Origin of the sequence: Clostridium sardiniense (assembly GCF_019753795.1) — a bacterium.
Lineage (GTDB): Bacteria > Bacillota > Clostridia > Clostridiales > Clostridiaceae > Clostridium > Clostridium sardiniense.
Genome location: NZ_JAIKTU010000011.1, coordinates 114,927 through 156,863, shown reverse-complemented (window position 1 = coordinate 156,863; position 41,937 = coordinate 114,927). Strand labels below are relative to the sequence as shown.

General features: G+C 28.0%; 36 protein-coding genes and 1 pseudogene (1 of these 37 cut by a window edge). 28 read left to right on the top strand and 9 right to left on the bottom strand.

Annotation, left to right across the window (positions count from 1 at the left end):
* The first annotated feature begins 4 nt into the window (after nt 1–4).
* The 10 genes from K5V21_RS14175 to K5V21_RS14130 all read left to right on the top strand — a co-directional run bounded on the left by K5V21_RS14175 (nt 5) and on the right by K5V21_RS14130 (nt 10,576).
* Nucleotides 5–1,318, top strand: a complete 1,314-nt coding sequence (locus K5V21_RS14175; protein ID WP_221861832.1) for a hemolysin family protein — start codon at nt 5–7, stop codon at nt 1,316–1,318.
* A gap of 234 nt (nt 1,319–1,552) precedes the next feature.
* Complete coding sequence (locus tag K5V21_RS14170; RefSeq protein ID WP_204595132.1) at nt 1,553–2,875, top strand: NCS2 family permease; 1,323 nt, start codon at nt 1,553–1,555, stop codon at nt 2,873–2,875.
* Nucleotides 2,876–3,203: 328 nt separating this feature from the next.
* Complete coding sequence (locus K5V21_RS14165; RefSeq protein WP_221861823.1) at nt 3,204–4,634, top strand: amino acid permease; 1,431 nt, start codon at nt 3,204–3,206, stop codon at nt 4,632–4,634.
* 165 nt (nt 4,635–4,799) lie between these two features.
* Nucleotides 4,800–5,132, top strand: a complete 333-nt coding sequence (locus K5V21_RS14160; protein ID WP_221861822.1) for a hypothetical protein — start codon at nt 4,800–4,802, stop codon at nt 5,130–5,132.
* 42 nt (nt 5,133–5,174) lie between these two features.
* Entirely contained in the window at nt 5,175–6,059 is an 885-nt protein-coding gene (locus tag K5V21_RS14155; RefSeq protein ID WP_221861821.1) for a LysR family transcriptional regulator, read from the top strand.
* Nucleotides 6,060–6,196: 137 nt separating this feature from the next.
* Entirely contained in the window at nt 6,197–7,405 is a 1,209-nt protein-coding gene (locus K5V21_RS14150; RefSeq protein WP_221861820.1) for an NADP-dependent isocitrate dehydrogenase, read from the top strand.
* Between the two features lie 315 nt (nt 7,406–7,720).
* Entirely contained in the window at nt 7,721–8,032 is a 312-nt protein-coding gene (locus tag K5V21_RS14145) for a hypothetical protein (protein ID WP_221861819.1), read from the top strand.
* Nucleotides 8,033–8,313: 281 nt separating this feature from the next.
* Nucleotides 8,314–9,666: a PTS sugar transporter subunit IIC gene (locus tag K5V21_RS14140; protein WP_221861818.1), complete on the top strand. Its 1,353-nt coding sequence runs from the start codon at nt 8,314–8,316 to the stop codon at nt 9,664–9,666.
* Between the two features lie 160 nt (nt 9,667–9,826).
* Complete coding sequence (locus K5V21_RS14135; protein ID WP_221861817.1) at nt 9,827–10,312, top strand: DUF3284 domain-containing protein; 486 nt, start codon at nt 9,827–9,829, stop codon at nt 10,310–10,312.
* Between the two features lie 36 nt (nt 10,313–10,348).
* Nucleotides 10,349–10,576, top strand: a complete 228-nt coding sequence (locus tag K5V21_RS14130) for a hypothetical protein (protein ID WP_221861816.1) — start codon at nt 10,349–10,351, stop codon at nt 10,574–10,576.
* Nucleotides 10,577–10,625: 49 nt separating this feature from the next.
* Here K5V21_RS14130 and K5V21_RS14125 read toward each other — a convergent pair whose 3' ends face one another.
* On the bottom strand, nt 10,626–11,861 hold the full coding sequence (locus K5V21_RS14125; protein WP_221861815.1) for an aminopeptidase: 1,236 nt from the start codon (nt 11,859–11,861) through the stop codon (nt 10,626–10,628).
* A 171-nt stretch (nt 11,862–12,032) separates the two neighbouring features.
* Between K5V21_RS14125 and glsA the strand changes: the two genes are divergently transcribed.
* The 12 genes from glsA to K5V21_RS14065 all read left to right on the top strand — a co-directional run bounded on the left by glsA (nt 12,033) and on the right by K5V21_RS14065 (nt 30,335).
* Nucleotides 12,033–12,950, top strand: a complete 918-nt coding sequence (glsA, locus tag K5V21_RS14120) for a glutaminase A (protein WP_221861814.1) — start codon at nt 12,033–12,035, stop codon at nt 12,948–12,950.
* A gap of 107 nt (nt 12,951–13,057) precedes the next feature.
* A complete protein-coding gene (gene polA / locus K5V21_RS14115; protein WP_221861813.1) occupies nt 13,058–15,649 on the top strand; it encodes a DNA polymerase I in 2,592 nt (863 codons plus the stop codon).
* Nucleotides 15,650–15,667: 18 nt separating this feature from the next.
* The gene (coaE, locus tag K5V21_RS14110) at nt 15,668–16,267 is read left to right on the top strand and encodes a dephospho-CoA kinase (RefSeq protein ID WP_204595144.1); all 600 of its coding nucleotides are present in this window, start codon (nt 15,668–15,670) and stop codon (nt 16,265–16,267) included.
* Nucleotides 16,268–16,281: 14 nt separating this feature from the next.
* Entirely contained in the window at nt 16,282–16,824 is a 543-nt protein-coding gene (locus tag K5V21_RS14105; protein WP_204595145.1) for a lytic transglycosylase domain-containing protein, read from the top strand.
* A gap of 63 nt (nt 16,825–16,887) precedes the next feature.
* Entirely contained in the window at nt 16,888–18,012 is a 1,125-nt protein-coding gene (locus K5V21_RS14100; RefSeq protein WP_307495283.1) for a glycosyl hydrolase family 8, read from the top strand.
* A 185-nt stretch (nt 18,013–18,197) separates the two neighbouring features.
* Nucleotides 18,198–20,357 carry a YhgE/Pip domain-containing protein gene (locus K5V21_RS14095; RefSeq protein WP_221861812.1) on the top strand — a complete coding sequence of 720 codons (2,160 nt, stop codon included), beginning with the start codon at nt 18,198–18,200 and terminating at the stop codon, nt 20,355–20,357.
* Nucleotides 20,358–20,434: 77 nt separating this feature from the next.
* Entirely contained in the window at nt 20,435–21,385 is a 951-nt protein-coding gene (locus K5V21_RS14090; protein ID WP_221861811.1) for an alpha/beta hydrolase, read from the top strand.
* A gap of 192 nt (nt 21,386–21,577) precedes the next feature.
* Nucleotides 21,578–23,614, top strand: a complete 2,037-nt coding sequence (gene ptsG, locus K5V21_RS14085) for a glucose-specific PTS transporter subunit IIBC (protein WP_221861810.1) — start codon at nt 21,578–21,580, stop codon at nt 23,612–23,614.
* A gap of 130 nt (nt 23,615–23,744) precedes the next feature.
* On the top strand, nt 23,745–25,724 hold the full coding sequence (locus K5V21_RS14080) for a PAS domain-containing sensor histidine kinase (protein WP_221861809.1): 1,980 nt from the start codon (nt 23,745–23,747) through the stop codon (nt 25,722–25,724).
* Nucleotides 25,705–27,723, top strand: coding sequence for a sensor histidine kinase (locus tag K5V21_RS14075; RefSeq protein WP_221861808.1), 2,019 nt, complete (start codon nt 25,705–25,707; stop codon nt 27,721–27,723). Before K5V21_RS14080 ends, K5V21_RS14075 begins: the two co-directional genes overlap by 20 nt.
* A gap of 59 nt (nt 27,724–27,782) precedes the next feature.
* Nucleotides 27,783–28,283, top strand: coding sequence for a TspO/MBR family protein (locus K5V21_RS14070; RefSeq protein WP_221861807.1), 501 nt, complete (start codon nt 27,783–27,785; stop codon nt 28,281–28,283).
* A gap of 90 nt (nt 28,284–28,373) precedes the next feature.
* A complete protein-coding gene (locus K5V21_RS14065; protein ID WP_221861806.1) occupies nt 28,374–30,335 on the top strand; it encodes a DNA topoisomerase in 1,962 nt (653 codons plus the stop codon).
* A gap of 79 nt (nt 30,336–30,414) precedes the next feature.
* Here K5V21_RS14065 and K5V21_RS14060 read toward each other — a convergent pair whose 3' ends face one another.
* The 5 genes from K5V21_RS14060 to K5V21_RS14040 all read right to left on the bottom strand — a co-directional run bounded on the left by K5V21_RS14060 (nt 30,415) and on the right by K5V21_RS14040 (nt 34,344).
* Nucleotides 30,415–31,131 (bottom strand): LrgB family protein, encoded by a 717-nt coding sequence (locus K5V21_RS14060; RefSeq protein WP_204595153.1) that lies wholly within the window; start codon nt 31,129–31,131, stop codon nt 30,415–30,417.
* The gene (locus K5V21_RS14055) at nt 31,115–31,501 is read right to left on the bottom strand and encodes a CidA/LrgA family protein (RefSeq protein ID WP_204595154.1); all 387 of its coding nucleotides are present in this window, start codon (nt 31,499–31,501) and stop codon (nt 31,115–31,117) included. The genes K5V21_RS14060 and K5V21_RS14055 overlap by 17 nt, the downstream gene beginning before the upstream one ends.
* A gap of 173 nt (nt 31,502–31,674) precedes the next feature.
* Complete coding sequence (locus K5V21_RS14050; protein WP_221861830.1) at nt 31,675–32,460, bottom strand: ABC transporter permease; 786 nt, start codon at nt 32,458–32,460, stop codon at nt 31,675–31,677.
* On the bottom strand, nt 32,453–33,220 hold the full coding sequence (locus K5V21_RS14045) for an ABC transporter ATP-binding protein (RefSeq protein ID WP_221861805.1): 768 nt from the start codon (nt 33,218–33,220) through the stop codon (nt 32,453–32,455). Before K5V21_RS14045 ends, K5V21_RS14050 begins: the two co-directional genes overlap by 8 nt.
* 104 nt (nt 33,221–33,324) lie before the next feature.
* Nucleotides 33,325–34,344, bottom strand: a complete 1,020-nt coding sequence (locus K5V21_RS14040) for an ABC transporter substrate-binding protein (protein WP_221861804.1) — start codon at nt 34,342–34,344, stop codon at nt 33,325–33,327.
* Nucleotides 34,345–34,650: 306 nt separating this feature from the next.
* Between K5V21_RS14040 and K5V21_RS14035 the strand changes: the two genes are divergently transcribed.
* Nucleotides 34,651–34,986 carry a PadR family transcriptional regulator gene (locus K5V21_RS14035; RefSeq protein WP_204595157.1) on the top strand — a complete coding sequence of 112 codons (336 nt, stop codon included), beginning with the start codon at nt 34,651–34,653 and terminating at the stop codon, nt 34,984–34,986.
* A 2-nt stretch (nt 34,987–34,988) separates the two neighbouring features.
* Complete coding sequence (locus K5V21_RS14030; RefSeq protein ID WP_221861803.1) at nt 34,989–35,942, top strand: permease prefix domain 1-containing protein; 954 nt, start codon at nt 34,989–34,991, stop codon at nt 35,940–35,942.
* Nucleotides 35,943–36,035: 93 nt separating this feature from the next.
* Here the strand turns inward: K5V21_RS14030 and K5V21_RS14025 are convergent, their stop codons facing one another.
* Complete coding sequence (locus K5V21_RS14025) at nt 36,036–37,007, bottom strand: acyltransferase family protein (protein WP_221861802.1); 972 nt, start codon at nt 37,005–37,007, stop codon at nt 36,036–36,038.
* A 161-nt stretch (nt 37,008–37,168) separates the two neighbouring features.
* On the opposite strand from K5V21_RS14025, the gene ppaX reads away from it, so the two are divergent.
* From ppaX to K5V21_RS14010, 3 genes and pseudogenes are all read left to right on the top strand, one after another.
* Nucleotides 37,169–37,804, top strand: coding sequence for a pyrophosphatase PpaX (gene ppaX / locus K5V21_RS14020; RefSeq protein WP_221861801.1), 636 nt, complete (start codon nt 37,169–37,171; stop codon nt 37,802–37,804).
* Between the two features lie 22 nt (nt 37,805–37,826).
* Complete coding sequence (locus K5V21_RS14015) at nt 37,827–38,165, top strand: arsenate reductase family protein (RefSeq protein WP_221861800.1); 339 nt, start codon at nt 37,827–37,829, stop codon at nt 38,163–38,165.
* 8 nt (nt 38,166–38,173) lie between these two features.
* A pseudogene (locus K5V21_RS14010) lies at nt 38,174–38,767 on the top strand (flavin reductase family protein); the annotation flags it as partial.
* 219 nt (nt 38,768–38,986) lie between these two features.
* Here the strand turns inward: K5V21_RS14010 and K5V21_RS14005 are convergent.
* Nucleotides 38,987–40,294 (bottom strand): D-alanyl-D-alanine carboxypeptidase family protein, encoded by a 1,308-nt coding sequence (locus K5V21_RS14005; RefSeq protein WP_221861798.1) that lies wholly within the window; start codon nt 40,292–40,294, stop codon nt 38,987–38,989.
* Between the two features lie 171 nt (nt 40,295–40,465).
* Between K5V21_RS14005 and K5V21_RS14000 the strand changes: the two genes are divergently transcribed.
* Nucleotides 40,466–41,218, top strand: coding sequence for a polysaccharide deacetylase family protein (locus K5V21_RS14000; RefSeq protein WP_307495302.1), 753 nt, complete (start codon nt 40,466–40,468; stop codon nt 41,216–41,218).
* Between the two features lie 46 nt (nt 41,219–41,264).
* Here K5V21_RS14000 and K5V21_RS13995 read toward each other — a convergent pair whose 3' ends face one another.
* Nucleotides 41,265–41,937 carry the 3' portion of a type 1 glutamine amidotransferase gene (locus tag K5V21_RS13995; protein ID WP_221861797.1) on the bottom strand. It continues 59 nt past the right edge of the window, so only the last 673 of its 732 coding nucleotides appear in the window; its start codon lies beyond the right edge, outside the window; the stop codon is at nt 41,265–41,267.

The window sequence follows — 41,937 nt, the reverse complement described above, 5'->3', positions numbered from 1 at the left end:
AAACATGTTAGAACCCGAGCCGGGAAGTATTATACCCCAGTTAATATTAGTACTTATTTTGACAGGAGTAAATGCATTTTTCTCATCAGCAGAGATGGCAATAGTATCAGTAAATAAGAATAGGATAAAGATGCTTGCTGAAGAAGGAAATAAGAAAGCAAAATTATTAGAAAAAGTAATGAAGGACCAAAGTAATTTTTTAGCAACTATACAAGTTGGAATAACTCTTGCAGGATTTTTCTCAAGTGCATCTGCAGCAACAGGTATTTCTGTTGTAGTTTCAGAAAAATTAAGTTCTTTCAATTTACCATATACAAAGCAGATATCACTTATTCTTGTAACAATAGCAATTTCTTATTTAACACTTGTTTTAGGAGAGCTTGTTCCAAAAAGAATAGCCCTTCAAAGAAAGGAAAAAATAGCATTATCATCTGTTAAAATAATTTATTTAACTTCAATAATAGCAAAACCATTCATAAAAATTTTATCTATATCAACTTCACTTATATTAAAACTTATAAGATTTAATGAAAATGGAATTGAAGATAAGGTATCTAAAGAAGAGATACAAGCCTTGATTTCAGAAGGAGAAGCTGAAGGTGCTATAGATGAAGATGAAAAGGACATGCTTAATGGTATTTTTGAATTTAATGACAGATTATCTAAAGAGATAATGACATCTAGAAAGGATACCTATCTTATAGATATATCAGATAATATAGACGAATATTTAGATGATTTAGTAAATTGCCCATATTCAAGAATTCCTGTATATGAAGATGAAGTAGATAATGTAATAGGAGTGCTTTATATTAAAGACTTTTTTGTTGAGGCAAGAAAAGTTGGCTTTGAAAATGTTAATGTACGAGAGATTCTTCATAAGCCATATTTTGTTCCAGAAACTAAGAGAATTAATGAACTTTTCAAAGAGTTACAAGCAAATAGAAATCATATGGCAATTTTAATTGATGAGTATGGTGGATTTTCAGGTATTGTAACTATGGAAGATTTAATTGAAGAGGTTATGGGAGATATAGATGATGAGTATGATATATCTGAACCAGAGGTTAAAAAACTAGATAATAATAAATATCTAGTTAAGGGTACAATTAATATTGATGACTTTAATGAAGAATTTGATGCTAATATAGAAGAGGATGATTGTGATACTTTAGGTGGATATATAATTACTCAAATTGGTGAGATACCGAAAGAGGATTTAAAATTTGATTTTACTATTGGAAATCTTAAACTTAAAGTAATTAAAATCATGGATAGAAGAATTGAAGATATTGAAGTTACATTAGTAAATAGATAAAAATAAATATTTAGAAGATTTGGTTAATCTAGAGTTAATTATCTAGATTAACCTTTTTTATTGCAAATATACGAAATATAAGGGTGGTTACAATGTTATAAAATTCGTGTTTTAAATTAAAATACATAGAAAAATTCAAAAAGTTTTAAAAATATTCGTATAAAGGGTAGAAATTTGGCGAAAAATAATATATTATAGTTCTCGGACGAAAAATATTAATGAAAGAGTGATAAAATGAGAAACTTCTTCAAAAAAGATGGATTACTTGATAACTATTTTGAAATAACAAAAAATGGTTCTAATCCAAAGAGAGAAATTGTTGCAGGGCTTACAACATTTATGACAATGGCGTACATATTAATCGTTAACCCATCAATACTAGCAGCCGCTGGAATGGATCAAGGAGCAGTTTTTACTGCGACAGCACTTTCAGCATTTGTAGCAACATTACTTACAGGAATTTATGCTAAGCTTCCATTTGCTCAAGCACCAGGGATGGGATTAAATGCATTCTTTGCATATACAATAGTGCTTCAAATGGGATATTCATTTCAATTTGCATTAACTGCCGTATTCTTAGAAGGTATTATATTTATATTACTAACATTATTTAATGTTAGAGAAGCAATTGTTGATTCAATACCAGATTGTATAAAAAAGGGGATATCAGTTGGTATTGGACTTTTAATAGCACTTATAGGTCTAGAAGGAGCGGGTATTGTAGTTCATCCAGCTGATGGTGGAACTATATTATCACTAGGCAAGTTAACTAGTGGCCAAGGATTACTTGCTATAATAGGATTAATTATAACAGCAATTCTTTTAGCTAGAAAAGTTAAAGGAGCACTTTTCTTTGGTATGGTTATTACTGCAATAATTGGTATTCCATTTGGAATAACTCCAATGCCAACTTCACTAATGAGTGCACCACCATCAATTAGTTCAGTTCTTTTTAATTTTGAATGGCACAATATATTTTCAATGGATATGCTAATAGTATTATTTACACTATTATTTATGGATCTATTTGATACAATAGGAACTTTAGTTGGAGTTGCAACTAAAGCAAAGATGCTTGATGAAAACGGAAAGGTTCCAAACATAAAGAAGGCACTATTATCAGATGCTATAGGTACAACTTTTGGAGCTTGCGTTGGAACAAGTACAGTAAGTACTTTCGTAGAAAGTGCTTCCGGTGTAGCAGAAGGTGGAAGAACAGGATTAACTGCTGTTTCAACTGCAATAATGTTTGCATTATCACTATTCTTTGCACCAATATTTGCATCAATTACACCAGCAGTTACTGCATCTGCATTAATTTTAGTTGGATTATTTATGATTGAGCCAATTAGAGAAATAAACTTAGAAGATTATACAGAATCTATACCAGCATTTTTAACTATGATAATGATGCCATTTTCATACAGTATTTCAGATGGTATTATATTTGGTGTAATTTCATACATATTACTTAAATTATTCACGGGTAAAGTGAAAGAAATAAGTATAACTACAGTAGTTATTGGAGTTATATTTATGCTGAAATTTTTAATATAATATAAAATAAATTGCTATTTTATTTACTTAGGGTCATAAGGAATATTTAATAAAATATTTGCAACCACAAGTTAATAAAATAGCTTTTTTATTTAAAAAATATATTATTCATAACTTTATATAATTGATTGTTTATTAAAAATATATAATAACAACTGTTGATTTATTAATAAAAAATCTTTGATTGTAATAAATAAATACGATAAAGAAAATTATAAAATATTGAAGTGAGTTATGAAATTTGTCGTATTATTAGAAGTTTGATATAATATATAAGTATTTTTATACTTAATAAGCTAAGAAATGACAGAAAGAGAGCGGGATAACTATGGCAGATGATAGTAAAAAATTAAGGTGGTATAACCTTGCGATGATGGCCTTTGTATCAGTTTGGGGATTTGGTAATGTTGTTAACAACTTTGCTAACCAAGGATTACAAGTTATTGTATCATGGGTCCTTATCATAGGATTATACTTTGTACCATATGCTTTAATGGTTGGAGAACTGGGATCAGTTTTCAAAGATGGTAAAGCGGGAGTTAGTACATGGATTAGAGAAACTAAAGGAACAACATTAGCATACTTTGCGGGTTGGACTTATTGGGTTGTTCATATCCCTTATTTAGCTCAAAAGCCACAAACTTTATTAGTAGCTTTAGGATGGGCGGTACAAGGAAATGGAGATTTTGTAAAATCAATGGATCCATTATATGCACAGCTTATTACTTTAGCAATATTCTTATTCTTCTTATGGGTAGCATCAAGAGGAATGACTTCACTTAAAACTATAGGAACAGTTGCAGGGGTTGCAACATTTGTAATGTCATTACTTTATATAGTATTAATGATAGCTGCACCAGCAATAAGAGGAGTTCATATAGCAACTACTAATATAAGTTGGGATACAATAGTTCCAAACTTTAATTTCACATATTTTACAACTATTGCAATGCTAGTATTCTCAGTTGGTGGAGCTGAAAAGATTTCACCATATGTAAATAATACTAAAAATGCTAGTAAAGAGTTCCCATTAGGAATGATAATACTTGCAATTATGGTTACAATATCAGCAATATTAGGATCTTTTGCAATGGGAATGATGTTTAATGCAAATGATATACCAAAAGATCTTATGATGAATGGTCAATATTATGCATTCCAAAAACTTGGTGAGTATTATGGAATAGGAAATACATTCTTATTTATATATGCATTAGCAAATGCATTAGCACAAATTTCAGCATTAATATTCTCAATTGATGCTCCACTTAAAGTGCTACTTGCAGATACTGATGATAACTTTGTACCTAGAGGATTAACAAAAACAAATTCACATGGTGCACCAATTAAGGGATATTTAATGACAGCTATACTAGTTAGTATATTAATTATTGTTCCAGCACTAGGAATTGGTAATGTTAATGAGATATATAACTGGCTATTAAGATTAAATGCGGTTGTAATGCCACTTAGATATCTTTGGGTATTCTTAGCATTTATATTACTTAAGAAAGCTGGAGATAAATTTAAAGCTGATTACAAGTTCTTAAAGAATGATAAGCTTGCATTAGGTGTAGGTGTATGGTGTTTTGCATTTACAGCAATAGCTTGTATCTTAGGAATGGCGCCACAAGGTGTTGATACTTTCACTGGTGGATGGTGGTTCCAACTAATACTTAATGTTGCAACACCATTTATATTAATTGGACTTGGATTTATACTTCCAAAGATAGCTAAAAAAGAAAAAAAAGCAGCTTAAAATATTTAAAGTAGCACTTACTTAGTAAGTGCTACTTTTCACATATAAGGTAAATATAGTAGGATATATTTCTATTGTTAATAAAATTGCAAGATAAATCTCTTTATAACTTAACAATTAAATTGTATAATAGTACAAAATGATACTTTAAAAAGGAATGAGGATATGAATAGAAATTTTAAGCTAGCAATGTACTTTATAATAACTATCGTAATAATTGGATTAGTTGCTGCCGCATTCATAGCTATATTACCTTATGTAATCCTAGCAGCAGTAGTAATATGGGGTATATTCAAAATTAGAGGATATTTTAATAAAAATAAATATAAAAAAAATAACGAAAATTATAGTGAAGCATATACTTATAGAAGCTCAAATGATGAGGAGAGCAGATATGAAAGTGATGAGGCTAGTAAATATGAAAGTAATGATGATGACTTTGATACATCAAAAGCAATTGATGTTGATTATGAAGAAGTAGATAAAGATAAAAAATAGGCTATGGTATTACCATGGCTTATTTGACTTTGAGGTGAAGGTATGAATTTTAGAAAGTTAAGAATATTTTATGAGACAGCTATTAATTTGAATATGACAAAGGTTGCAAAATCCCTTTACATAAGTCAGCCATCTGTAAGTCAAGCAATTCAAGAATTAGAAGAAGAGCTTGGAGTAAAAGTTTTTGATAGAATAGGTAAAAGACTAAGTCTTACATATGAGGGTGAAGTTTATTTTAATTATGTTAGAAGAATACTTAATTTATACGATGAGGGTATCGAAAATATTAAAAAAATTAATAATAAAGAGCAAGGTAGAATAGTAATAGGAGCTAGTACAACTATAGGAATATATATATTACCTGATATAATTAAAGACTTTGTATCAGTAAATAAAGGTGTAGAAATATCTCTTATAATAGAAAATACAAAGAATATAGAGAAGATGATTCTTCAAAATAAAATTGACTTTGCTTTTGTTGAAGGAAAAGTACATTCTGAAGAAATAATATATGAGAAGATATGGGAAGATGAACTTGTGTTTATAGAGCCATATGCGCATGAATGGACTAATAAAACCTTTATAAAGAAAGAAGATGTATCAAAAGAAAAATTTATTATGAGAGAAAATGGTAGTGGAACTAGAGAAATAGTTGAAGGTTATTTAAAAGATAAAGGAATAGAATATGAAGTGTTTATGGAACTTGGTAGTACAGAAGCTATTAAAAGAAGTGTAGAGGCAGGACTTGGAATTGGATGTGTATCTAATCAGTGTATTAGAGAAGAAATAAAAATGGATAAGATTAGCAAGGTAACATTTAATGAAGATAGAATAAAGCGAGATTTATTACTTATTGTACATAAAGATAAATTTATAAGTAATAATATGAAAGAATTTATAGAAGAAGCTCAAAAGTTTGAATGTTAAGGAAAAATAGTATGAGAGTAAGTTTTAAGCAGACTTACTTCCATACTATTTTTTATTTCATAAAATTGATTTAATATTTTCAGTAATGTATAATTATCCTAAAAATGTTATAAAAGCTAATAAAAGGGGGCAACTTTATGGCAAAAATAAAAATGAAAACTCCATTAGTTGAAATGAATGGAGACGAAATGACAAGGATTCTATGGGGCTATGTTAAAGAAGAATTGATTAATCCTTTTGTTGAATTAAAAAGCGAGTATTATGATTTGGGGATAGAAGTTAGAGATGAAACAGATGATAAGGTAACAATTGAGGCAGCGGAAGCTATTAAAAAATATGGAGTAGGAGTCAAGTGCGCAACAATAACTCCAAATAGTGATAGAGTAAAAGAATACACTCTAAAAGAGATGTGGAAAAGTCCAAATGGAACAATAAGATCAATTCTTGATGGAACAGTCTTTAGAGCACCAATATGTATAGACTCAATAGAACCTTGCGTTAGGAATTGGATAAAGCCTATAACAATAGCTAGACATGCTTATGGAGACATATATAAAGATTCAGAAATGAAGATTGAAGAAAAGGGTAGGTGTGAATTAGTATTTACTAATGATATAGGAAATGAAAAAAGACAATTAATTCATAACTTTGATGGAGATGGAATAGTTCTTGGAATGTATAATTTAAAGTCATCTATAGAAAGTTTCGCAAGAAGTTGTTTTAATTTTGCACTAGATACAAAACAAGAGTTATGGTTCTCAAGTAAAGATACTATTTCAAAAACATATGATCATACCTTTAAGGATATTTTTAAAGAAATATATGAAAATGAATATAAAAATAAGTTTGAAGAAGAGGGAATAGAGTACTTTTATACTTTAATAGATGATGCAGTAGCTAGGATAATAAAATCAGAAGGAGGAATGATTTGGGCTTGTAAAAATTATGATGGAGATGTAATGAGTGATATGGTAGCAACAGCATTTGGCTCTCTTGCTATGATGACATCTGTTCTAGTTTCTCCAGATGGAAAGTATGAATATGAAGCAGCACATGGAACTGTTCAAAGACATTATTATAGATATTTAAAAGGAGAAGAAACATCAACTAATTCAATTGCAACTATATTTGCTTGGACAGGAGCTTTAAGAAAGAGAGGAGAACTTGATTTTATTAATGATCTTGTAAAGTTTTCACATACTCTAGAAAAGGTGACTTTGGATATTGTTAGAGAAGGAATAATGACCAAAGATCTTGCACTAATTACAAAAAATAAAGATATAAAGGTTGTTAATAGTTTTGATTTTATAAAAAATGTTAGAAAAAGATTAGAAAAAGAACTTTAGTTTATTATAGTCTAGCTTACAAACTGTAGGTTAGACTATAAATAGTATTAAAAATAGTAATAAATTATATATATAAGCATAAAATATATAGAAATTTCATGCGTTAAATATAAAAATTAATAAATATATAATTATAAATATAAGCATAAAAACCTTAGGAATAAAAAAATTAATAGAATAAATTATGCTAAAAATTAACAAAAACATGTACATTCAATTAATATTATGGTAAAATTGTAAATGATAACAGAATTATACAGTTTGGTTTAATTAATAAGTAATACTTAAGTTTATAAACAGAATGGGGATGGGAATATGAATAAAGTATTAGTTTTATCGAAGGGGACAAGTCAATCAAAATCATTCGAAAGAGTTATAGTTGAGCATACTAGAAAAGAGAATTTGCCAATCAAATGGATATTTACAAATGATTCTAATATAAAAGATTACCTAAACGATGAAGATATATCAGTTACTCTAATATCACCAGAGATGATGCTTGTAGAAGAAAAATTAAAAGCTGAATTAGATAGTAAAAATTTACCGTATATAGTTTTAAAGCCAGTTGATTTTGGTTTAAAAAGAGTAGAAAAAATATTACCATTATTAGATCCATACTTTAATTAAGTTTTAGTAAAAAATTAGTTTGAAAGATCTTTGTTAAATTTATTTGCAAGGATTTTATTATATATAAAGTAATAAAATTTATAGGAATTATATTTAAGCTTATATAATAAATTTATTATATAAGCAATGTAAAAGGTTACATTTAGTCTTTTACACATAAAGGGTTTAAAAATTAAAGTAGTTATGTATATTTTCTAATGCTTAAGCGATTTGACGGCACTCTAATCATTAAGAAAGGAAATATTCATATAAATATTATTAATTTTTGAGGGGGAACCGAAATGGGATTTATGGACAGATTTGCTGCTTGGCTTGAAAAAGTTATGATGCCGATTGCATCAAAGTTAGGTAGCCAAAAACACTTAGCTGCGCTAAGAGATGGATTTATTGCTTACTTACCAATTTCTTTAATTGGAGCTTTTGGAACTATGTTCCTAAACGTTTTACTAAAACCGGACTCATTAGTTGGAAAAAAATTAAATGAAATGGATGCATGGGCATCTTCAGTACAGCCTGTTATTGATAAGTATATATCACCTGTATTTAATGGTATGTGGTGGGGAACGCTTGCAATGACAACAATTTTCTTACTTATAACTGTTGCTTATGCATATTGCAAATCACAAGATGTTGATCCATTAGCTGGAGCTACTGTAGCAGTTGCTGCATACTTGGCTATGGTACCAGATACTTTAAAAGGTGTTATTGTAAAGGTTAATGATGTTGAACATGCTGTAGACATTTGGGGTAATATATCCTGGGGGTCATTTAACTCAACGGCTATGTTTGCAGGACTTGTTGTTGCTTTATTATCAGCACAATTATTCTGTTATCTTACTAAAAAAGGCTGGGTTATTAAAATGCCTGATCAAGTACCACCAGCTGTTTCAAGAGCATTTTCAGCTGTTATACCAGCTATAGCAACTGTGTTTGTATTTGCACTTATTTCAATGTTATTTACTGCAGTTATTGGAGTAGATTACAAAACTTGGATTGATAAGACAATACAAGAACCGCTAACTAAGTTTGGACAATCACCATTTGCTTATATCGGATTAATTACATTATCACAGTTCTTCTGGTTCTTTGGATTACATGGTCTAAACATGGTAGAACCAGCACTTAATACAATGTATTTACCAACATTAAATGCTAATATAGAAGCAGTTAACCAAGGCCAAGAGGCTATACACATATTTACTAGGAACTTTGTTGACGTATATGCTATGCCAGGTGGATCTGGTGGTACTTTAGCATTACTTTTAGCTATATTTATATTCTCTAAGCGACAAGAAAATAGAGAGCTAGCTAAATTAGCAATTGTACCAGGTGTATTCCAAATTAATGAACCTGTTATATTTGGTTTACCAATAGTATTAAATCCAATTTATTTCATTCCATTTGCTATAATACCAGGTATATTATGTACTATAGCATATTTTGCAACGCAAGCTGGATTGGTATCTAAGATAAGTGCATTTATTCCATGGACTTGTCCACCGGTTATTTCAGCATTCTTGGCGACTAATGGAGATTTTAGAGCTACACTTTTAGCATTACTACTATTTATACTTGCACTAGCAATATGGACTCCATTTGTTATAGCAGCAAATAAAATAGGAAATAACGAATAATAAAATTAATTTAATGAGGAGTGCATAAGCTTTAAAGCTTATGCATTCTTTGAATTATAAAATTTAATAAACTCTTATTGAAGATTGGAATAATAGTATATAATATTATAAATAAGTGATATTGTAGTATGATTTTAGATTTTAACTTGGGAGGAGAATTATGAGTTTTAAAAATACAGTGGAGTTAAATTATCCAGTAGAAGAAGTATTCAATATATTTATAAAGACAGCAAAAAGGGATTTCCCAAAATTTAATGAGAAGAATCCAATTGGATGTGCAGTTACAAAAAAGACAGGTGCATACTCTAATAAGAAAGTTGATATAAGAGTTGAAATAACAGATTTTAAAAAAAATGAACTCTATCAAATAACATCTGTTAGAGATAAAATGATGTTTGTTTCAATATATACTTTTGAGAAAACAGAAGATAATAAAACTTTATTTTCATTAGAAGAAAGTGATAACACAACAGGAATATTTGGAAGTATAAATGCATTTATGCAGAACTTCTTATTTAAAAAGAGAATAAAGAAAAGATTTTCTTTCTTGGTTGATGGGCTTGAAAATGAGATAAAAAGTTTTAGAGAAAAGGTAAAATCACATTCAAAGTCAAAAGAAGATAAAGATAAGATTAGCGTAGAATAAAATTAAAATAGTATAAGAATTCTCTAGAGAGGTAGTATGGATATAAAAAATTATTTGAAGTATTATAAGATGATAGAAGATCTTAAAAAAGATAAAACCAACGTCACATTTAAGCTTAATGGTTCTGGTGATAAAGCTTATAATGTTAAATTAGAAGGTGGAAAGATACCAAACGGGGAAATTATTGAAGAAACTTCAAACAATTTAAAAGACTTACTTAATAGAGTATATAAAAATTATAATATATTAAAGAGAAAGCTGTAAGAACAAAAGTCTTACAGCTTTTTAATTTCATAGGAATAATAAGTTGATTTTAGAAAGTGAAATTACCATCCTTAAATACTTGAACTTCTTTTCCATCTGCAGTTATACCCAATATATCTAAATCTTTTGAACCAATCATAAAATCTACATGCGTTAATGATACGTTTGATGAAGCTTTAATAAGTTCTTCATCATTCATATCTTCGCCACCTTTTATGCATGATGGATAAGCTTTACCAACAGCTAAATGACATGATGCATTTTCATCAAATAAAGTATTATAGAATAGTATATTTGAATTTGAAATTGGTGAATCGTATGGTACAAGAGCAACTTCGCCTAAATATCTAGCACCATCGTCAGTATCTAAAAGTTCTTTTAATGAATCGTAACCTTCTTCAGCAGTGAAATCTATAATTTTACCATCTTTAAAAGTGAAAGAGAAATTATTTATTAGATTACCACCATAATTAAGAGGATTTGTAGAATGTACTATTCCATTTATTCCATTTCTTTTTGGCGTTGTAAAGATTTCTTCAGTTGGCATGTTTGCAATAAATTCAACTGATCCTTTAGTAAATTCTGAACCACCTGACCATATATGATTTGGAGCAAGTTCTAGTTCTAAATTAGTACCTAAAGAATTTTTAAATATTAGCTTTTCAAAATTGTAATCTTGAAGAGTTTTTATATTTTCTTTTAATTTATTACAATGATCTTGCCATGCTTTATTTGGATCTTCAGAGTTTAATCTCATAACAGAGAAAATAGCATTCCATAATTTATTTATAGCTTCATCTTCAGAGACATCTTTAAATACCTTAGTAGCCCATGCCTTAGTAGGAAGTGAAATAACGCACCAAGCATTTTCATTATTCATTAATTTATTGGAATAATTTCTAAGAGCTATATTTTTAGCTTTACTTGAACTACTTATTTTTTTAGAATCTATTCCCTTAAATAATGAAGGGTCGCTTGCTGAAATAGAGATAAAAGAAGCTCCATTATCGACGAAGTAATTATATTTATCGATTTCATATTGAGGGACATTTGATAGTGTCTCAACTGTTGCATTCTCAAATCTTATTCTTGTAAATAGTTCATCAGAATAATTTATATATACATCTTTTGCACCAATTTTAAATGCTTCTTCTGATAGAAGTCTTGCAAAGTTAGAACATTCTATTGGTGAGCTAATAAATAATAGTCTATCTTTTTGAACATTAACACCTTTAGATACAACTAAATTAGCATATTTTTTTAATAAGTTTTCAAAGTTATTCATTTTAAGAACACCTCCTAAATTTTAAATATTATTTTACCATATAAAGTAAAGAATATGCAAAATAATATGTAAATAAATAAGAAGTATATTTCTTGTAAGTAAACTTAATAAGTAATATAATATATTTACTTGAATTTGTTTAATTAAGTAAGAAGAATGGAGTGCTTTAACATGTTTGATATACTACAACGATTAGTAGATAAAAATAAAATCTACGGCAAAGAAGGGAAGCTAGCTTCATATATTCCGGCATTATTAAAGGCAGATGTAAATGATTTAGGCATTGCAATAGTAAATTTAGATGGAGATGAATATTTCGCGGGAAATTGTGATAAAAAATTTACAATACAAAGTATTTCAAAAATAGTAGGTTTAATGCTTGCGTTACAGGATAATGGAAAAGAAAATGTTTTTAAGAAGGTTAATGTTGAACCAACAGGTGAAGGGTTTAATTCAATAGTTAAATTAGAAACAACTGAAACAGGTAGACCATATAATCCTATGATTAATGCAGGCGCAATAGTTACAACTTCTCTTATAAAAGGAAGAACAGAAGAGGAGAAACTAAAAAAACTTATAGGGTTTATGAAAAAGGCTACAAATAATCCTAATATAACTATAAATGAAGAAGTTTATATATCAGAAAAGTTGACAGGAAATAGAAATAGAGCATTAGCGTATTTTATGAAAAGTAGCGGAATACTAGATGGGAATGTTGAAGAAGTTTTAGATCTTTACTTTAGACAGTGCTCTATAGAAGCAAATGCAAAGGATTTAGCTAGACTTGGAGCAGTTCTTGCAAATGATGGGATTATACCATGGAGTGGCGAAAGATTAATTGATAAAGAAATCTGCAAAATAGTCAAGTCTATAATGGTTACTTGTGGTATGTATGATGCTTCAGGAGAATTTGCAGTAAGAATAGGAATACCAGCTAAAAGTGGAGTTGGTGGAGGAATTATTGCGTCAGTTCCTAAGAATATGGGAATTGGAGTATATGGTCCGGCCTTAGATGAAAAGGGAAACAGTATAGCTGGACTAAAAGTATTACAAGATCTATCTAGAGAACTAGATCTTAGTATTTTTTAATATCTATGTTACTTTTGTTATAATTTGAAGTGTTATAATGGAGCATCTAGGATATAATTATAAATATAATCACAGAAATGAGCTTAAGGCTTAGATAGGGAGGAACTATGAAAAAGTTACTTATATTAGATTCAAACTCACTTATGAATAGAGCCTTTTATGCATTACCCCCTCTTACAAACAGTGAAGGGGTTCACACTAATGCAATATATGGTTTTACAAATATGTTATTAAAAATGAAGGATGATATAAATCCAGATTATATAGTTGCAGCTTTTGATAAAAAAGCACCAACTTTTAGACATAAAGAATATGGGGATTATAAAGCTGGAAGAAAGAAAATGCCAGAAGAACTTGCAGAGCAATTCCCATTAGTTAAAGAATTATTAGCTTTACTTGGCATAAAGATATATGAATTAGATGGATTCGAAGCTGATGATATAATTGGTACAACTGCTAAGGTAGCAGCCGATGAAGGTATGGAAGTGTATGTTGTTACAGGAGATAAAGATGCACTTCAACTTGCAGATGAAAATATAAATGTTGTTATTACTAAAAAAGGAGTATCGGAAACAGCTGAGTACAATAAAGAATCATTCATTGAAGAGTTTGGAGTTACTCCAACACAATTTATTGATGTTAAGGGGCTAATGGGAGATAAATCAGATAATATACCAGGTGTTCCAGGGGTTGGAGAAAAGACTGCATATAAATTAATAAAAGAGTATGGTTCAGTTGAGGAAGTGCTTAAAAATATTGATAATATAAGCGGTAAGAAGATAAAAGAAAATCTTGAAACCTATAGTGAACAAGCAATATTTAGTAAAAAACTTGCTACAATAATGACTGAAGTTCCAATAGATAATCTGATAGAAGATATAAGCAATGAAAATATAATTAATAAAGAAGGATTAAAAGAGCTATTAATAAAGCTTCAAATGAAATCTTCTCTTGTAAAATTTATAGGGGAAGAAGAACGAGTAGAGGTAAATACTAAAGAGATAGAGTCTTTAGAGAGTATAAAAGAATTATTAAAAGAAGATAAAACTTACTACATAGCTTATTTAATAGAGGAAGCTGCCTTAAACTCAAAAAGAAAGTTAAAAAAAATATACTTTGGTGAAGATAATAATGGAGTATCATTTGATTTTGAAGAAAGTATAAAAAAGGATGAAAAGGAAACTTTAGCGATATTAAAGTCTTTCTTTCAAGATAAAAATAAGAAAAAAGTAATACATGATGCTAAAACATTAATTAAAATATTAAGTAGAATGGATATAACAATTGAAAATTTTGATTTTGACACAGCAATAGCTGCATACATTATAGATTCTTCAAAGGGACAATATCCATTAAATGAAGTTATAGCAACATATATTGGTGATGAAATTAAAAAGGGTGAAGAAGGATTAATAGAAGGGGTAAGCTATATGCACGCCTTATATAAGGTTCTTAAGGATAAAATTAAGAATGAGGATATGGAAGAACTTTATTATAATGTAGAACATCCGTTGATAACTGTACTTGCAGAGATGGAAGAAGAAGGATTTAAAGTTGATGAGAATGTTTTAGATGAACTTGCAGTAAAATTCAAAAAGGAAATTGAAGTAGTTCAAAGTGAGATTTATGCTCTTGCAGATGAAGAGTTTAATATAAATTCACCAAAGCAACTTGGTAAAATTTTATTTGAAAAGCTAGACCTTCCTGTTATAAAGAAAACTAAGACTGGATATTCAACTAATGTTGATGTTTTAGATAAATTAAGAGATAAGCATCCTATAATAGATAAAATAACTTATTATAGACAGATGACTAAAATTAACTCTACTTATGTAGAAGGAATGAAAGCTTTAATAGATGTAGATGGTTCAATTCATACTAGCTTTAATCAAACTGTAACAACTACAGGGAGATTATCAAGTACAGAGCCAAATCTTCAAAATATTCCTATTAGATATGAAATGGGAAGAGAAATAAGAAAGATTTTCATAACTAAAGAAAAGTCAGATAAACTTTTATCTGCCGATTATTCACAAATAGAACTTAGAGTTTTAGCTCATATAAGTGGAGATGAAAATATGATAAATGCATTCAAACATCATAGCGATATCCACACAAAAACAGCTTCAGAAGTATTCAATGTTCCAATAGATGAAGTAACACCTTTAATGCGTTCAAGCGCAAAGGCAGTTAACTTTGGGATTGTATATGGAATAAGTGATTTTTCACTTGCACAAGATCTTGGAATTACTAAAAAAGAAGCTTCAGAATATATGAGTATTTATTTTGATAGATATCCTAAAATAAAGGAATACTTAGACAACATAATAAAAGACTCTAAGGAAACTGGTTATGTAACTACAATATTAAATAGAAAAAGATTTATACCAGAAATTAAATCATCAAATAAGATTGTTAAAGCATTAGGGGAAAGACTTGCTATGAATGCACCAATTCAAGGAAGTGCAGCAGATATAATAAAAATAGCAATGATTAATGTATTCAATAGGCTTAAGAAAGAAAATCTAAGAAGTACATTAATACTTCAAGTACACGATGAACTTATACTAAATGTAGAAGAAGATGAATTTGATATAGTGGAAAAATTAGTAAAAGAAGAGATGGAAAATGTTTATAAACTTAGTGTTCCACTAGATGTAGATGTGAATTTCGGTGATACATGGTATAGCACTAAGTAAAGGAGGACATGGTTTAACATGATAAGAATTGGGCTTACTGGTGGAATTGGTACAGGAAAAAGCACAATATCTTTAATGCTTAAAGAAGCTAAATTTAAAGTGATTGATGCCGATATTGTTGCAAAGGATGTTTTAGTAAAATATCCTGAGATATTAGATAAAGTTAGAGTAGAATTTGGGGAAGGTTTCTTTGATTGGAGAGGAGACTTTAGAAGGAAGGAATTTGGTAATCATATATTTAGATTTCCAAAGCAAAGAATAAAGTATGAAAACATAATACTTCCTTATATAAAAAGTGAAATAATGAATAATATAGAAAAGCTTCAAAGTGAAGGGGAAAAAATAGTAATTGTAGATGCTCCTACATTGATAGAGACAAAGCTTCATGATGAGATGGATTATGTTATACTGGTTACAGCAGATAATTCAACTCAACTTCAAAGATTAAAATCTAGAGATAAATTAAGTAATAATGATGCATTAAATAGAATAAATGCTCAAATGACTCTAGAAAAAAAGAAAGACTTTGCAAATATAATAATAGATAATAATAAAGACCTATTATATGCTAAGGAGCAGGTAGACGACTTTATAGATTTTATAAATAAAGTAATTTAACAAGGAGCTTTAGGATGAAGTTTAAAAAAGTGATAATCTGGTTGATTATTATAGTAGTAGCATTATTAGGAATAAAATTTGGAGTTAAAAAATATGCTTTTCCATATAAGCATAAAGAGGTTATTGATAAATATAGTAAGGAATATAACTTAGATCCGTTATTTGTATTGTCTATAATTAAGGCTGAAAGTAAATTCAATCCAAATGCTCATTCCCATAAAGATGCTTTTGGATTAATGCAAATTACTGAAAGTACTGGGAAATGGATTGCAGAACAAATGGGAATGAAAAATTATTCAACTGATATGCTTTATAATGAAGAAACAAATATAAAAATGGGATGTTGGTATTTAAATAACTTAAATGATGAATTTGGGGATAGAGATTTAGTAATATCAGCGTATAATGCTGGAAGAGGTAATGTTAATAAGTGGCTTAAGGATCAAAATTATTCAAAGAATGGCAAAGACATTCATTACATACCATTCCCAGAGACTAAGAATTATGTAGATAAAGTAAATATCTACTATAAGGTTTATAAATATCTATACGAATAAAACATAGCTGATTATTTTTATAATCAGCTATATATTTTTAAGGAAAAGTAGGTGTATAAAGTTGTGAAAAAGAAAAGGATATTCAATTATGGAATAGGATTTTTTATTTTATTAATTTTACTTATAATTGCAAAGGCTGCTATGCCTTATGTATTGCCGGTTGATAGTGGAGTTACTTATAGTAATAATCAAGTATCAGAAAGAGAAGGACTCCTTCTAAACTTTATAGATTCAAAGCTAACTAATAAAGAGGGTGGAATAAAGACAAATTATAAAAATATAAAATCTCAGGGAGATATTACTAAAGGGGATGCTGTCTTATCTGAATCAGAGGGGATGATGTTATTATATTATCTAGAAAGAGATGATCAAGAATCATTTAATAAGACATTAAAGTATATTGAAGATTATATGATTTTGCCAAATCATTTAGTTTCATGGAGAGTTACAGGAGCAGAGAAAACTAAAACATCAGCAACCATTGATGATTTAAGAATAGTAAAATCACTTCTTCTTGCTAATGAAAGATGGGGTGACTTTAAATATAGAAAGCTTGCTATAAGTATTTCAAGGGCAATAAAGGAAGATTTGTTAGATCAGAGTTTATTAAGTGATTTTAATGATGGATATAATAAAAGTGATGTAACAACTCTTTGCTATATTGATCTGCCTACAATGAAATATTTAAGTAATATAGATTATAATTGGAAAAAGATATATGGTTCATCACTTAAATTATTAGATGGTGGATATATAAGTAATGAAGTACCATTATATAGAAAGGCTTATGATAGGAAGACTAGAAAATATGATGATGAGAATGTTGATACACTTTTATCATTAATATGTATATTAAATAAAGCAGAGGTATCTCAAGATGTTTCAACTAGCGTAAATTGGCTTACTGAAAAATTAAAAAAGGATGGAGCAATTTATGCAACATATAATCCGAGCACAGGGAAAGGAACTTCTGATATACAATCAACTTCTATATATAGTCTATTAGTTAGAATAGCAAGTAAAACTGGAAACCAAAATCTATACAATATAGCATTAAAAAAACTTAAAGAGTTTCAGGTAATGGATAAAAATAGTGCTATATATGGAGGTTACGGTGATACGAAAACACTTCAAGTATATTCGTTTGATAATTTAAATGCATTACTTGCATATAGAGATATAAGATAAAGTGGAAATATCATCCTAATAAATATTATTTATTAGGATGATATTTTATTTTTATATAATAGTGCATACTAATTAAGAAAATACATATAAAATTAATTTAAAAAATGCAAAAATAATTAATGACTTTTAGTCATTAATTATGTTATAATCGTTACATTAACAAAATATGAAGAAAGGAATGCTTTATGAAAAACGTTTTTAAGATTTTTACAAGAGATATAAAAAAGATAGTTACAAATTGGGTTGCAGTAATTGTAGTATGTGGACTTATAATACTTCCATCATTATATGCATGGTTTAATATAAAATCTTCATGGGATCCATATGGGAGTACGAGTGGAATAAAAGTAGCTATAGTTAATGAAGATAAGGGATCTGAATTTAATGATAAAGAAGTAAATGTTGGTAAGCAAGTGATTGAAGAACTTTCAAAGAACCATGATATTGGTTGGCAGTTTGTAAATAAAGAAAAAGCTGATAATGGAGTTCGTATGGGAGATTACTTTGCAAGTATTATAATACCAGATGATTTTTCAAAAGATTTAATATCACCAACTTCAGATAAAATAGTAAAACCAAAACTTATATATACAGTAAATGAATCATCAAATGCAATAGCTCCAAAGATAACAGATAAAGGAGTTCAATCTTTAAAGGCACAAGTTGATGATACAGTATCAGAAACAGTAAATGGGGCAATATTCAAAGCGTTAAATAATGCTGGTATAGAGTATGAATCATCTAGAGACAAGATTAGAGATGCAGTTTATTTAATATATAAAATAAATGATAATATGCCACAAATAGAAGATTTAATAAATAAGGCTTATGATGGAACAATTACAATAGATCAAATGCTAGCCAAAATAGATAAAATTATGCCTCAAGTTGACAATACCTTAAAGAATGCAGATGATGCCTTAAATAAGGGGAAGAGTTTTATTGAAAAGTCAAAAGAAAGCTTTAATAGTCTTTCTCCTATAATAAAAGAGGATTTAATTTTTGGAAAAGATTTATTAAATGGTGCAAGTGAAATTCTAGGAAATGTATCTGAAGGTTATGATAAAGAAACATTACTTAAGGTTTTAACCAATGTAAATAATAAATTAACTACAGTCGATAAAACATTAAACTCAGTTATAGATATGTTAGAATCTATAAATAAAGTAGGAGATAAGGATTCAATATCGAATACTATTACTAGACTAAAAAATATTGAAGGAAAGCTTTCAAATCTTATATCTGAAATAAACAAAGATATTGGTTTGGTAAATAATAACAATACTATATTACAACCAGAAAGTATTAAGAAATTAAATAATAAAATAGACTCAATATCATCAGAGATCGGAAATATAATAGGAAGTTATGATAGTAACATTGTACCTGGAATAAACGGTGCTTTAGATAAACTAGATGGAATGTCTAAGGATGCATTAGGACTAATTGATAGTACTCAAAAGGTTATGCCAGATGTTAAAAATGTATTATCATTGCTTTCAAAAGGAACAAAACTTACAAATAAAGAACTTGCAAAAGTTAAAAAAGAGTTCCCAGAATTTAAAAAGACATTTAGTAAAATGGTTGCTGATATAAAGAAGATAGATAAAAAAGCAGACATAGATGAAATTCTTAAAATCATTACAGGGGATTGGAAAGAAAAGACTAGTTTCTTAGTAAGTCCAGTAGAGATACAAACAAATAGATTATTCCCTGTACCGAATTATGGTTCAGCAATGTCACCATTTTATACAACATTGGCACTTTGGGTTGGAGGATTAATACTTGTATCAATATTAACAGTTAGCGTGAAACCTTTTGAAGATGGAACAGTTCCATCTCCTAGGGAAGTATACTTTGGAAAGTATTTAACGTTCCTTACTATAGGAATACTTCAAGGTGCTGTTGTAACACTCGGAGATATATTTATACTTAAAACTTATGTAATGCATCCAGCATTGTTTGTATTACTTGGAATGTTTATAAGTGTAATATTTATAACAATTATATATTCAACTGTCTCTGTTTTTGGAAATGTTGGTAAAGCTATATGTATAATATTCCTAGTGCTTCAAGTTGCAGCATCAGGAGGAACATTCCCAGTAGAAGTTATGTCAGGGTTCTTTAAAGGAATAAATCCATTCCTGCCATTTAAATATGCAATTGAAGGAATGAGAGGTCTAGTTGGAGGTATAGTACCAGAACTTATGCAAAGAGATATAATAATATTAGTTTCTGTTGCTATAATTTTCATATTAATTGGTATATTCTTTAAGAAGATCATGAATAAAGCAAGTGCGAATTTTATTAAAAAGCTTAGAGAAAGTGATATTGTAGAACATTAATTTTGACTTAAAGAGACTGTTTTTAATTTACAGTCTCTTTATTTTTAATTAAAATAAATTTATATGGAGGGGGAAATATGAGTATTAATAATTTTAAATTTAAGGATAGTTTAGGAAAAGAAATACATGTATATAAGTGGGTTCCAGATGAAAAAATAGAAATTAAAGGAGTAGTTCAAATAGCACATGGCATGGCTGAGACTGCAGAAAGATATGATTATTTTGCAAGAAGACTTAATAAAGAGGGATATGCTGTATATGCTAACGATCATAGAGGTCATGGGAAAAGCGTATCTAGCAAAGAAGAACTTGGGTATATTGGTGATGATAGCAGTTTTAAATTAATGATAGCAAATATGAAAGAATTAAATGACATTATAAAAAAAGAGTATAGAGAACTCCCTATAATATTATTTGGGCATAGTATGGGATCCTTCTTAAGTCAAAGATATGCACAGATATATGGGGAAACAATTAAAATGCTGATATTATCAGGAAGTAATGGAAAACCTAATCCTATAACTAAGGTAGGAAGAAAAATAGCTAAAATTGAAATGAATTTAAAAGGGAGAAAAGCTAAAAGTCCACTTATGGACAAGTTGTCTTTTGGAGATTTTAATAAAGCTTTTGAGCCTGCAAGGACTCCATATGATTGGATATGCGGAAATGAGGAAACTGTAGATGAGTATATAAATGATGAATATTGTGGATTTATATGTACTACATCTTTTTATCATGATCTAATAGACGGAATATGGAGTATTCATGAAGGCGATAATTTTAATAACATAAGAAAAGATATTCCCATATATATATTTGCAGGTGATAAAGATCCTGTAGGGTATTTTGGTAAAGGAATAGTTAATTTATATAACTTATATAAAAATATAGGTGTTAAAGATATACAATATAAGTTATATAAAGATGGAAGACATGAAATGTTAAATGAAAAAAATAGAGATGAAGTAATAAATGATATAATAATATGGATTAAAGGTAGAGAAAATAAACTATTTAATATAGTTTAAGATATAAGGTACTATACATTAGTAGATGATTGTATGAAATAATGCAAAGTTAAGTTTGTAATTATTATAAATGATCATCTATTTTTTTATTTGAAAGTAGATATTATATTTGATGGGTACTTTATCCAGTGTAAATAAATAGAAAGATGGAAAAAATAATCTTGCCATAAATATAGAAAGGAGAATAGAGAGATGGGTAAAAAGATTTTTGGAGTATTACAAAGAATCGGTAAGGCTTTGATGTTACCAGTAGCTCTTCTTCCAGCAGCAGGATTATTGTTAGCTTTTGGGAATTTATTTATGAATGAGGCTCTGTTGGTAAATGCACCATATTTAAGAGCTGATTGGATACAATTAGTTGCAAGTGTGATGGAGCAATCAGGAAATATAATATTTGCAAATTTACCATTAATATTTTCTGTTGGTGTTGCTATCGGATTATCTGATGGTGATGGTGTTGCAGGACTTGCAGCTATTGTAGGATTCTTAATTATGAATGTTTCTATGGGAACATTTGTGGGAGTAACAACTGATATGCTGTCAGATCCTATGTATACTACTGTTGTGGGAGTACCAACTCTTCAGACGGGAGTATTTGGTGGAATAATAATGGGACTTATAGCATCGGCTATGTATAATAAATTTTATAGAATTGAATTACCACCATATTTAGGTTTTTTTGCAGGTAAAAGATTTGTACCTATTATTACTGCGGCATTAGGAGTAATAATAGGTGTAATCATGACATTTATATGGCCACCTATACAAGAAGGGTTGTTTTATGTTTCAAAAAGTATGATATATGCTAATCCTACTGTAGCATCATTTATATTTGGAGTTGTCGAAAGAGCACTTATTCCATTTGGACTGCATCATATTTGGTATAATCCTTTCTGGTATCAATTTGGAGAGTATGTAGATAAAGCAGGACAATTGATTATGGGAGATCAGAATATATTCTTTGCACAATTGAAAGATGGAGTACCATTCACAGCAGGAACATTTATGACAGGTAAATTCCCATTTATGATGTTTGGACTTCCAGCAGCAGCACTTGCTATATATCAAGAAGCTAAACCAGAGCATAAGAAGGCAGTAGCTGGTATTATGGGGTCAGCAGCACTTACATCATTTTTAACAGGTATTACTGAACCACTAGAATTCTCATTCCTTTTTGTTGCACCTATATTATTTATTATACATTGCTTAATGGCTGGACTATCATTTATGACCATGCAGCTTTTAAATGTTAAAATAGGTATGACCTTCTCAGGAGGAGTAATTGATTTTATACTATTTGGAGTAATACCGAATAGAACACCGTGGTATTTAGTTATAGTTGTAGGTATAATTTATGCATTTATATACTATTCAGTTTTTAGAGTATTAATTAAAAAGTTTAACTTAAAGACTCCAGGTAGAGAAGATGATAATGAAAGTATAAGTACAACAAATATAGAAGGTGCTTCTCTTGCGACAGAAGTATTAAGGGCCTTAGGTGGGAAAAAAAATATTAGTAATTTAGATGCTTGTATTACAAGACTTAGAGTAATAGTAAATGATATATCAGAAGTAGATAAAGAGGAATTAAAAGCTCTGGGTGCAGCTGGAGTTATGGAAGTTGGAAATAATATTCAAGCAATATTTGGGCCGAAATCTGATATATTAAAAGGTCAAATAAAAGAGATAATGGAAGGTAAAATCCCAACAGAAAAAAAATTAGAAAATCACGATGAGATAAAAGATATAAGGGATAAAAATCTTGAGGATATACCGGAAGATATATTAGCCCCACTTACAGGAAATGTTATAAGAATAGAAGATGTACCTGATAAGGTCTTCGCAGAAAAGATGATGGGTGAAGGATTTGCAATAGAGCCATTAGGAAATATTGTTTCAGCTCCTGTTACTGGAGAAATAACATCACTATTTACGACTAAGCATGCAATAGGAATAACTAGTGATAATGGCTTAGAAATTCTTATTCATGTTGGTATGGATACTGTTTCATTAAATGGAGAAGGCTTTACAGCTTATGTAAAACAAGGAGATAGAGTTAAAATAGGAGATAAACTTCTTTCTGTAGATTTTGATATCATAAGAGAGAAGGTACCATCAATTGTAACACCAGTAGTCTTTACTAACTTAACAGAGAATAATAAAGTGGAGATTAATTATGGAGAAGTTACAGAAGGTAAGGATGTAGTTGCAGTAGTAATTAAAAAATAGTAAAGAAATTTAGAAAAAATAGGATGGATAATAAAACCTAGTCGAATTTAATTTGACTAGGTTTTGTTTATAAAAACTTCACATAATAGGAAAAATAAAGTAAAATATATATTATATAGGAGGGGGAGAAATGGAGCTTGAGAAGGAATTAAGGGATATTATATATATTAATAAGAGATTTTTTATAAGTATAGTTGCTATATCCTTTGTTATATATATATGGTTATATGTATTTCTTATGATTTTTATAGATGATAATGTTCCGGTATTTGATTTTATAATAAAAGCATATTATGTTGTAGTATCTTGTTGCGTATTACTTTTGACCTATTCTAATGCAAATATATCAGAAAGTAAAATCTTTGAGGCGTTATCAGTTTATTTTATTTTTTTTATTATAGTAATGATGAATTTACTTACAGTAGATATTCCACATACTTTTTTTAGATTTAGACCTGGGATTAATGGATTATCTTATAAATATACATTATTTATAGTAGGGGCCTTATCAACAGTATCTGTATATCGGTATATAGCCAATAGACGTGTAAATGTAATATTTAGTATGTTTATAATAGTAAGTAGTGGATATTTAGCATATATTTTGGAATCAAATAGATTATTTTGGGTTTTGTTAATTGTTGTAATTTTAACGTGTATTTTAGTGAATATATATAATATATATAATATATCTAAATATAAGCTATATATAAATAATAAAATAAATTATTTATATTCATATGCTATTTTGGCATCTATAATGAATACGCTAACAGTTATAATGTTTTTTGGTGAAAATATTTTTATAAGATATATAATTAATTTACTTATATTTATATCAGTATCGATACTATTTATCAGTACTATATACAAAATTATAGATACACCATATAAATTGTTATTTAAAGATTTATATGAAAGTAATGAAAAACTTAATTCTATTAATTACGATATTTCATTAAAAAATGATGAATTAGAATTTTCACATAATTTAATTAGAAGAAAGGAAATTATGTTTAAGGAATTCTTTAGAAGTATACCAGTACCTATAATTATATTAAGTGACAGTACACATAGAATAATTTATTGTAATAAATCTTTTTTGAATCTAATTAAAGAAGAAGATATTAAGAATGTTATAAATAAAAAAGTAAATAATTTTATTTCTTTAGATGAAAGGGAGAGGGGAAATGATGAGATAGCATATAATAAAAATATATATAGAGGAAGAATAGAGAAAGCCGGACAGACAAGATATCTAAATATAGAATTTATAGATAAAAATAAAGAGAATGGAGAAATAATATTAGGTATAAGTGACATAACATCTAAAGTTGATATGAGCTCTATGAAAGAAAATTTGGAGAGAAAGTTAACGCAGGAAGGCATAAAAAGAGATTTCCTTTCAAATATAAGTCATGATTTAAAAACTCCTATAAATGTAATATATTCAGCACTTCAGCTTGAATATATTTTTGTGGAAAATAAAGATATACAAGCATTACTTAAGTATAATAATATATCAAAAAAGAATTGTCTTGCCTTAATAAAACTTACAAATAATCTTATAGATAGTAGCAAGATTCAATCAGATTACTTATTTCCGACCTTAGAGATAATAAATATAGTGGAATTTGTTGAAGATACAGTAAATAGTTTGATTTTCTATGCTAATGAAAAAGATATAGAGCTTATTTTTGATACTGATAATGAAGAGACATATTCTTACTTAGATGAGGAATTTATGCAAAGGATTTTATTAAATTTAATATCAAACTCTATAAAGTTTACTAGTAAAAATGGAAAAATTGAAGTAGGGATTTTTGAAAATGGAGATTTGGTGGATTTAGTTATACAGGATAATGGCATAGGAATGGATAAAGAATTTATTGATAAAATTTTTATGAAGTATGCTATGGGAGAGAATAACGATGATGTGTCAGACAAGGGAAGTGGAATAGGATTATTTGTTGTTAAAAAATTAGTAGAATTACAAAAGGGAAATATAGTTATAGAGAGCAGCAAAGGACAAGGAACTAAAATTACTATAACATTTAAAAGGGAGTTTATTTCAAATGAGGATGAAATGTATGAATTCGAAATTATGTAATAATAGATTAACATACTCACTTAATGGTGCAATAGCTATATTATTAATATTATTAATTATATATTATATAACAGGATCATATTCAATGTTTTATAATATGTTAAATGTATCATGTGCATCCTTTGGAATATCTCTTGCAATAATAGCATTAATTAGGAGGAGTTCTAATTACTATAATTACATAGGGATTGGATTCTTATTTATAGGATTAATTGAATTCTCGCAAGTTTTCATAAGTAAGTTTGGAATTCATATCTTAGAAAATATGGGATTGTATGTTACTTTTACAATAAGTGAGATATTGGGAATATTAATATTACCGGTTTCATTTGTATTAATGAAACATAAGATTAATAATAAAAAATCAATTATTATATATTTCGTGATTACTACAATATCTAGCATAGTAGGACTTTTACTATATGATTTAAGAGGGATTGATAAATATTCAGTATTCATAATAGTTCTTATTTTACAATCTATATTAATTATTCTTTCAATAATATTACTAAATAGAATTAGAAAAAAATATAAAGAAATTAAGTATAAATACATATTCCTTTATTTTATATTTATGAATATGTACCATTTGTTACTTAAAATATCTTATATATATGCATATAATTTTGCTTTTGAAGCATATGTAGTAAAATATGTAGCGTATTTTTCTATATACGAAGGTATAACCAGTAATATCTTAAGTCTGATGTATACACAAATGAAGGGGAATTTATTAAAGGCAAAAAAGAAGCAAAGTGAATTAAATTTAAAATTAAATCAAAGAAATGTAATTTTAAATGAATTAAATGCAATAAATATTAAAAGTGAAAAAAGATACTATGATTTAATAGAATCATTTAAAGATGGGATTATAACATTTAATATGGGGAAGATTACTTACGTTAATAATGAGGCTGTAGATATGTTAGGTTTTAGATATAAGGGAGAATTATTAGGAAGAGATTTCGATTACGTATTAGATAATTTAATAGAAAAAGAGAGTATAGATAGTAGCTTAATATTAGAAGGTAGTGATGTTAAATTATTTGGTAATAATCTTGAAAAATTATATAGATTTAATAGTAAAAGTAATAACTTAAAAGAGTTAGAATTATATTTGGTTAAAAATGGAGAAAAAAGAGAGATAGTGTATATAAGAGATATTACAGATAACAATGTATATAATAAGATTAGAGAAAAGTATGAAGATTTTGTAAGACAAGAAGATATAAAAAATGAATTTTATTCTAATATATCTCATGAGCTGAGAACTCCAATAAATGTTATAAATTCAGCCCTTACATTAAATGAAATATATCTTAAAGATAACAGTATTAATAGTGTAAGTAAAAATAATGATATTATAAGACAAAATTGTTTGAGACTTATAAGAACAATAAATAATTTTATTGATGCAAATAAGATTTCGGAAGGATATTTAAAGCCTAATAAAAAAATCTATAATATAGTGGAAGTTGTTGAAGGGGTATCCATTGCAACAAGTAAGTATGCAAAGAAAATTAATAACTCTATAATATTTGATTCAGAAGAGAGCGAAATATATTTACCTGTTGATAGAGATATGATTGAAAGAGTAATACTAAATTTATTATCTAATAGTGTAAAACATGGAGAACGCAATAGAAATATAAAAATTAATATGTATTCTAAGAAGAATTATTTATATATAATAGTTAAAAATTATACAAAAATTATTGATGAAGAAGAGAAAAAATATATCTTTGATCAGTTTACAAAGTTAAATAAATCATTAAATAGGCAAAAAGAAGGTAGTGGTCTTGGATTATTTTTAAGTAAAACAATTATAGAATTACATGATGGAAGCATAGAGTTTGAATCAGAAAAGGCTAAAGGGAATAAGTTTATAATAAAGCTTCCTATTGTAGAGGATATAAGAGGATATGAGGCTGGAGAGAGTATTGAGATAGTAACGTTAGATAAAAAGGTTGATGTTGAGTTCGCAGATATATATATTTAAGAATAATTAACTTATATAAAGTATATTATTAATATTAAAGATGTGCTTTGAGGTGAGTTATGAAAAATATATTTAAGGTAAATGACAAATTTAAGCTTATACCATTGATCATATCAATATTAATTCCAGTAGGTGGAGGCGTATTGGTAGGATATATTACAAAAGATTCTATGGCTTTGTATGAAACTCTTGCAAAACCTAAATTTTCACCACCAGGATGGTTGTTTGGCATTGTATGGCCTATTCTATATATCATTATAGGGTTTGCTCTATACAGAGTATATATGACTCTTAAAGAAGAAAAGAGGAGTTATGGAATTTTAATAGTGTATTTTATTCAGCTTTTGATTAATTTCTTATGGCCTATATTATTCTTTAATTTAAAATTGTATGGATTATCAGCAATTAATATAATCATACTTATAATTTTAATAATAATATGTATAATAAAATTTATAAAGATTGATAAGATATCATCAGTATTATTAATTCCATATTTAATATGGTGCGGTTATGCAGCTTATTTAAATATAGTAATTTGGATGATAAATGAAATGTAAAACATTATATTTGGAAAAATAATAATTTCATAGTATAATTTTAATAGACCTTCTTTTTGAAGGTTTATTTTCTTTAGAAAGGAAATAATTATGGGAAAAGCTTTATTTGTAGCAGAAAAGCCTTCAGTAGCAATGGATTTTGTTAAGTTACTAAAGGTATATGGAAAAAGAAATAATGGATATATAGAGAGTGACAAAGCAGTATTTACTTGGTGTGTAGGACATATGGTTACTATGTCTTATCCAGAGGCCTATGATGAAAAGTTAAAATACTGGAATTTGAAGGACCTTCCATTTTTACCTACAGATTATAAATATGAGGTAATAAATTCAGCTAAAGGTCAATTTAATGTAGTTAGTAAGTTGTTAAATAGAAGTGATATTGACAAAATATATGTATGTACCGACTCGGGAAGAGAAGGGGAATATATATACAGGCTAGTTGATGATTTATCAGGTAATCCAGAAAAAGAAAAACTACGTATATGGATTGATTCTCAAACTGAGGAAGAAATAAAAAGAGGTATTAAGGAAGCAAAGCCTTTAAAAGAGTATGACTCTTTAGCACACTCAGCTTATTTAAGAGCAAAGGAAGATTACATAATAGGAATTAATTTCTCAAGACTGTTAACACTTATATATGGAAGACAGGTATCTAATATATTAAAGAGAGATAAGAATTCAGTAGTAGCTGTTGGAAGAGTTATGAGCTGTGTTTTAGGAATGGTTGTTGATAGAGAGAGAGAAATTAGAAACTTTAAAAAAACATCATTTTATAAAATTGCAGGAAGTTTTAGTAGAGAAGAGAAGAATGAAGATATACAGAGTGAATGGAAAGCATTAGAGAAGTCTAAATATAAGGATTCACCTAAATTATATAATGAAGGTGGATTTAAGAAAAAAGAAGACTGCGAAAATCTTATTAAGGAATTAGAGGTTTTAGAAGAAGGAATAATATCAAATATAAAAAAGACTAAAGAAAATAAAAATGCACCACTTTTATTTAATTTAGCAGAGCTTCAAAATGAATGTTCTAAGAAATTTAAAATAAGTCCTGATGAGACCTTAAAGCACCTTCAAACTCTATATGAAAAGAAGATGGTAACATATCCTAGAACTGATGCTAGAGTATTATCTACAGCAGTTGCAAAGGGAATTAAGAAAACAATATTTAAGTTATCTAAAATAGAGATAGGAGAGGATTTAAAGAATGCTACTAATGCTATATTAGATAATAACTGGGATAAAACTATACTAAAAAGTAAGTATGTCGATGATAATAAAATCACAGATCACTATGCTATAGTTCCAACTGGAGAGGGAAGTTCTATTATAAATTCTTTAAAAGAAATAGAGAGAAAAATGTATTTCTTAATACTTAGAAGATTTATAGCTATATTTTATCCTAAAGCACAGTATAGTAAGCAAGCGATAACTATAACTGTAGGTGATGAATCTTTTTATACAACAAAGAAGGTATGTATTGAAAGAGGATACTTAGATATATTAGAGAGCAAAAAGGAAGATGGAACTGATGAGTTCCCTAAAGATTTAAGAAAAGGTCAAAAGGTTAATATAAATTCTTTAGAAATGAAAGAGGGGGAAACTAGTCCTCCAAAGAGATTTACGACAGGTTCAATAATAATAGCTATGGAAAATGCAGGTAAGCTTATAGAAGATGAAGAACTAAGAGAGCATATAAAAGGTGCAGGTATTGGAACTTCAGCAACTAGAGCTGAGATATTAAAAAAGCTCATGAATATTGATTATGTAAAATCAAATAACAAAACACAAACTCTAACACCAACAGAGCTTGGTGAGATGATTTATGAAGTAATAAATGCATCTATACCATCTCTTTTAAACCCAAAACTTACAGCATCATGGGAAAAAGGATTAAAACTTGTGCATGAAAAGAGTATACAACCTGAGGAATTTATGGTTAAGTTAGAATCATACACAAAAAAATCAACATATACAGTTTTTAAAGATAATAGAATAGGATTACTAAATAGAAAACTTCTAGAAGTTAAGAGCGTATATAGTAATTAAGTAATAAAAAAAGAAACCTAAGAATTTTAGGTTTCTTTTTTACAAATAATAATGCTTAGATAAATACTGAAAATAAATTCTAATGTACAAATAATCTGTATACAAACATTGCAATATTAAAGGCTAGAGGTGCAATAAATACGGTCATCATACCAGCTATACCTATTGAAAGCGAACTCATAGCGCCTTCAGTTTCTCCAAGTTCTAATGCTTTTGTAGTTCCAACAGCATGTGATGCTGTTCCTAGAGAAATACCAATTGCAATTCTATTTGTTATTCTACATATTCTACATATTGTAGGTCCAATTATTGCACCAATTATTCCAGATAAAATAATTGCAAGCACAGTAACTGGAACTATACCGTTAAATTCTTTACTTATAGCAATACCTATTGGAGTTGTTACAGACTTAGGCATTAATGATACTATCATTGATATATTAAGACCTAATGAATGGGATAAAAGTATAATTGAAAAAATTCCAATTAATGTTCCAAAAAAAATTCCAATAAAAATAGCTATTGCATTTTTCTTTAGTAATTCTATTTGTTTATAAAGTGGAACTGCTAGAACTACTGTTGCAGGTCCAAGGAACATATTTATAAATTGTGCTCCTTCATTATAAGTATCAAAATTTACGTGGAATGCAGTTAAAACTGCAATTACAATAACTATTGCTATAAGTAAGGGATTAAATAGCGGTATATTTGTTTTTTTATAGATAAATAATCCAATCTCAAATGCAATAAGAGAAAGAACTATGCTAAAAAATATATTGCTAGTTATTACACTCATCTTCTTCAGTTCCTTTCTTTTTTTTATTTAACAGGTTAACAATAAATTGTACAATTAAACCAGTTGAGGCAATAATAACTGCCGTAGTAATTACACACACTACTAGTATCTGAATAAAGTTTGCTTTTATAACTCCAAGTGAATTCATTAAGCTAACTCCTGCTGGTAAGAAGAAGAAAGCTAAATGATCTAAAAAGAAATTTGTTAAGGTTTCAACTTGGCTAACTTTTATTATTTTAGTACAAAGGCATATTAAAAGTAATAGTAAACCAATAATATTTCCTGGAATAGGAATATGAGTTAAGGCAACTATTACTTCTCCTATCAAATATATTCCGAATATAATAAGTGCTTCTCTGAATAATTTCAAGTCAATCTCTCCTTAGTATCTTTAGTACCTTATAAATGTATCACTTTAGAAGAATTAAGTAAACCAATGGTAAGTCCAAAAAAATAGAGGAACTGTAAATTTGAAGTATCTGCAAATCCTCTATTTTTCTCAATGAAATTGTTATCAAAGAAATTTTTTTAACATATTGTTAATTATTTTTTGATATATTTATCTTCTACTATAGCTACGATTTTATACATTATAAAAGCAATAATGGAAAGTATTACAATACTCATCATTACCATGTTAAGTTGAGAAATCTGTCCACCATAAACTATTAAGAAACCAAGACCTTCTCTAGCTACTAAGAATTCACCCATTATTACACCAACCCAAGATAAGCCTACATTTATTTTAAGTGCTGATATTAATACTGGTATAGTGTATGGGAAGATTAGATATCTTAATATTTGGAATTTAGAAGCTTGGAATGTCTTCATGAGTAATAGTTTTTCACTATCTACTTCAGTGAAACCAGTAAGCACGCTTATAATTGTTGTTACAAGTGATATAAGAAGTGCAATAACAATTATAGCCATTGTACCATTTCCAACCCAGAATATAATTATTGGAGCAAGTGCAACTTTTGGAAGTGCATTTAAGACAACTAAATATGGATCTAATACTTTAGAGGTAAAAGGACACCACCATAAAATAATTGCAATAATAGTTCCAATTACAGTACCAAGAAGGAATCCGAGAATTGTTTCGTAACATGTAACTGCAATGTGTCTCCATATAGTTCCATCTGCGATGAAAGTTAAAAGGGAATCAAATATTCTGCTAGGAGAAGAGGTTAAGAATGGATCTATCCATTTAAAATCAGCTGCAACCTCCCATAGACACAGGAAGAAAACTAATATGAAAATTCTAAAAAATGCTACTTTAAATTTATCTCTTTTTAAATTTTTTATATAAAGTTCATGGTCTTTACTTATCACCATCATCAAGCTCCTTCCATAGCAAATTAAAATAATCTTTAAATTCACTTTCTTTTCTCCTATTAAAAGGAGTTAAAGGATCATTTCTGAAAGAAATAGATATTTCCTTTTTTATGATAGCGGGTCTTTTAGTCAGAACAATAACTCGATTTGAAGTTGATATAGCTTCACTTATATCATGTGTTACCATAATAGCAGTTTTATCTTCGAGTTTTATTATTTCATGAATTTCATCACAAACATTAAGTCTAGTTTGGTAGTCTAATGCTGAAAAAGGTTCATCCAAGAATAAAACTCTAGGATTTAAAGCAAGAGTTCTAATTAGAGCAACTCTTTGACGCATACCACCAGATAATTCACTAGGTTTATGATCTTTAAATTTACTTAAATCATAATTTTCTAATAAATTTTCCACTCTTTTTATATTTTCATCAGTTAGTAATCCTTTAATTTTTAGACCTAGAGTTACATTATTCCAAACTGTGGTCCAATCAAAGAGATGATCCTTTTGAAACATGTATCCTATTTTATCTAGATTGGCCTTTATAGGTTCATTGTTATATGTGACAGTACCACTCGATTGTGGTAAAAGTCCACTCATAATGTTTAAAAGAGTAGATTTTCCACAGCCAGAAGGACCAAGAATACTTAAGAAATCTTTATCATCTACAGAAAAAGTAATATCTTTTATAGCTTCAGTTTCTCCTTTAAGAGAGTGATATTTCATTGTTATATTATTAATATTTAATAGAGCCAAAATAATTTCACCACCTTTAATTTAAGAAATATGTAAAATATTATATATTATTTATGTAATAAGAGAGTTGTTCCATATAAAGAACAACCCCTTAAAATTAAAAGTTATTTTTCAGAAGTGATTTTTTCTGCAAATTCATTATTAACTATATCAGCAAAAGGTGGTCTTGCTGGTATTAAAGAAGAGTCATAATCAGTTATTATATCCATAAGATGATTTAAGCCATCTTCACTTAAAGTTGGATTATCTGCAATAGCATCAATTTTTTTATAGTTATCGATAACTGAAATAATGATATCTTTATCAGTTCCAGGGAAGAAGGATAATATTGAATCAGCTACTTCGCTAGATGTATGATCTTTAAACCATAATTGTCCTTTATATATAGCTCGTGTAAACTTCTCTATTACATCTTTATTATCATTCATATAAGATTTTGTTGAAAAGAAACAAGTGTAAGGCATTTCACCAGAAGATTCTCCTATAGAAGCAACTATACTTCCACTACCTTCTTTTTCAAGCATTGAAGCTGTAGGTTCAAATAATGATACGTAATCAGCAGTACCAGCTTTAAAAGCGCCAGCAGTTGCAGTAAAGTCTAAGTTTGTTACCATGTTAACATCTTTCTTTGGAACGATATTATTTTTATTTAAAACATATTCTAGAGCCATTTCAGGAACTCCACCAGGTCGTCCACCTATTATGTCTTTACCTTTTAAAGATGACCACTTAAAGTTTTCATCTTTTTCTCTTCCAACTAAGAAAGAGCCATCCCTTTTAGTAAGTTGCGTGAATAATACAGGGTAATCATCTCGGCCTTGATTATAAATATAGATAACTTGTTCAGGTCCACAAAAACCTATATCTGCATTATTAGATAATACATTTTGCATAACCTTATCTGCACCTTGACCTGTAGATAGATCTATATTTATACCTTCTTCCTCAAAGAATCCTTCGTTTATTGCAACATACATTGGTGCATAGAAGACAGAACGAACAACTTCATTAAGTCTTATAGTTTTTAGACTAGAAGTATCAGTTTCTTTTTTACATCCAACAAAGCAGATACATACAGAAAAAATTATAGTAAGTAAAATAGCTAATTTAGATTTTCTTTTCATAAAATATCCCTTCTAACAAAATAATTAATTATGATTTATAGTATGACAAAAAGTGATATATTGTTAAATTAATAAAGATTTAAAATCTATACAAATCAATTTTAAAAATCTAAAGTTTTATATATTTTTTTGAATATAGAAACTTAAATTCATTATGGTAAATTAAATTCAAAGGTTATATAAAACCTATTGTTAATTAATTCCTTTAATTTTAAAAAAGTACTTGATAATATAAAGTAGTATCTTATATAATAAATATAAGTACTTAATAATATAAAGTAATTTATAAAAGAGAGGAGGATAAGTATGGAGTTTGGGAAGGAAGTTTTAAAAGGATATATTGATTCAATTGTTTTATCAGTATTATATAAGGAGGATATGTATGGATATTTGATTTTAAAGAAGATAAAAGAAATATCCAAAAATGAATTTGAAATAAAAGAAGCTACACTTTATGTATCACTAAAGAGGCTTGAAACCCGTGGATATCTTAAAGGATATTGGAATGATAATTCAGGAACTAGTGGGGGACGGAGAAGGTATTATTCGATAACAGATGAAGGGAAAGAAATATTTAATAAGAATTCTAATGAATGGAATGTTTTAAAAGAGATTATAAATAATTTTATGAGAGGTAAATAAGTATGGGAAGAATTGAGGAATATATTGAGAGAATATATAGTAGGGTTAATAAAAATAATGAGGAAACAGAAATTTTAAAAGAGGAAATGAAATTTCATTTATATGATAAAGTTTCTGATCTGATGGAAGATGGCTACACAGAAGAAGAGAGTATAAATATTGCTATAGAAAAATTTGGAGATGAGAATAGTATTTCAAATGATGTAAAGTCACTTATAACTAATCAAACTAGATATACTAATATTTTGTTTAAAGTAAGTATAATAGTATTCGTTGTGGGGTGCCTTTTTAAATTAGGCGGGGTTATCTCAGAAAATAGATTTATGGATTTATGGGATGAAAATAGAGCAAGAGTTTCTGGTGATATACTAAACAAAATTGCAGATACTTTAGAGGGGAAAGAAGAAATTACAGGAAAAGAGAAAGATGCTTTTGATCATATACTAAATGAGTATAATGATAGATATGAAAATGGACTTTATAATATTAAAGTATTAAAAGATAGTATACCTATGTATGAATACAATAGAGAAGTGTCTCCTGAATTAATAAAAAACGGATCAGAAAGTATAAGTGGTAGAGGAAATAACGGATGGACGATTAGTAGTAAGCAAACAGACTTAGACAGTTATAGAGGTAGTAAAATCACAGATGAGAGATATGATATTAAAAATATTACAAATTCACTACATTTCAATTTGAATAATATAGGATTTTTATTAATAACTTTATCATGGATTCTTATAGTTATGTATTATACGCAAAAAGCTATACTTGATAATAATTTAAATAAATACAAGATATTAGTACTCTCATTAGAAACTATAATTATTTTTGCATCATTTGTATCTGATAAAGATATAGTAGTTCCAGTTACGGCATTCTTTTTAATATTAAATTATACCTATCTTAGGATTTTAAATAAAATGAATAGAAAAAAAGTAATATTTTCATAACATGAAAATTAATGAAAGATTTTATTATTATATATAACATAATAGGATAAAGCAATAGAAAAAGAATTGTTAAAATATATTAAAAAGGCAATATTATTTAATACTGCCTTTTTTCAAAATATATAAATTCTTCATCTTTAAGAATACTTTAGTACATAAAATAGTGACTCCAATTATAAGTAACTCAGATAATATTAGCCCAAATAAATTATTATATCTTGTAAATCCTAAAGTTATCAATATATAACTTATACCTCCATGAAGAAGATATAGAACCAATGAATTTCTTCCAAGTGATGAAAAGATTGTTTTAAAGTTTGGTATAAAGATTAATATAGATGCACCTAGTACAAAGGAACCTATATAGTGGAATAATCGTATACAAAATGGAAAAGCTAAATTATCATAATAACTAGAGTATGGTGCTGACTCAAATAAAAGCTCTATTTTTATATCATGTGATAATATGTAAAGTATAATGAGCACTAGCAATGATCCGACTAATAGTTTTATCATATGCTTCTTTAAAACATCTATATATTCTTTTTTAAAAATCATTCCAGTTATAAAGAAAGGGAAGAAAAATAATGTTCTTGACATGTTTGCAAGAAGTCCTATAGTATTATCAAATCCAAGCATAAGAGATACAATTATTGACCCAATAATCCACTTTTTCTTATCAGTAACATAGTCAGATAATATATACCAACAAGTTAGTGATAATAGATACCAAAGAGTCCATTGAGAATACATGAGTTCAAATTTATATGAACTATTTCCTAGTAAATATTTATAGAATATTATATATAATAACTGAGCGAAAAAATACAATTTAAAAGTTGATTTAGCTTTTTGAACTGTGGTTCTTTTACTAAGCTTAGAAAAATATCCAGATACAAATGTAAATATAGGCATATGAAACATATATAAAAATAATATAAAATAATGTGTATCTATATTTTGCGGACTAGCAAGTTCAAGAGAATTACCTATTATAACAAATAAAATAAGTAAACCTTTTAATGTATCAAAATAGAAATCCCTATTTCTTTGTTGTGTTTCCATGATAAACCTCCAGTTGATAATTGTTCTATTTAGAAATATAGCATAATTAGATATTTAATACAATTGGTATTGATTGAATCTTTATCAATATTTAAAGTTAGTAATAAAGAATTATTTTTGATATAATAACCATTATAAATAAAGAGAGGGGATAGGATAAGGTGATAAAAGCAGTTTTATTTGATTTGGATGGAACTTTATTAAATACTAACGAATTAATATATAAATCTTTTAAGCATACATTTAAAGAGGGGTTAGGACTTACACCTTCAAAAAGTGAAATAACAGCACATTACGGACAGCCATTACCATATACTTTTAAAATGTATACTGAAAATGAAGATAAAATTCAAAGTTTAATAAATAGATATAGAAAATATAATGAAGAATTTCATGATAATATGTGTTTTCCTTTTAAAGGCGTAGATACACTTTTAGAAGAACTTAAAAATAGAGGGATAAAAATGGGAGTAGTTACTTCTAAAAGAGGTGAGATGGCAAGAAGAGGAATGGAAATAGCTAATATAACAAAATATATGGATATAATAGTTACTCCAGAATGTACAGAAAAACATAAGCCAAGTGGAGAACCTGCAATATATGCGTGTAATCATTTAGGAGTAAAGCCTGAGGAAACAATAATGGTAGGAGATAGCCATTTTGATCTATTATGTGGCATAGAAGCTGGATGTAAAACTTGTGGAGTTAGATATACAGAATTAGATATAAAGAGATTAGAGGAATTAAAGCCAGATTATTTTATAGATTCTCCAGAAGAAATATTAGAATTATTATAAATTAGAAAGAGGAATTAAAGTTTTGAACATACAGATATTTGGAAGCAAAAAATGCTTTGATACAAAAAAGGCAGAAAGATATTTTAAGGAAAGAAAAATAAAATATTCACTTATTGATATGAAGGAAAAAGGAATAAGTAAGGGTGAATTAAATAATGTAAGCAGAGCAATACCTGTAAATGAATTAATTAATGAAAAAGGTAATGGATATAAGGCTTCAAATTTAGATAAAATAAGAAGTAGCGAAATGAAACTTGAAGTTTTATTAAAGAATCAAAGTTTAATAAAAACACCTATAGTTAGAAATGGAAAGTTAGCAACTATAGGATATAAACCAGAAGTCTGGAATGAATGGGAGTAATAGAACATATGAAAAAAAGAGATTTTAAAGGAAGTGTAGTTTTAAATCCAGTTCCAGTAGTTTTAATTACATCAAGAAATAAAGAAGGAAAAGAAAATGTATTTACTGTAGGTTGGACTGGAACAGTATGCACAAGGCCCCCTATGTTATCTATATCAGTAAGACCAGAGCGGTTATCTTATGATTATATAAAAGAATCAATGGAATTTGTAGTTAATATTCCTCATGCGGGAATGACAAAAGAAGTAGATTTTTGTGGAGTTAGAAGTGGTAAAAAATTAGATAAGATAAAAGAAATGAATTTTACTATGAAAGAATGTGACAATATAAATGCATCTTATATTGAAGAGTGTCCAATAAATATTGAATGTAGAGTAAAGCAAATAGTTCCCCTTGGTAGTCATGATATGTTCATTGCAGATGTTTTAAGTTCTCATATAAATGAGGAACTTATAGATGAAAATGGAAAGATACATTTTGAAAAAGGTGATTTAATAGCTTATTGCCATGGCGAATATTATAAATTACCTAGAACTTCAATTGGATGCTTTGGATATTCAATTATGAAGAAAAAAGAATCAAGGGCAATTAAGGAAAACAATAGTAGTAAAGATTTAAAAGAAGGCAAGAAAACTGATGTTTTAGATAAAAAAACAAAATATAAGAGTAAATCAAAAGATAAAAATAATAACATAGAAAATAAAAAGTTTAGAGGGAAATATTCTAAAAATAATAAAAAGTCTATAAGTAAAAAAAGTAAAAAGAGAAAATAAAAAGAGAGGAATTAGAGTCCTCTCTTTTATTAATACTTAAGTTATAAATTAATATCTTTTATAACTTCCGTAACTTCTTCTGTAACGGCTCTTGCGGTAACGTCTTTTGTTAATGAATCTTATAATAAATATTATTATAAGGATTATTATAACAATAGCTAAAATTATACCTAAGTAAGCAAATACGTTTGCTTTAAATAATTGACCAATTGATACTCCGATGTTTCCAGTTAAAGCTGCATGATATTCTTTAACAGAAAGATTAAGATTAACATCATTATTTGCAGCTACAGACCATGCATCTTTATTTTCAGGATTAAATGTTATTTCAGCATTTTTATCATTAAATGTATTTTTATAAAGCATAGCATCTTCTGATAGTGTTACAGGTACTTCGATTGTCTTTGTAGGACCAAAAAATTTAAACATTTTATAGTCTAAAGTTACATTCTTTATAGAATCACCAGCTTTTTCAAATACTGCTGGTTTTGCAGCGTAGCTATAATCCATTATTTTATCCATGTCAGCATATCTAGTTGAGTCATCAGCACTAACAGCTGAATTTAATACAACACCAATAATATCTCTGCCATTTCTGTTGAAAATAGTAGCTAAGCATTCACCAGCTTGATTAGTTGTACCAGTTTTACCAGCGATATTACCATTTTTACCTAAAGTCTTATTTCTATTTTCTAATTTGACAGTTTTACCACCAATAGTAATAGTAGCTTCTTTAGTTTCCATTACTTCTTTAACCCATGGGTTAGCAAAAGCTGCTTTAGTAAGTATTGCTAAGTCATAAGCTGTAGTATAATGATTTGGGTTATGTAATCCATTTGGTGTTACAAAGTGACTATCTTTCATTCCAAGTTCTTGAGCTTTTTTATTCATAAGCTTTGCAAAGTTTTCTGCATTTCCAGCTACCTTATCAGCTATCATATAAGCTGCATCATTTCCTGAGAACATTAATAAGCCTTTCATTACATCATCAGCAGTCATTGTGTCGCCAACTTTCATAGTAACTCCTGGCCAGTTTGAATGTAATGAATACTGAGGTTGAGCTTTTGCAGACTCAGTAAATTTAATTGTGTCATATTTTTGTGCGTTTTCTGCAAAGATTAATGCAGTTAATAATTTGGTGATACTTGCAGGATATGCCTTTGCATCTGCATTTTTTGAATAAATAACTTCACCAGTTTTTAAATCCATAGTAATTGCATACTTTGCAGTTATACTTGGATCAGATGGTGTTTGTGTATCTGCATATGATTTTATCATTCCTAAAGGAGCTAATAAGTACATAGCAAAAACAAGCACCATTGTTTTTAATAGTATACCTTTCTTAGTTAAACTCATTTCTCCACCTCGTTCTTTTTTTTTGCTATAAAGGACATGCATACAAAAAAGTATAACATTTTACGCAGTTAATAACAATAAACATTACCCAGAAATAGGTACCAAAAATATTACAATATAATTAAATAAAAATTAAGATAGTAGGCAAACTATTAATATGGGGGTGATCTTATAAAAATATTAAAAAAATTAAACTTAATATTAGCAATTATCTTAATTATTACTTTAAATTCAGCTTATATTCAAGGAAACTGTAATAATTCTAAAAAAAAGGTTGTTTATTTAACTTTTGATGATGGACCATCTATTACAAACACAAATAATATTATTGATATCTTAAATAAAAATGGAGTAAAAGGTACTTTTTTTGTAGTTGGAAACAAGGCGATGGAGAATAAAAATATACTTAAAAAAGCTAGAAATTTAGGAATGTCTATATATCCACATTGTAATGTTCATGATTATGAAAAGATATATAGTAGTACAGATGAATATTTTAAAGATTTAAATTTATGTGAAAATAAAATAAATAATGTACTTAATGAAAAATTAGATTTTAAATTTGTAAGGCTTCCTGGAGGTTCTACTAATAGGGTTGGAAAACAAAGTGTATTAAGTGGAATAAAAAAGGAACTAAAATCTAGGAATGTTATGTATATTGATTGGAATATTGATTCAGGAGATGCGACAGCTGCCAATGTATCCAGTGAGTGCATAAGAAAAAATATTAAAAATAATGCAGGAGCATATAGAGTAGAAGTTGTATTAATGCATGATGCAGAAGGAAAGAAGAGTACAGTAACCACTTTAGAAAATATTATAAATGAATATAAGCTTATGAATTATGAATTTAAGACTTTAGATAATATCTCAAATGATGAAATTCAATATCTAAAAGACGTTAAAGTAATAAACAATAATTAGTTAAAAGAAAGAATCCTATAGATAATTTATCTATAGGATTCTTTCTTTACTTATCTTTCTTTTCAAATCTTTTTATTATATTAGCTTTAGCTTTAATTTCTAAATCATCATTTAAAGGTTCTAAAGTAACATTTCCATATTTATGATTTAAAGCAAGCTCAAGTAATTTATCTGCAAGTTCAGGGTTTTTTGAAAGTAGTGATCCATGGAAGTAAGTACAAAATGTATTTTTATATACACAACCTTCATTTCCATCTTCACCATTATTACCATATCCTTGAATGCATCTACCAAGAGGTTTTAAATTATTTATATATGTTCTACCTGAATGATTTTCAAAGCCAACATAAGTGTGAGAAAATTCATCATTTTGTATGATTGTATCTCCAATAAAACGAGTATCTCCACCTTCAGTATATATATCAAGTATTTTTAATCCTTCAAGTTTTTCTCCATTTGGAGCTCTATAGTAATTACCAAGAAGTTGATATCCACCACATATAGCTAGTAAAACTTTAGAATCTTCTACATATTTAGTTAAATCCTCTTTTTTATTTTTCATTAAATCTTCTGAAACTATTGATTGCTCATAGTCTTGGCCACCACCAAAGAAGACTATATCATAATTATCTCCATCGAATTTATCATTTACAGATATATCAATAACATTAATTTTTATACCACGAGCCTCAGCTCTTGACTTAAGTATTAATATATTT

Coding starts and splice junctions, on each gene's coding strand:
- K5V21_RS14080 (WP_221861809.1), top strand. CDS start 23,745: ATGGAGCTTGAGAAGGAATTAAGGGATATTATATATATTAATAAGAGA.
- K5V21_RS14005 (WP_221861798.1), bottom strand. CDS start 40,294: ATGAGTTTAACTAAGAAAGGTATACTATTAAAAACAATGGTGCTTGTT.
- K5V21_RS14140 (WP_221861818.1), top strand. CDS start 8,314: ATGGGATTTATGGACAGATTTGCTGCTTGGCTTGAAAAAGTTATGATG.
- K5V21_RS14040 (WP_221861804.1), bottom strand. CDS start 34,344: ATGAAAAGAAAATCTAAATTAGCTATTTTACTTACTATAATTTTTTCT.
- K5V21_RS14025 (WP_221861802.1), bottom strand. CDS start 37,007: ATGGAAACACAACAAAGAAATAGGGATTTCTATTTTGATACATTAAAA.
- K5V21_RS14065 (WP_221861806.1), top strand. CDS start 28,374: ATGGGAAAAGCTTTATTTGTAGCAGAAAAGCCTTCAGTAGCAATGGAT.
- K5V21_RS14030 (WP_221861803.1), top strand. CDS start 34,989: ATGGGAAGAATTGAGGAATATATTGAGAGAATATATAGTAGGGTTAAT.
- K5V21_RS14150 (WP_221861820.1), top strand. CDS start 6,197: ATGGCAAAAATAAAAATGAAAACTCCATTAGTTGAAATGAATGGAGAC.
- K5V21_RS14170 (WP_204595132.1), top strand. CDS start 1,553: ATGAGAAACTTCTTCAAAAAAGATGGATTACTTGATAACTATTTTGAA.
- K5V21_RS14175 (WP_221861832.1), top strand. CDS start 5: ATGTTAGAACCCGAGCCGGGAAGTATTATACCCCAGTTAATATTAGTA.
- K5V21_RS14095 (WP_221861812.1), top strand. CDS start 18,198: ATGAAAAACGTTTTTAAGATTTTTACAAGAGATATAAAAAAGATAGTT.
- K5V21_RS14105 (WP_204595145.1), top strand. CDS start 16,282: ATGAAGTTTAAAAAAGTGATAATCTGGTTGATTATTATAGTAGTAGCA.
- ptsG (WP_221861810.1), top strand. CDS start 21,578: ATGGGTAAAAAGATTTTTGGAGTATTACAAAGAATCGGTAAGGCTTTG.
- coaE (WP_204595144.1), top strand. CDS start 15,668: ATGATAAGAATTGGGCTTACTGGTGGAATTGGTACAGGAAAAAGCACA.
- K5V21_RS14155 (WP_221861821.1), top strand. CDS start 5,175: ATGAATTTTAGAAAGTTAAGAATATTTTATGAGACAGCTATTAATTTG.
- K5V21_RS14060 (WP_204595153.1), bottom strand. CDS start 31,131: ATGAGTGTAATAACTAGCAATATATTTTTTAGCATAGTTCTTTCTCTT.
- K5V21_RS14165 (WP_221861823.1), top strand. CDS start 3,204: ATGGCAGATGATAGTAAAAAATTAAGGTGGTATAACCTTGCGATGATG.
- K5V21_RS14090 (WP_221861811.1), top strand. CDS start 20,435: ATGAGTATTAATAATTTTAAATTTAAGGATAGTTTAGGAAAAGAAATA.
- K5V21_RS14125 (WP_221861815.1), bottom strand. CDS start 11,861: ATGAATAACTTTGAAAACTTATTAAAAAAATATGCTAATTTAGTTGTA.
- K5V21_RS14135 (WP_221861817.1), top strand. CDS start 9,827: ATGAGTTTTAAAAATACAGTGGAGTTAAATTATCCAGTAGAAGAAGTA.
- glsA (WP_221861814.1), top strand. CDS start 12,033: ATGTTTGATATACTACAACGATTAGTAGATAAAAATAAAATCTACGGC.
- K5V21_RS14075 (WP_221861808.1), top strand. CDS start 25,705: ATGAATTCGAAATTATGTAATAATAGATTAACATACTCACTTAATGGT.
- K5V21_RS14160 (WP_221861822.1), top strand. CDS start 4,800: ATGAATAGAAATTTTAAGCTAGCAATGTACTTTATAATAACTATCGTA.
- K5V21_RS14145 (WP_221861819.1), top strand. CDS start 7,721: ATGAATAAAGTATTAGTTTTATCGAAGGGGACAAGTCAATCAAAATCA.
- K5V21_RS14130 (WP_221861816.1), top strand. CDS start 10,349: ATGGATATAAAAAATTATTTGAAGTATTATAAGATGATAGAAGATCTT.
- K5V21_RS14070 (WP_221861807.1), top strand. CDS start 27,783: ATGAAAAATATATTTAAGGTAAATGACAAATTTAAGCTTATACCATTG.
- polA (WP_221861813.1), top strand. CDS start 13,058: ATGAAAAAGTTACTTATATTAGATTCAAACTCACTTATGAATAGAGCC.
- K5V21_RS14035 (WP_204595157.1), top strand. CDS start 34,651: ATGGAGTTTGGGAAGGAAGTTTTAAAAGGATATATTGATTCAATTGTT.